Here is a 52,562-nt window from a genome sequence, read left to right on the forward strand (position 1 = left end):
GAGATCTCGGGCTGGGTGGGGTGGACGGGCCGGTGGGGTGAGGCGTTGATCGCGTCCATGACGGCCAGGCCGGCGGCGAGGAGGTCGTCCTTGCGAGCGCGGTCGAAGGGCAGGCCCAGGGTGTCGAGGTCGACGAAGGCGTAGAAGTTGCCGCCGTAGGCGAGGTCGTAGGTGACGGTGCCGTAGCCGGGGACGTCGGTCTTGAGGTCGAGTCCGGCGCTGAAGGCGGGGACGTTGGTGAGGGTGACGGCCTTGGCGGCGCCGTCCTGGACGCGGACGTCGACGCCGACCAGGCCGGCGGGGGTGTCGAGGCGGACGGTGGTGACGGGCTCGACGACCGGCACCATGCCCGTCTCCACCAGCACGGTCGCCACGCCGATGGTGCCGTGGCCGCACATCGGCAGCAGGCCCGACACCTCGATGTACAGGACGCCGTAGTCGGCGTCGGGCCGGGTCGGCGGTTGCAGGATCGCCCCGCTCATCGCCGCGTGCCCGCGCGGCTCGTACATGAGCAGGGTCCGCAGGTGGTCCATGTGCGCGATGAAGTGCGCCCTGCGCTCGGCCATGGTGGCCCCGGGGATCACCCCGACACCCCCGGTGATCACCCGGGTGGGCATGCCCTCGGTGTGCGAATCGACGGCGTGGAAGACATGACGCGTGCGCATGGGGTCGTCCCCTTCGGACGTACGGACGGAGGGATGGAGGGAGGGCCGGGTGGAGGGAGTCTGGATGGAAGGAGGGCCGGCCGGAGGGAGGGCCGGCTGGAGGGGAGGAGGAAGGCAGGGATGGCGGGGCGGGTGCCCTTACGCGTGCCCCTCCGCGAGGGCCTTCTCCGTGGCGGCGCGGACGATCGCCTCCTGCTCGGGCGTGAGCGGGTGGCGCGGCGGGCGGGTCGGACCGCCCCGGCGGCCGGCGATGTCCATGGAAAGCTTGATGGACTGCACGAACTCGGTCTTGGAGTCCCAGCGCAGCAGCGGGTGCAGGGACCTGTAGAGGGGGAGCGCGGTGGCGAGGTCGCCGGCGACGGCGGCGCGGTAGAGCTCGGCGCAGCTGCGCGGGAGGGCGTTGGGGTAGCCGGCGATCCAGCCGACCGCGCCCGCCAGGGCGAGTTCCAGCAGGACGTCGTCGGCGCCGATGAGCAGGTCGAGCTCCGGGGCGAGTTCGGCGATCTCGTAGGCGCGGCGGACGTCGCCGCTGAACTCCTTGACGGCGACGATGCTGCCGTCGGCGTGCAGGCTCGCCAGCAGCGCGGGCGTGAGGTCGACCTTGGTGTCGATCGGGTTGTTGTACGCGACGACCGGGATCCCGACCCCGGACACCTCGGCGTAGTGGGCGCGGACGGCCTCCGCGTCGGCGCGGTAGGCGTTCGGCGGCAGGAGGAGGACCGACCCGGCACCGGCCTCGGCGGCCTGCTCGGCCCAGCGGCGCGACTCCGCACTGCCGTACGCGGCGACACCCGGCATGACCCGCGCCCCGTCCCCGGCCGCCGCGACGGCGGTACGCACGACCTGCGCGCGCTCCTCGTCGGTGAGCGTCTGGTACTCGCCGAGGGAGCCGTTGGGGACGACGCCGTCGCAGCCGTTGGCGATCAGCCACGCCACGTGCTCGGCGTACGCGTCGTAGTCGACGGAGAGGTCCTCGCGGAAGGGGAGGGCGGTGGCGACCATGATCCCGTGCCAGGGGTGGGTGCGGTGCACGGGGACGTGCTCGTGGACCATGAATGGACTCCCTTATATGGTGTGTGACATTTTATTGATGAATGCGGAGGCCACAAGACTTTCGCCGCCACTCCCTTCTGACGCGCAGTCAGCGCCGGCGGGGAGGCGGAGCCTCCCGAAGGCCCCGCACCGGAGGCCCCACGCCGGAGGCCCCGGGCCCCGACACCGGAGGCCCCGACCCTCCAGACCCCGACCCCGAAGGCTCCGACCCCGCGGCCGACCTGGATCATCGAACACATGCTCGTTGCGTCCGTGTCCGTCCTCGCCCTGGCCGTGGTGCTGATCTGCGCCGTCGTCCGACCGTTCCGCCTGCCCGAGGCCGCCTTCGCGGTGCCCGCCGCCGGAGTCGTCCTGGCCGTGGGCGCGATCACGCCCGCGGCCGTGCGCGAGGAGGCGGAGCGGCTGGGTCCGGTGATCGGGTTCCTGGCGGCGGTGCTCGTCCTCGCCGCGCTCTGCGACGCCGAGGGGCTCTTCCGTGCCTGCGGTGCCTGGATGGCGCGCCGGGCGGGCCGCCGCCCGCAGCGGCTGCTCGGGGCCGTGTTCGCACTCGCCTCGCTGATCACCGCCGTGCTGAGCCTGGACGCGACGGTCGTGCTGCTGACCCCGGTGGTCTTCGCGACCACCGCCCGGATGGGGGCCCGCCCCCAACCTCACGTGTACGCGAGCGCGCACCTGTCCAACACGGCCTCGCTGCTGCTGCCGGTCTCGAACCTGACCAATCTGCTCGCGTTCACGGCCGCCGGGGTCGGCTTCACGCGGTTCGCGCTGCTGATGCTGCTCCCCTGGCTCGCCGCCGTCGCGGTCGAGTACGCGGTGTTCCGCCGCTTCTTCGCGCGCGACCTCGCCGCGCCGGCGGCCCCGGTCGATCCGCCGGCGCCCACCCCGTTCCCGGTGTTCGCGCTCTGCACGGTGGCGGCGACGCTCGCCGGATTCGGCGTCGCCTCGGCGACCGGCCTCGACCCGGCCTGGGCCGCGGCGGCGGGCGCCACCGTCCTCGCCGTGCACGCCCTGGTCCACCGTCGCACCACCCCGCGCGCGCTCGTCCGCTCGGCGTCGCTGCCGTTCCTCGCGTTCGTCCTGGGGCTCGGCGTCGTCGTCCGGGCGGTCGTCGACAACGGCCTCGGGTCCGCCCTGGCCCACGTCCTCCCCGACGGCACCTCGCTCCCGGCCCTGCTCGGCACGGCCGCGCTCGCCGCCGTACTCGCCAACCTGATCAACAACCTGCCCGCCACCCTGGCCCTGGTGCCGCTGGCGGCCGCCTCCGGCCCGGGGTCGGTGCTCGCGGTGCTGCTCGGCGTGAACATCGGCCCCAACCTCACGTACGCCGGCTCCCTCGCCACCCTCCTCTGGCGCCGCGTCGCCCACGACCACGGACACCCGGTGGCGCTGGGCGAGTTCACCCGCCTCGGCCTCCTGACGGTGCCCGCCGCCCTGGTCGCCTCGACGGTCGCCCTGTGGGCCTCGCTGCTGCTGACGGGCACGTGACGGACGGCGGCCCCGCGCCGATTCCGGCCATGCACACTCTCGAACACCTCCGTCGCCGACCGAGGCGTGCAGTCGGAGCGTCCGGCTGGAACACGACCACCAACAGCCCCTTCTTCATCCCCCCTCGTACGTGACCCCGCCACGGGTCCACGTACCGCCACCAGGCGTGGGAGGCGTCCGTCGAAAGGCAAGGGTGCACGGCTGTCGATCCGGGCCCCGATCTCGCATAGGCTGGAATGCGACTCCCTTTATGTCAGTGGCAGTTGATGATCAGGTCAAGTACTGTTCGATTGCGCCGGGGGCGTTGGGGGTTCACCCGGGATCAAATCCAGGGGGTCCAGTGTTCAACACAGCGGTGCTCGATCTGCCGATTCCCTTGCGTGGCAATCCGAACCAGGGGCGCATAGTGCAGCGCCACCAGGAGTGGCTGCTCGGCCATGCGGGCCTTGCCGGAGCCATCGAGCGGACGGCGTACGAGAAGTGGGACGTCCCCCGTCTCGCCGCGTTCACCAGCCCCGACTGCGCCACCGAGGACCTCGCCCTCGCCGCGGACCTGATCGGCTTCTACTTCCTCTTCGACGACCGGTTCGACACGGATCTCGGCCGGGCCCCGGCACGCGTGGCGGAGGTCTGCACCCGCCTGACGGCCCTCCTGCACGGCGAGGGCCCCGAACCCGGCGACCGCACCCCCGTCGAGCGGGCCTTCGCCGACCTCTGGGAGCGCAGCGCGCGCGGCATGTCCGCCCGGTGGCTGGCCCGTTCGGCCTACAACTGGGAGTGGTACTTCGCCTGCCACCCCGCCGAGGCCGCCGGTCGGCTCTCCGGCCGGCTACCGGACCGGGAGGGCTATCTGGCGCTCCGCCGGGGCACGGCCGCCATGGAGACCCTCTTCGACATGGTCGAGCGGCTCAACCGGTTCGAGCTGCCGCAAGAGGTGCTGCACCACCCGGACTTCCGCCTGATGCGCCAACTGGCGGCGGACATACCTTCGTTCACCAACGACGTGCACTCCTACGCCCAGGAACTCGCCCGGGGCGATGTCGCCAACCTGGTGATGATCGTCCGCGAGGAGCGCGGCGGCACCGCCGAGGAGGCCGCCGCCGAGGTGATGCGCGAGGCCCAGGCGATGGTCGACCGCTTCGTGGAGCTGTCGACCCGGGCCCCCGCGACGTACGACCTCCTCGGTCTCGCCCCGGCCGCACGCGAGGCGGCCGGCCGGTACGTCGACGGCCTCGCCGCCTGGATCGTCGGCTACCACCGCTGGGAGATCGACACCGGCCGCTACGGCGACCTGCACCGCCACGACGACAACCCCCAGCCGGGCGACGGCTCGTGAGCCCGCGCGTGTCGGTGGGCGCCGGTGACGGCACCGCCTGACACCGCGGGTGCGTACGGAAGCCGCCGGTTCGCGGTGCCCCACCCGTCCACGACCCCTCACCCCCGGTCGCGACCCCTCACACCCGGCCGGGCGCGCTCCGCCCGTCCAGCCCGTCCAGTCCGTCCAGCCCGTCCAGCCCGTCCAGTCCGTTCAGCCCGTCGGCGTCGATGCCGCCGCTACCGCTCCCGCCGCCTTCGAGGGCGTCCGTACCGCCCGTGCCCTCCGCTCCGTCGGACGGCCTCGGGCGTACGACCACGGAATCGGCCTGACCGGGCGCGGGCTTCGGCGTGCGGAGCCGGGCGAGGGCCGCGGCGACCGGTTCGGTGAAACGGGCGGTGAGCGGACCCATCACGACGAGGATCAGCACGTAGGCGGTGGCGAAGGGGCCCAGCTGCGGCTGCACTCCCGCGGTGACGGCGAGTCCGGCGATGACGATGGAGAACTCGCCGCGCGCCACCAGGGTGCCGCCGGCCCGCCAGCGGCCCTTCACGCCGATGCCGGCGCGGCGCGCCGCCCAGTACCCGGTGGCGATCTTGGTGAGGGCGGTGACGACGGCCAGCGCGAACGCGGGAAGGACCACCGGCGGGATGCTGGCCGGGTCGGTGTGCAGTCCGAAGAAGACGAAGAACACCGCGGCGAACAGGTCGCGCAGCGGGCTGAGCAGCGCGTGCGCGCCCTCCGCGACCTCGCCGGACAGGGCGATGCCGACGAGGAACGCACCGACGGCGGCGGAGACTTGGAGCTGCTGGGCGACGCCGGCGACGAGCAGGGTCAGGCCGAGGACCACGAGGAGCAGCTTCTCGGGGTCGTCGCTGGAGACGAAGCGGGAGATCAGGCGGCCGTAGCGGACGGCGACGAAGAGGACCGCGCCGGCCACGCCCAGGGCGATGGCGAGCGTGGCGCTCCCGGCCGCGAGCCCGACGCCGGCGAGCAGGGCCGTGATGATGGGCAGGTAGACGGCCATGGCCAGGTCCTCGAGCACCAGGATGCTGAGGATGACCGGCGTCTCGCGGTTGCCGAGGCGCCCGAGGTCGCCGAGGACCTTGGCGATGACGCCGGAGGAGGAGATCCAGGTGACGCCGGCCAGGACGACGGCGGCGACGGGTCCCCAGCCGAGCAGCAGCGCGGCGACCGCTCCGGGCACCGCGTTGAGGGCGAAGTCGACCAGTCCGGCGGGGTATTGGGTCTTGAGGTTGGAGACGAGATCGCTGGCCGTGTATTCGAGGCCCAGCATCAGCAGCAGGAGTATCACCCCGATCTCGGCGCCGATGGCGACGAACTCCTCGCTCGCGCCGAGCGGCAGCAGACCGCCCTTGCCGAAGGCGAGCCCCGCGAGGAGGTACAGCGGGATCGGGGAGAAGCTGAAGCGTCCGGCGAGCCGCCCGAGCAGGCCGAGACCGAGGATGATGGCACCGAATTCGATCAGGAAGACCGCGGAGTGCACGCCGTCCTCACTCCCGTCCGAGGATCGCGGCGGCCGCGTCGACGCCCTCGCGGGTGCCGATCACGATGAGCGTGTCGCCGCCGGCGAGCCGGAACGCCGGCGTCGGGGACGGTATCGCCCCGGAGCGGCGCAGCACGGCGACGACCGAGGCGCCGGCGTCGGTCCGCATCCGGGTCTCGCCGAGCACGCGCCCGTTCCAGTACGCGTGCGCGGACAGCTCGATCCGCTCGGCGACCAGGCCGAGGTCGGTGGTGTGCAGCACGTTCGGGCTGTGGTGCGCGGGCATCAGCGCGTCGATCAGCGAGGCCGTCTCGCCCTCGGTGAGGTGCAGCGACCGGGCGCAGGCGTCGGGGTCGTCGGCCCGGTAGACGTTCACGGTCCGGGTGCCGTCGCGGTGCGCGATGACCGACAGCTCGCGGTGCTCCCGCGTCGTGAAGTCGTACTGGACTCCGATGCCGGGCAAAGGTGTCGTTCTCATCCGCGGAGCAGGCACGAGCCCGTCCCTCCCATGTGTTCGTGACCGGTTCGCACCCGGTCGGGTCCGGTGGGGGCCGGCGGTGTCCGGCGGCAACGCGGGTCATGGTGCCATCTCGCGGAGGCCCGGGACATGGGTGTCGGCACGGATGGACAAGACCCCGGGAACCTGGTCAGGATGGGGCGGGGACATGGGTCCCGCCGCAGGTCAGAGGGCATGTGCGGAGCGAGGTGAGGAGAGGAGGGGCGGAGTGGTGTCGTTGTACTGGCGCATCTTCCTGCTGAACGCCTCGGTCCTCGTCGTGGCCGTGCTGCTGCTGTTCGGACCCGTCACGGTCTCCACCCCGGTCCTCCTCGGCGAGGCGCTCGTCCTCCTGGCCGGACTGCTCGCCATGCTCGTCGCCAACGCCTTCCTCCTGCGGCTCGGCCTCGCGCCGCTCCAGCGCCTCACCCGCGCGATGCGGACGGCGGACCTGCTGAGGCCGGGGCGGCGCGCGACGGCCGCGGGCCGGGGCGAGATCGCCGACCTGACCCGTACGTTCAACACCATGCTCGACCGGCTCGAAGCCGAGCGGGCCGCGAGCAGCGCGCGCGTGCTGTCCGCTCAGGAGGCGGAGCGCCGCCGCATCGCGCAGGAGCTGCACGACGAGGTCGGGCAGACCCTCACCGCCGTACTCCTCCAGCTGAAGATCGCCGCCGACCACGCCCCCGAGGAGCTGCGGCCGGAGCTCCGGCAGGCCCAGGAGACCACCCGGGGAAGCCTCGACGAGATCCGGCGCATCGCGCGCCGCCTCCGGCCGGGCGTCCTGGAGGAGCTCGGGCTGCACAGCGCCCTCCGCTCCCTCGCCTCCGAGTTCTCCACGCGCGGCCTGTCCGTGCGGCCCCGCATCGACCCCGGCCTCCCGCAGCTCGACCCCGAGACCGAACTGGTGCTGTACCGCGTGGCCCAGGAGGGCCTCACCAACACCGCCCGCCACGCGGGCGCGAGCCACGTCGACCTCCGCCTGCGCCTCCTGCCCGACGGCGGGGTCGGCCTCCTCGTCCGCGACGACGGCGGGGGCATGCGAGGGGCCGCCGAGGGTGCCGGCCTGCGCGGCATGCGCGAACGCGCCCTGCTCGTCGGCGCCCGCCTCACCGTCCGCGACGCCGACGGCGGCGGTACGGAAGTCCGCCTGGACACGGCGGGCGGCCCGCGGTCGAAGGCGGACGCGAAGCGTTCGAGTCGGAGTCGGTCGGAGGCCACGGCACCATGACGGAACAGCCGAGCGCCGGCACCCCCACGCGCATCCTGCTCGCCGACGACCACGCGCTCGTACGCGGCGGAGTGCGCCTCATCCTCGACGCCGAGCCGGACCTCACCGTCGTCGCCGAGGCCGCGGACGGAGCCGAAGCGGTCGCCCTGGCCCGCTCGGAACGGGTCGACCTCGCCGTCCTCGACATCTCCATGCCCCGCCGCACCGGCCTCCAGGCCGCCCGGGAACTCAGCCGCCTCCGGCCGGAGCTGCGGATCCTGATCCTCACCATGTACGACAACGAGCAGTACTTCTTCGAAGCGCTCAAGGCCGGCGCGAGCGGCTACGTCCTCAAGTCCGTCGCCGACCGCGACCTCGTCGAGGCCTGCCGCGCGGCCGTACGCGACGAACCCTTCATCTACCCCGGCGCCGAGACCGCCCTCGTCCGCACCTACCTCGACCACGCGGCCCGGGGCAGGCCCCTCCCCGCCAAGGCCGTCACCGAGCGCGAGGAGGAGATCCTCAAGCTCGTCGCCGAGGGCCACAGCTCGAAGGAGATAGCGGACCTCCTCGTCATCAGCCCCAAGACCGTCGAGCGCCACCGCGCCAACCTCCTCCACAAGCTCGGCATGCGCGACCGCCTCGAACTCACCCGCTACGCGATCCGGGTAGGCCTGATCGAGCCGTAGCGCCCGCGTCGCGGCCGCTCGGCCCCCGTCCGCCCGGGACCGCCTTGCCCCGGCCCGCGCCGTAGCCCTTGCCGATGCCCTCGCCGTAGTCCTCGCCGCTGTATTCGCCGTCGCCCTTGCCGTTGCCCCTCCCCTGGCCGCGCCCCGGCTTCCCGTCCTCCCCGGGCTCGCGGCACGGGGGCTTGCGGCGGCAGGCGGGAGACGGCGGGGGGTGGCCCTCCGGGTAGATGGGGGTACCGGTCTCCGGCCGTGCCGGGGGCGTCGACGCTGTCGGCGCGGGAGGGGGAGTGGGCGTCGACGCGGCCCCCGGGTCGGCGGTGTCCGGGACGAGCGTCGCCGGCACCTCGTCGGGGAAACCACCGGTGGCGACGGCCACCCCGCCCAGCGTGGCGCTGGCGAACAGCATGGCCACCACCGTCCGCAGGGAACGCCTCGGGCGCCGCCGGTCGGCGGCGGTCGTCCAGTCGTCGCGGCGACGCGTCGGCCGGGAATCGTGCAGGCCCGCGTCACGGGCGGCCCGGAACGCGGCGAGGACACTCGCCTCGACGTCGTGCTTCACGTCCTCCGCGTCCTCGGTCCCGCCGGCATCCCCGGCCACCGGCCGGGTGAACTCCCCGCCCGGAGCCGGGACATCACACCCGTCGAGCACTCCGCCCGGCGCCGGTACGTCGGCGTCCGCGCGGCGTCCGCCCGGAGTGGGGTCGCCGGCGGTGCGGGTCCGCCCGCTCAGCGCGGCCCGCAGGGAATCCTCCAGTGTGCGGTTCGACCGGTCGTCGGACACGGGTCACCTCCCCCTCTCCCGGAGTTGTCTTTCGAGTCGCTTCAATCCCCGGTGTGCGGCGGACCGTACCGCACCGGGACGTTTGCCGAGAACTCGGGCGGAGGTCGGTCCGTCGAGGCCGACGACGACCCGCAGCAGTACGGCCTCGGCCTGGTCCCGCGGCAGCCCGGCGATCAGGGCGAGCGCGTGCTCGGTCGACAGGGCGTCCAGGGCCTCGCCGGCCGTGTCCCCGGAGGTCGGGAGGTCGAGGACGTCCTGCTCGATCCCGCTGGGGCGGGGCCGTGACCGCACGCGGCGGAGGTGGTCGAGGGCGCGGTGGCGGGCGATGGTCGCGGTCCAGCCGCGGAATCCCGCGCTGTCGCCGCGGAAGCGGCCGAGGTCGCGGGCTATCTCCAGCCACGCTTCGGAGGCGACGTCCTCGGCGTCCTCGCCGACGATGCCCCTCAGGTATCCGAGCAGTCCGGGGTTGACGATCCGGTAGGCCAGCGCGAAGGCGTCCTCGTCGCCGTGGCGGGCCCGCTCGACGGCCGCGCCGAGCTCCGCGTCGCGGTCCCGGCCGGGTGCCGCGGCGGGCACGCGCCCCGTTCCCTCGCCCACACGACCCTCTTCACACCCCGTACGCCCTCGGACTCCCGGTCCCGTCGTGGAACCGGAGAGCGTCCATCCTTTCAGACCGTCAACAGACCTGCTCCGACGCCCTGTCGGATCGTCGGCAGGACGGCGCCCAGGGTCCGCCGCCACCTTCCCGTCGTCGCCCGCGGGGCGGACGGGAAGGTGACGACAGGCCCTACGGCCTGCCGGACCCCCGCACCGGGCCCCGGCGCGCGCGGGGCGGCCGCCTGCCGTGCAGGGTGAGGAAGAACGTCTGGAGCGACTCCGCCGGCCCCCGCTCGAAGCGGTTCACGGTGCGGCCGAGCGGGTTCCAGACCCGCCCGTCCGGCATCCGCACGCCGACCGGGTGCGTGAACAGGGACCGCAGGGGGTGGCCGGGGGGCAGGTCCACCCACACCGCCCCGGCCTGCCGCACCAGCACCTCGCCGACGTACGCCCCGAGGCCCGTCAGCGGCCCGGTCACCTCCTCCCGGGCCGCGCCACCCCGCCGGAGCCCGTCGATCAGCCGGTCCACCAGGCGCAGGCTGGCCGCCGAGTAGTCCAGCGGCAGCCGCCCTCTCGCGGCGACGCCCTCGACGAACTCGGACGCGTGCCGCCCCATGTCGGCCGCGCGCAGTGTCACGCACTCGCGGTCCATCACCGAGCCCCCTTCCCCATCGAAGTGGCGGGATCCGCCGGATGATCAAGCGGATGCGGCCCCGCAATCATCACGGGCGGGCGGAGTGACGCTGGTCACAACGGGAGGGAGGGGTGGCCGGGGAACGCCCTCGACGCCCGTTCACAGGACGTCGTTTTCCGGTCGACCCCTCGGATGTGCCGAACGGGGCGCACGCCGGGGTGGTGAACTGGGCGGATCGGAGGGGCGCGCGTTTCGCCGGCGCGGGCGTGACGTGCGTCTTGACGGGGCGCGCGGACACATGCGGAATGCATGCTTCAGCCGTTCAACATGCCCTAATGCTTTACCAGTTAGTCAACGCTTGGACCAGGCCGCGACCGGCCGATGGATCAAGTCTCAAAGCTTACGCACAAATTGCACACACCCCCTCTCCATACCCGTCTCGATGGTCTAGATTGACCGTGCTTCAGCTGATCGGACACGAGGCGACCAACAATGATCTTTAGGTCCGGCACGGGGGTGGGCCTACAGTCGCGCCCCTCGCGCCGACCACGGGGGGATCAACTCGTGGAGCCCGGGGGGGCCTTGGGTGCGGGGAGCACCCCAGGGTTTCGGCGGGTCGCCGCGCGCATCGAGAGTCCGACCGGACAGGTGAGCCTGCCGCCGCCAGGGCGGGGTGCTCGACCGGGTCCGGATGAACCGGTATTCCGTGTACGGAGGGAATGGGGGCCTTCCGGAGGAGGAACGGTGTTGGGCGAACACGTCGAACCACTGGGACCTGGGGGGTTCTGTGCGGCAGGGGGGACTAGTCAGCCCGCTTCCGTCAGCGCGCGGGCGTCTGGCGAACGGGACGATCGACCGGACCGCGAGTGACTGGGAGCAGCGGTACCGCCGTACCGTCATCATCAGCGACACGGCGGCCACCGCGTTCGTGGTGGCCTCGATAGGCGAGTTCTTCGGGGCGCGGGACGCGGCCAACTGGCACGAGAAGTGGGGCATCCTCGCGTTCGGCACCGAGCTGTTGGTGCTGGGGGCGCTCGCGGTGAGCCGCGCGTGGGCTCCGGCCGTGCTCGGTCAGGGTGCCGAGGAGTTCCGCCGGCTCGGCCGCTCCCTCTTCATGGCGACCGTCATGCTGGCGCTCGGCGGCATCGCCCTGACCTCGCGCAACATCAAGCTCTGGATCTTCGTCGCGATCCCCGCGATCGCGGTGATCACCATGACCACGCGGTACCTGCTCCGCCTCTGGCTGCACAAGCAGCGCAAGGAGGGGCGATGCCTGCGGCCGGTGCTCGCCGCCGGCAGCCCGGCCACGGTGCGCGATCTGATCAGCCGGACCCGCAAGTTCCCGCACCTCGGGTGGCGGGTGGACGCGGTGTGCACGACGGACGGCCTCGGGATCGACGGCGACCAGCTGGACGGAGTGCCGGTCGTCGGCCGCCTGACGGAGGTCGCCACCCACATCAGCCGCGACGGCTACCGGGTCGTCGCGGTCACGCCCGACCCGCACTGGTCACCGGACCGGCTGCAGCGGCTGGCGTGGAACCTCGAAGGCAGCGACGCCGAGATGGTCGTGGCGCCCGTGCTGATGGAGGTGGCCGGCCCGCGGCTGCACGTCGACGCGGTGCTCGGGATCCCGCTGCTGCGGGTCAGCATGCCGACCTTCACCGGCGGCCGGCGGGCGGTCAAGGAGGTCGTCGACCGACTGGGCGCGGCGGTCCTGCTGCTGCTGTTCGCGCCGCTGATGCTGCTGGTCGCGCTGCTCGTGGCGGCGGAGAGCCGGGGCGGCGCGGTCTACCGCCAGCGCCGGGTCGGCAAGGACGGCAACGAGTTCACCATCCTCAAGTTCCGCACCATGGTCGCCGGTGCGGACCGGGCACGCGACGAGCTGGCCGAGCTCAACGAGGGCGCCGGCCTGCTGTTCAAGATGCGACAGGACCCCCGGGTGACCCGGGTCGGCTCCGTGCTGCGCCGCTACTCGATCGACGAGCTCCCGCAGCTCTTCAACGTGCTCACCGGATCGATGTCGCTCGTCGGACCGCGGCCGCCGTTACCCGAGGAGAGTGCCGCGTACGGCCCGGACATCAGGCGGCGGCTGCTGGTCAAGCCCGGACTCACCGGCCTGTGGCAGATCAGCGGACGCAGCGACCTGCCGTGGGAGGAAGCGGTCCGGCTCGATCTGCGGTACGTGGAGGACTGGTCGCTCGCCCTGGACACGGTGATCTTGTGGAAGACGCTGCGTGCGGTGCTCTACGGCCAGGGGGCCTACTGATGTGCGGGGGACGTCGTCCGGTGGATGTGCGGACCGCAGGCCGAGAGGGCCTGCCTGGGGGGAGGAACGCGTCATGAAGGTCAGCGTTTTCGGGCTCGGCTACGTGGGCTGCGTGTCGGCCGCGTGCCTGGCGAGCATGGGCCACGAGGTCATCGGCGTCGACGTGAACCAGGTGAAGGTGGACCTGGTCAACGACGGCAAGGCCCCGGTGGTCGAGGAGGGGATCGGCGAGCTCGTCGCCGAGGTCGTGCGGAGCGGGGCTTTACACGCCACCACCGACGTCCGCGAGGCGATCATGGGCAGCGAGGTGTCGCTGATCTGCGTCGGCACGCCGTCGGAGCCCAACGGCAGCCTGTGCACGACGTACTTGGAGCGGGTCACCGAGGAGATCGGCGTCGCGCTCGCCGAGCGGGGCGGGCGGCACACCGTCGTGTTCCGCAGCACCATGCTCCCCGGCACCTGCCTGAACCTGCTGGTGCCGATCCTGGAGAAGTACGTCGGCGGCACGGCCGGCGTGGACGTCGGGGTCGCGGTCAACCCGGAGTTCCTGCGCGAGGGCACGAGCGTGCGGGACTTCTTCGACCCGCCCAAGACCGTCATCGGCGAGCTCGACGCGGCGAGCGGCGACGTGGTGCTCTCGCTGTACGAGGGCCTGCCCGGCGAGGTGTTCCGGGTGCCGGTGCCGACCGCCGAGGCGATCAAGTACGCGGACAACGCGTTCCACGGCCTGAAGATCGGCTTCGCGAACGAGCTGGGCTCGGTGTGCCAGGCGCTCGGGGTGGACTCGCACCAGGTGATGGACGTGTTCCTCGCCGACCGCAAGCTGAACATCAGCCCCGCCTACCTGCGGCCCGGCTTCGCCTTCGGCGGCTCCTGCCTGCCCAAGGACCTGCGCAGCCTGGTCCACGCGGCGCAGCGGGCCGACGTCTCGGTGCCGATCCTCTCCCACGTGCTGGCGTCCAACGCCGACCACCTGCAGCGCGCGGTGGACCTCGTCGAGCGCACCGGCAAGCGCCGGGTGGGCCTGTTCGGGCTGTCCTTCAAGCCCGGCACCGACGACCTCCGCGAGAGCCCGCTCGTCGAGCTGGCCGAGCGGCTCTTCGGCAAGGGCTACGAGCTGAAGATCCACGACGCCAACGTCAGCCTCTCCCGGCTGCTCGGCGCGAACCGCGAGTACATCGAGACCCGGCTGCCGCACCTCGGGCAGCTGCTCGCGGACTCCGTCGAGGAGGTGCTCGACCACGCCGAGGTGTGCCTCGTCGGCACCAGGGATCCGGCCGTGCTCGCGGCGCTCCCCCATGGCGACGGGCCGCTGATCGTCGACCTCATCCATCTTCCCGACGCCGACGCGCGCCGGGCCGAACCTGGGTACGTGGGCCTTGCTTGGTGAAAAGACCAGTGGCGGCCGGAAGAACCGGCGCGCGCTGATCCTGGTGGAAAACCTGTCGGTGCCGTTCGACCGGCGGGTGTGGCAGGAGTGCACGACCCTGCGCGACGCGGGCTGGGAGGTCCACGTCATCTGTCCGCAGGGGAGCAAGAGGGACACCGAGCGGGAGGTGGAGATCGACGGGGTGCGGATCCACCGCTACCCGTTGCGCGCCGCCACCGGAGGTCCGGCCGGCTACCTGAAGGAGTACGGCTCCGCGCTGTGGCACACCTTCCGGCTGGCCCGGAAGGTGGGCCCGGTCGACGTGGTCCACGCCTGCAACCCGCCGGACCTGCTGTTCCTGCCGGCCCTGTGGATGAAGCGGAGCGGAGCGCGGTTCGTCTTCGACCAGCACGACCTGGTGCCCGAGCTGTACCTCTCGCGGTTCGACCGCGGCGAGGACCTGCTCTACCGCGCCGTGTGCGCGCTGGAGCGGCGGACCTACCGGGCCGCCGACATCGTGCTCGCCACGAACGAGAGCTACCGGGACGTCGCGGTGCGCCGCGGCGGCCGGCGGCCGGAGGACGTGTTCGTCGTGCGCAGCGCGCCCGACGTCGACCGGTTCCACCCCGTGCCGGCGGAGCCCGAGCTCAAGCGCGGCAAGCCCCATCTGCTGTGCTACCTCGGCGTAATGGGGCCGCAGGACGGCGTCGACTACGCCCTGCGGGCCCTCGCGAAGCTGCGCGACGAGGTCGGGCGGAGCGACTGGCACGCGGTGTTCGTCGGCGGCGGCGACACCTTCGACGCGATGGTGGAGCTGGCCGAGCGGCTCGGCCTCTCGGAGCAGGTGCAGTTCACCGGGCGCGTGCCGGACGCCGATCTGGCGCGGTACCTGTCCACCGCGGACGTGTGCCTCTCCCCCGACCCGCGCAATCCGCTGAACGACGTGTCGACCATGAACAAGGTCCTGGAGTACATGGTGATGGGCCGACCGGTGGTCTCGTTCGACCTCCGGGAGGCACGCGTCTCCGCCGGCGACGCCGCCGTCTACGCGCCGGCCAACGACGAGTCGGAGTTCGCCAAGCTCATCGCCATGCTCCTCGACGATCCGGAGCAGCGGGCGCGGATGGGCGAGATCGGCCGGGAGCGGATCAGCGGGCCGCTGTCCTGGCGGAACTCCCAGAAGTCCCTGCTCGCCGCCTACGACGCCGCCTGCCGTGACCGGGGTCCGGCGTCGGCCGACCCGAACCGGGCAGGGACGAGGCCCCGTCGTTGAGCGATGACACGATACGCCTGGTCACCTTCGGGCGGATTATCCGTCGGCGCGGACGGTTCCTCACCCTCATCACCGTGGTGGGCGCGCTCGTCGGCTACGGAACCTCCACCCTGGTCCCGCCGCGGTACACGACGTCGGCGTCGGTGCTGCTGCCGGGCGCGTGGGAGGAGCGCGAGCTGCTCACCCAGGCGGAGATCGCGACCAGTTCGGTCGTGGTCGACCGCGCGGCCACCACGCTCGCCTGGCGCGGGGTCAGCGGCACCGAGCTGCGGGAGCAGGTGAGCGCCAAGGCCGCCAACGGGAACATCATCAAGATCTCGGGCACGGCCGACACCCCGGAGCGCGCCCAGCAGCTCGCCGACCAGGTGGCCCGCCAGTTCGTCACCTTCGCCACGCGGATCGTGGGCGACAGCGCGGACCCCGAGGCGGCGGCGCGGCTGGAGTCGCTGCGGCAGGCGGTCGTGCAGGCCAACCGCCGCATCACCGAACTGGCCGACGCGGCCGATCCCGGGCGGACCGTGGAGAGCGTGCAGACCCGCACCGAACTGGAGAAGCTGCGCACCGCGCTGCGGGAGGCCATCGAGAAGCTGGACCAGGCCGACCCCGCTTCCGGCAAGTCCAGCAAGGCCAACATGGTCGTGATGGGTCCGGCGGCACGGCCGGCCGGCGAGGCTCCGCCGACGCAGGAGCAGCTGATCGCCGGCGGGGCGCTGCTGTCGTTCCTGCTCGCGGTCATCGGTCACCTCACCGCGGCGCGGATGAGTCGCCGGCTGCGCGGCGAGCCGGAGATCACGGCGGCGCTGGGCGCGGCGCTCCTCGGCACCGTCGACGTGGCCGTCGAGCGTTCCGCGAACCGTCCGCAGGGCCGCGGCCCGCGGTGGCTCCGCCGGCTGCTCGGCATCGACACCCGGTGGGACATCCCGGCCCCGCGGGCGTCCGGCGACGAGGCCAGCAGGCAGCTCCGCTTCCGGCGGGTGTGCGTGCGTCTCCGGGACCTGCTGCCGGCGCCGCGCCGGCTCCTCGTCGTCGTCCCGGAGGGCGACGAGATCGCCCACCGGGCGGCCGGGCAGCTCGTCGCCGAGGCCCACGGCGATCCCGCCACCGGTTCCTCGGGCGGCGGATATCCCCGGCTGCGGGTGGTGGCGGTGTCGGTGTCGCAGCCGATGCTGCCGGACGGCGACGACGTGTCGGGGGCGCTGGTCGTGCTCAGCGCGGGCAGCTGGACCGCGGCGGAGCTCGCGGGCATCGCCGAGGCGTGTGCGGACGCCCGGCACGAGATCGTCGGCATCGTCCTCGCCGGCCCGGTCGTGGCCCGGACGGCACGGTCCGCCGGTCAGCGTCGGCATGCGGCGTCGCCGGCGCTCGCCGTCGGCGACGGTGCGACGGGAGGTTCGGTGTGACGACGCGTACGACGTCGGAGCCGTCGGCCGCGGCTCCGCTCCTCGACCTGCACGCACTGGTGGTGTCGGTGCGGCGGAGGCGCCGCCTGTGGGGCTCCATGGCGCTGCTCGGGCTGCTCATCGGCGCGGCGGTGGCGATCCTGCTGCCGCCGCCGCCCACCGCGACGACCAAGGTGCTGGTGGCGCGCCAGGAGGACCAGCCGAACGACCCCGGAACGCTGATCCGTACCGACGTCGAGCTGCTGCAGACCACGCGGATCGCCGACACCGCCCTGAAGGCCCTCAAGTCCCCGGACAAGCCGGAGGACTTCATGAAGGACTACCTGGGCGTCGGCCTGACGAACAACGTGCTGCGGATCGACGTGACGGGTGACACCGACGCGGAGGCGGTGGCCCGCGCCCAGGCGCTGGCCGACGCGTTCGTCGCGGACCACGTGCGGCGGATAAAGGAGGCTTCGAACGCCGAGGCCAAGGCCCTGCTCGACCAGCGCGACCGGATGCGCGAGGAACTCAAGCAGGTCAACACGACGATCGGGGGCTCGTCGGCGCAGAACGGGCCGAAGGCGTCGGCGGACCTGGAGTCGCTGTTCGCCCGCCGGGCGGAACTCACCTCGCGGATCGCGGACTTCGACCAGCGGGCCGCCGAGGCGCGCATCGGCACCCCCCGGCTCGTGACCGGCACGCAGATCGTGGACGCGCCGCGCGCGGTGCGGCAGTCGCTCGCGAAGGCGACCGCCACCCACGCCGGGCTCGGGCTCGTCCTCGGACTCGTCCTCGGGCTGGCGGTGGCCGCGGTCGGCACGGTGGTGGCGGACCGCCCCGTGCTGCGCCGGGACATCGCGGCGAACCTCGGTGCCTCGGTCATCTCGGAGCTGCCGCGCAGGCCGGCCGGGCCGTGGCGGCGCCGCCGTGTGCGGGCGGCACGGGAACGGCTCACCACGTCGCTGGCCCGCACCGTGCGCGACTCGGCGGAGCCGGTGTCGCTGCTGGAGCTGGGCAGCGAGGGCGCGACGAGCGTGATCGCCCTGGACCTCGCCGCGGCGCTGGCCCCGGACGGTCCGGTGGTCGTCGTCGACGGCCTGCCGGGCCAGGGGCTCGTCAACCGCCGCCCGCGGCCCGGGGATCCGACCGTGGTGGGCGGGGACCGTGCCGACGCGCTGTCGCCGCAGGAGCGCCGGATCGGCGTCGGATCGGTGGCGCCCGGCGCGGCGTGGACCGACCTGCGGTACCTGGGCGACCGGACGGTGCTCGTCGTACGGGCCGGGCACGGCAGCGCCGCATGGCTGCACACCGTGGCGCGGCAGCTCGCGGACCAGCACATCCCGGTGATCGGTGTGGTGCTGATCGACCCCGATCCGCGGGACCGCACCGACGGCACCCTGTGGGACGGGCCGCAGACCGCGCTGCGCGGCCAGAACGAGCGGCAGGCCCGGCAGAACGGGTCGGGCCGGCCACGGACGGAGCGGCTGCCCATGTGGGCGGCGCGCGTCCCGGACAGCGACCAGGAGGCGCGGTAAGACATGTGTGGCATCGCAGGGACGTACCGATGGCCGGACGGGAAGGCGGTGACCGACCGGCTCACCGACACCCTCGCCCATCGCGGTCCGGACGGGGCGGGGCTCTACAGCCACGCCGTCGGTGACGGCGAGGTGCACCTCGGGCACCGCCGGCTGGCCATCGTCGACCTGTCCGAGACGGGCGCCCAGCCGATGGTCTCGGACGGCCTGGTCCTGACGTACAACGGCGAGCTGTACAACGCGCCCGAGCTGCGGGCCGAACTGGCCGCGGCCGGGGTGCGCTTCCGCGGCACCTCCGACACCGAGGTGCTGCTGGAGGCCTGGCGGCGCTGGGGCACGGACTGCCTGCCCCGGCTGCGCGGCATGTTCGCGTTCGGGATCTTCGACGAGCGCACCGGTGACCTGGTGCTCGCCCGCGACCAGCTCGGCATCAAGCCGCTGTTCGTGCTCCGGCGCGGCGAGGGGCTGGTGTTCACGTCCGAGCTCAAGGCGCTCGCCGCCGTGACCGGCGGTTCGCTGGAGGTGGATCCGGGCGCCCTGGTGGCCTCGCTCCTCTACTACTGGGTGCCGGATTCGCGGTGCGCGTACCGCGAGGCGGAGAAGCTGCCGCCGGGCAGCTGGCTCCGGTGCCGGGCCGACGGCCGGGTGGAGCGCGGTCGCTACTGGAACCTGAAGGACGTCGCGGCGGAGGGCCGGGAGCGGGCCCTGAGCGGCGACGTGCCGGACCTGGCCGCGATCGTCGAGGAGTCGACCCGGCGTCACCTGCTGTCCGACGTGCCGGTGGCGACGTTCCTGTCCGGCGGGCTCGACTCCAGCTATCTGACCGCGCTGGCGGCCCGCGACCGGCCCGGGATCTCCGCCTACACGATCGGGTTCCGTGCGGAGGACGCCAAGTTCGAGGCGATGCCGGACGATCTGCGGTACGCCCGGCAGGTGGCCGAGCGGTTCGGCGTCGACCTGCACGAGATCGAGATCGCTCCGAACGTGCTCGACCTGCTGCCTCAGATGACCTACCACCTGGACGAGCCGATCGGCGACCCGGCCGCGATCAACACGTTCCTGATCTGCTCGGCCGCCCGGGAGGCCGGGGTCAAGGTGATGCTCTCGGGGATGGGTGCCGACGAGCTGTTCGCCGGGTACCGCAAGCACCTGGCCAACCTGCTCGCGCTGCGCTACCAGCGCGTCCCGGGGCCGCTGCGGCGCGGCCTGTCCGCGACCGTGGACCGGCTGCCGGTCGCTTCGGCCCGGCGGGGGTACCGGTCGGTGCGGTTCGCGAAGCGGTTCCTGTCCTTCGCCGATCTGCCGGAGGAGACCGCGTTCCGGCGCAGCTACACCATGTACGACCAGGAGGAGCTGCTCGCCCTGGTCGACCCGGACCTGGCCGGGACGGTCACGGACGTGCTGACCGAGCACGCGGACGTCTACGAGGACAACGACCTCGACGACTTCGTCAACCGCATGTGCCTGGGCGACGCGCGGATGTTCCTGCCGGGCCTGAACCTCGCGTACACGGACCGGTCGAGCATGGCCGCGTCGACCGAGGTGCGGGTGCCGTACGTGGACGTCGAGGTGGTCAAGGCGGCGTTCGCCATACCCGGCGACCGCAAGATCGTCGGCCGGCAGGGCAAGGCCGTCCTCAAGGAGGCGGCCGCCTCGGTCCTGCCCCGGGAGATCGTGTACCGGCCGAAGGGCCTGTTCAGCGCCCCGCTGCGGGCGTGGATGAGCCGGGACCTGGCGCCGCTGGTGCGCGAGGTGGTCAACGACGGCGTGCTCGTGGGTTCCGGTCTGCTGCGCCGCGACGCGCTGGCGCGCATGGTCGCCGAGGACGCCGCCGGGCACCGGGACTTCTCCAAGCATCTGTGGCATGTGCTGACCCTCGAGTACTGGTATCGCGGCGCGACCTCCGGGTCCGGCCAGAACTCCCCCGCGACGGCGTAGAGAGCAAGAGGACTTCGGTGAAACAGGTCGTACAGAACTACAAGAGCGGCGAACTGACGGTGCTCGACGTGCCGGTGCCCGGATGCAAGCCGGGCGGTGTGCTGGTCCGCACCGCCTACTCGCTGATCTCCACCGGGACCGAGCTCATGAAGGTGTCCGAGGCCGGCATGTCGATGCTCGGCAAGGCCCGCTCCCGCCCGGACCAGGTGGCCAAGGTCATGCAGAGCGTGGCCACCAACGGGGTGCCCGCGACCTACCGCAAGGTGATGGGCAAGCTGGACTCCTACACGCCGCTGGGCTACTCCCTGTGCGGTGTGGTCGAGCAGGTCGGCGCCGGGATCGACGACGTGTCCGTCGGCGACCTCGTGGCCTGCGCCGGCAACGAGCACGCGCTGCACGCCGAGCTGAACTGGGTGCCGAAGAACCTCTACACGCCCGTGCCGGACGGCCTGGCCCCGCGGCACGCGGCCTTCGGCACGGTCGGGTCGATCGCGCTGCAGGGCGTCCGCCAGGGCGAGCCGCAGCTCGGCGAGTCGGCGCTGGTCATCGGCCTGGGGCTGATCGGGCAGCTGGTGGTGCAGCTCCTCGCCGCCGCGGGCGTCCGCGTCATCGGCGTCGACCCCGATCCGGCGCGCTGCGAGCTCGCCGAGCGCCTGGGCGCCACGGCCTGCGCCGATCCCGGCTCGGCGGCCGTGGAGACCGCCGTCGCCGAACTCACCGGCGGCCACGGCGTGGACCAGGTGTACCTGGCCGCCGGCGGCGGCAGCAACCAGCCGGTCGAGCTGGCCGCCCGGATGAGCCGGGACCGGGGCCGGGTCGTCGACATCGGCAAGTGCCGCCTGGACCTGCCGTGGAACGCGTACTACGAGAAGGAGCTCGACGTCCGGTTCTCCCGCTCGTACGGCCCCGGGCGCTACGACCCGGAGTACGAGCTGGAGGGGCGGGACTACCCGATCGGCTACGTGCGCTGGACCGAGCGCCGCAACCTGGCGTGCTTCCTCGACCTCGTCGCGCGCGGCAGCGTCGACGTGGAGCCGCTGGTGTCCCACGTCGCCGACTTCGAGGACGCCGTCGAGACGTACCGGTCGCTGAAGGACGGCGACCTGAAGGCCGTGGCCGTGCTGTTCCGCTACCCCGCGCCCGAGGGCGCGGCGGAGGCGGAGGCGCCGGAGGTGGCCGTGCCCGCGGTGAAGCGGCCCGCCGTCGGCACCACCGCCGCGGCCCGCCCGGCCGGCACGCCGGTGCGGCTGGCGTTCGTCGGCGCCGGGAACTACGCGACGTCGATGCTGCTGCCGCACCTGGCGCAGCGCGAGGGCGTCGAGCTGTCGAAGGTGGTCACCACGACGGCGCTGTCCGCGGCCAACGCGCAGCGGAAGTTCGGCTTCGCCGAGGCGACCACCGACCTGGACTCCGTGCTCGACGACCCTTCCATCGACGCGGTGTTCGTGGTCACCCGGCACAGCTCGCACGCCGAACTGACCCAGCGGGCGCTGCTCGCCGGCAAGGCCGTGTTCGTGGAGAAGCCGCTGGCGCTCACCGAGGACGAGCTGGCGGGCGTGCTCGCGGCGGTGGAGAAGTCGGGCAACGACCGGCTCCAGGTGGGCTTCAACCGCCGGTTCTCGCCGCTGCTCCAGGAGGCGAAGAAGCGCTTCGGCGCCCGGACCGGTCCGGCGAACCTCCGCTACCTGGTCAACGCCGGCTCGCTGCAGCACGGCAGCTGGTACCTCCAGCAGGGCACCGAGGGCTCGCGGTTCGCCGGCGAGGGCGGGCACTTCGTCGACACGGCGAGCTGGCTGCTCGGGGCCGACCCGGTCTCCGTGTACGCGGTCGCCACGCCCGGCAACGAGGACCTGCAGGTCCTCCTGCGCTACCCGGACGGGTCCACCGCCACCATCAGCTACGTCACGACCGGCGCCCCCGGCTTCCCCAAGGAGACGCTGGACCTGGTCGCCGACGGCAAGGTGCTGCGGTTCGACGACTTCGTGCGCGCGTCGGTGTACGGCCCCAAGCGGTGGGTCAGCTCGCGGCTGCCGAAGGCCCGCGACAAGGGCCAGGAGGCCGAGCTGGCCTCGTTCGTCAGGGCCGTGCGGACCGGCGGGCCGATGCCGGTGCCGCTGGAGTCGCTGGTCGCCACCACGGCGGCCACCCTCGCCGTACAGGCCGGTCTGGCCGCCGGTGTGCCGGTGACGCTGGCGGGGGCGCGATGACGATGAGCGCGGGCTGGTACCTGCGGCGGCTGTCCCGGATGGGGCCGCGGGAGGTCGGCGGCCGGGTGTCCGACGCGGTGCGCAGACGGCGGTGGCGGTCGGCGCTGCCGGAGTGCCCGACCGTGACCGGCGCCCGGTTCACGGCGGTGCTGCCCGCGGGGGCGATCGACGCGGTGCCTTCGGACGCCGTGAAGCGGCTCGTCGCCGAGGCGGACCGGTTGATGGCCGGGCACGCCGAGTTCTTCGGGGTGGAGCGGGACGACATGGTCGACCCGGACTGGTGCCACGACCCGAAGACGGGGCGCCGGGCCCCGTGGGGCTACGCCTTCGACGTGCCGTACCGGGACGAGGAGGCGGTCGGCGACATCAAGCAGATCTGGGAGCCGTCCCGGCACCAGTACCTCACCGTGCTCGCCGCCGCCTACGCGGTCACCGGGGACGAGCGGTACGCGGAGCGCGTGGCCGAGCACCTGCGGTCGTGGTGGGCGGCCAACACGCCGCTGCGCGGGGTGCACTGGACCAGCGGCATCGAGCTGGGCATCCGGCTGCTGTCCTGGGTGTGGGTGCGCCGGCTGCTCGACGGCTGGCCGGGCGCGGCCGGTCTCTTCGAGGACAACCCGGCGGCGCGCCGGCAGATCTGGCACCACCAGCGCTGGCTGGCCGCGTTCCCCAGCCGGGGGTCCTCGGCGAACAACCACGTCATCGCGGAGGCCGCCGGGCAGTTCGCCGCGGCCTGCGCGTTCGGCTGGTTCCCGTCGTCGGCGCGCTGGCGGGCCGACGCGATGCGGTCGCTCGACCGGCATCTGCGCGCCAACACCTTCCTCTCCGGCCTCAACCGCGAGCTGGCCACCGAGTACCACGGTCTGGTCCTCGAACTCGGCCTGGCCGCGGTGGCCGAGGCGGACGCCGCCGGCGTGCCGGTGCCCGCGACGGTCCGGCTGGTGCTGCTGCGGATGACCGACGCGCTCGCCGCCGTCGTGGACGACCGGCTGCGGCCGCCGCGCCAGGGCGACGCGGACGACGGGCACGGTCTGATCGTGGACGGCGCCGGCACCGAGCGGTGGGGCTCGCTGCTCGCCACCGGGGACGCCGTGTTCGGCCGGCTCCCCTGGTGGCCCGCGGTGACCGGCACCGATGTGCGCACGCCGCTGCTCGCCGCGCTCCTGCGGCCGTACGCCGAGGTCGGAGGCGCGCCCGCCGTGTCCCGCCCGGCGAGCCGGCCGGACCACTTCGCCGACGCGGGCATGACCATCCTGCGCGGCCCCGAGGGCATCTGGTGCCGCTGCGACGCCGGTCCGCACGGGTTCCTGTCCATCGCCGCGCACGCCCACGCGGACGCGCTGTCCGTGGAGGTCCGGCACGACGGGGTCGACGTGCTCGCCGACCCGGGGACCTTCTGCTACCACGGTCAGCCCGAGTGGCGGCGGTACTTCCGGTCGACCCTCGGCCACAACACCCTGTCCCTGGACGACGCCGACCAGTCCGTCTCCGGCGGCCCGTTCCTGTGGACCCGGCACGCCCGCAGCCGTGTCCTGGTCGCGGACGCGTCCGGCACCTCCGGCGGAACGGCCCGCTGGTCCGCCGAGCACGACGGCTACCAGCCCTCCGTGCACCGCCGCACGGTGGAGCTGACGGCCGAGAGCGGCGAACTGACCGTCGTCGACGAGGTCGAAGGCCCGCGCCGGGCCGTGTCGCTGGCGTTCCACCTCGGCCCGGCGATCACCGCGGACCTGGTGGGCAGCCGGGCGGTGCTCACCTGGACCCGGGACGGCGAGGACCGCTCCGCGGTGCTCGACCTGCCCGGGGAGCTGTCCTGGCGGGCCCATCGCGGCGAGAGCGAACCGCCGCTGGGCTGGTACTCCGCCGGCTTCGGGCGCAAGGAGCCCGCCACCACGCTGGTCGGCACCGGATTCACCGACGGCGCGCAGGGTTTCACGACCGTGCTCGGGTTCCGCGGCTAGTGGGGGAAGGCTTGGGGATCAAGTGGCGGCACCGGGTGCCGCCTGCGGCAGCGCTCGCGCTGGCGCTTCTCGCGGCGACCGGCTGCGAGGGCGGCACGCCGGGCACGCCCGACGCGCGGCCGGCGCCGACCGCCGCACCGACCGCCGCGCCGTCCGCGTCGGTGGCCCGGGTGTGCGCGGCGCGCGCGGCCGGGCCGGCGACGGCGCCGGCGGGCGCGGTGACGGTCGACCCGTCGGTGGTCGGCGACCTGGCCGCCAAGACCGAGAGCAGTCCCCCGCGCACCACGTTCTGGCTGCGGCCGGGCAGGCACCGGCTCGAACCGGGGCCGTACGACCAGGTCCTGCCGAAGGAGGGGAACCGCTACCTCGGCGCGCCGGGCGCGGTCCTCGACGGCGGGCGGACCAACCAGTACGCGTTCGGCGGCACGGCCCGTGACGTCACCCTGAGCCATCTGACCGTGCAGGGTTTCGTCGCGCCGCAGGACGAGGGCGTCGTCAACCACGACTCGGCCGACGGGTGGGTGATCGAGCACGCGACGATCCAGGACAACTCCGGCGCCGGGCTGATGGCCGGTGCCCGCCAGCGGGTCCGCGCCAGCTGCCTGCGCGGCAACGGGCAGTACGCGATGAACGCGTACAAGGCCGGCGACTCCATCAAGGGCCTCGTGGTCGAGGGCAACGAGATCACGGGCAACAACACCGACGACTGGGAGCGGCGGCAGCCGGGCTGCGGCTGCAGCGGGGGCATGAAGTTCTGGGCCGTCGACGGCGCCGACATCCGCGGCAACTGGGTGCACGACAACCGCGGGGCCGGGCTGTGGGCGGACAACAACAACAACGACTTCCGCGTCGAGGACAACGTCCTGGAGGCCAACGACGGTGCCGCCCTCATCTACGAGACCAGCTACAACGCGGTGATCAGGAACAACACGATCCGGCGGAACAACTGGGTCGAGGGCCGCGCGGCCGCCGCCGACGGCGACGACTTCCCGTACGGCACGGTCTACGTGTCCGAGGCCGGCGGCGAGCCGCGGGTCCCGGCCCGCACGGACCGGATCGAGATCCACCGGAACGTGCTGGAGGACAACTGGTCCGGGATCACCCTGTGGGAGAACGCCGACCGGTTCTGCAACAGCCCGGCCAACACCTCCACCGGATACTGCACGCTGCTGGTGAAGGACACGAAGCGCTGCGCGCGGCCCGCGATCGCCACCGCACCGCTCTACGCCGACTGCCGGTGGAAGACCCAGCGCGTCGACGTCCACGGCAACCGCTTCGCCCTCGACAAGTCCGTCGTCGGCTGCGAGGAGCTGTGCGACCGGATGGCGGTGCTGTCCAACGAGGGCACGTCTCCCGACTGGTCGCCGTACCTGGGCGACCGGGTGGCCCGGGCGATCACCGGCGAGCAGCACAACCGCTGGTACGACAACGTCTACGTCGGGCCGTGGAGGTTCGTCGCGCACGACGCGGGCCGGGTCCTCGGCTTCCGGCAGTGGCAGGGCGCGCCGTACCGGCAGGACGCCGGCAGCACCCTCCGCGCACGGGACGGGGGTTGAGATGACCACCGACCACACGTCGAAGCTCGTCGCGACGGTCTGGGGACTCCTCGTCCTCAACACGCTGGGCTCCGCCGGGGCGAAGACCATCGTCACGCTGCCCCGCTCCCTCATCCAGATGGCCACCATGGGCGCGCTGGTCGCCGCGTTCGCGCTGGCGCTCCTCGTCAACCTGCGGCTGCGCGTCCGGCCCAGCGCGTTCGTGTTCCTGCTCAGCCTCCTCGTGGCGGTGAGCGTGATCTCCAGCGTGCACCTGGAGACCGGGTTCGGCGCGCTGTTCCGCTGCGCCAGGCTGGCCCTCTTCGTCGCCACGCTGTGGCTGCTCAGCCGCTGGTGGGACGGCGGCCTGACGTTCGTCCGCCACCACATCCGGCTGTACTTCGCGGTGCTCGTGCTCGTGGCCGCCGGGCTGGTCGCCTCACCGGGCACCGCCATGCCCGAGTACTACGGCGGACGGCTCGTCGGCGCGCTGTGGCCGCTCACCCCGCCGCAGATCGGCCAGTACGCCGCGGTGATCATCGGGCTCACCGTGCTGCTCGTGCTCGGCCGCAGGACCACCGGGGCCAACGCTGCGGTGGTCATCGTGCCGGCCCTCGTCCTGCTCGCGATGACCCACACCCGGACGGCCACGCTCGGCATGCTCATCGGCCTCGTCCTGGCCATCGGCTCGCTCGTGCTGACCAGCGCCGCCGCCCGCCGCTTCTTCGCCTGGGCGGTGCTGTGCGCCACGGTGGCCGCGGTGGTGTTCAGCTCGGCGCTGCAGGCGTGGTTCCTGCGCGGGCAGAGCCAGGAGAACTTCGCCAACCTCACCGGCCGCGCCAAGGTCTGGGACGCCCTGCTGGACGCGCCCCGGACGACCGGCGAGAAGCTGCTCGGCACGGGGCTCGGCGACAAGTCGTTCGGCGGGCTGCCGATCGACAACAGCTGGCTGGCCGTCTACCACGAGCAGGGCCTGGTCGGCGTCACCATCGTGGCCGCGATGCTCATCGTGCTCGGCGGCGTCGCGCTGCTCCGGCCGCCGTCGCTGTCGAGGGCCTGCGCGATCTACCTGATCAGCTACTGCGCGATCTCGTCGTACACCGAGGTCGGCCTCGGCGACGCCTCCGCCTATCTGCTCCACCTGACCCTGGCCGCCTCGCTGCTCGTGGTACCCGCCCCGGCGACGCCCGCGATGCCCACGACGCCCGTACCGGCGGCCGAAGTTCCGCAACGACGAATCCCGAGATGGGCCCGGAGGTGACCTGAGCATGCATGTCCTCGTAGTGCACAACCGCTACTCCTCGGCGCAGCCGAGCGGGGAGAACCGAGTCGTCGACGAAGAGGTGGGGCTGCTGCGCGCGGCCGGCCACCGCGTCGAGCTGTTCGAGCGGCGCAGCGACACCATCGCCGCCCGCTCCCTCCTCTCCAAGGCCGCGGTGCCGCTGCTCGTACCGTGGAACCCGGCGGTCCGCACCGAACTCGCCGCCCGGCTCCGCGCCGACCGGCCGGACGTGGTGCACGTCCACAACGTGTTCCCGCTCCTGTCGCCCGCGGTGCTCGCCGCGTGCGCCGACGTCGGCGTGCCCGTCGTCGCCACGCTGCACAACTACACCCAGATCTGCCCGCCGGGCACCCTGCACCGGAACGGCCGGCCGTGCACCGACTGCGTCGGCTCGCCGACGTCGCTGCCCGCCGTCCGGCACGGCTGCTACCGGGACTCGCGCCTCGCGACGGTTCCGCTCGCGGTCAGCCTGTCGGTCAACCGGCGGCGGTGGTGGTCCGGCGTGGAGCGGTTCTTCTGCATCTCCTCGGCGCAGCGCGACATCCTCGTCCGGTCCGGCATGCCGCCCGAGCGGCTGGTCGTGAAGCACAACTTCGTGCCCGACCCGGGCACGGTACGGGCCGGCGACGGCGAGCACCTGCTCTTCCTCGGCCGGCTCGCGGAGACCAAGGGCGTCCGGCTGCTCATGGCCGCGTGGGACGAGATCGCGGCCGGCGGCGGTGTGGGCGTGCCGCTGGTGCTCGCCGGCGCGGGGCCGCTGGAGCGGGACGTGACCGCGTGGGCGGCGGGCCGGGACGACGTCCGGTACGTCGGCCTGTACGACCCGGCCCAGTGCCGGGAGGCCGTCGCGCGGTCGGTCGCCGTGGTGGCCCCGTCGATGTCCCTGGAGACGTTCGGCCTGGTGGTCGCGGAAGCGATGGCCGCGGGGGTCCCGGCCGTCGCCGCCGGTCACGGCGCCTTCGTCGAACTCGTCGAGGACGGGGTGACCGGGCTGCTGCACCGGCCGGGCGAGGCCGCCTCGCTCGCGTCCTGCCTGCGCCGGATCACGGCGGAGCCGGCCGGCAACCGGGAGATGGGCGAGGCGGCCCGGCGCCGCTACGAGCAGGACTTCAGCCCGGCCGTCGGGCTGGAGCGCCTGGTGGAGGAGTACCGCACCGCGATCGCGGTGCGGTCGGAATCAATGGGGGGCAGTAAATGACACGATGCCGACTCTGCGGCTCGGCGACGCTGGCGAGCGTCGTCGATCTCGGGGCGACGCCACCGTGCGAGAGCTTTCTCGCCGCGGACGAACTGGACCGGCCGGAACCCGCGTACCCGCTGCACCTGCGGGTCTGCACCGACTGCTGGCTGGCGCAGATCCCTCCGCTGATCACGCCGGAGGAGACGTTCAAGGAGTACGCGTACTTCTCCTCGTTCTCGACGTCCTGGGTGGAGCACGCGCGCACCTTCGTCGACGGTGCCGTGGAGCGCCTCGGTCTCGGCGCCGACGCCTTCGTGGTGGAGGTCGCGAGCAACGACGGGTACCTGCTGCGGCACGTGGTGGACCGGGGGATCCGCTGCCTCGGCATCGAGCCGTCGGTGAACGTCGGCGCGACGGCGCGGGACGCGGGCGTGCCCACGCTCACGGAGTTCCTGAGCCCGGAGACCGGTGCGGCCGTCCGCGCGGAGAACGGCCCGGCGAACCTGGTCGTGGCGAACAACGTGTACGCGCACATCCCCGACGTCGTCGGGTTCACCCAGGGGCTGCGCGCCCTGGTCGCCGACGACGGCTGGGTCTCCATCGAGGTGCAGCACCTGCTGACCCTCATCGAGGAGAACCAGTACGACACGATCTACCACGAGCACTTCCAGTACTACACGGTCGCGTCCGCGATCCGGGCCCTCGCGAGCGGCGGACTGACCCTCGTGGACGTCGAGTTGCTGCCCACGCACGGCGGCTCCATCCGGCTGTGGGCCCGCCCCGCCGAGGTGGCCGGCGAGCCGTCCGCGCGCGTCGCCGAGGTCCTCGACCGGGAGAAGGCCGCCGGGCTGCAGGAGCTGTCCGGGTACGCCGAGTTCTCCGCCCGGGTGGCCAAGGTGCGCCGGGACCTGCTGCGGTTCCTCATCGAGGCGGCCGAGCGCGGCGAGACCGTCGTCGGCTACGGCGCCCCGGGCAAGGGCAACACCCTGCTCAACCACTGCGGCATCCGGCCCGACCTGCTCGCGTACACGGTCGACCGGAACCCGTACAAGCACGGCAGGTTCACCCCCGGCACCCGCATCCCGATCCTGCCGCCCGAGCGGATCGCCGAGGACAAGCCGGACTACGTCCTCGTCCTCCCGTGGAACCTGCGGGCCGAGCTGACCGAGCAGCTGTCCTTCGTGCACGAGTGGGGCGGCCGGCTCGTCTTCCCCATCCCGGAACTCAGCATTGTCGAGGTGACGTCATGAAGGTCGTCCTGTTCTGCGGCGGCTACGGCATGCGCATGCGCAACGGAGCCTCCGACGACGTGCCCAAGCCGATGGCGATGGTCGGCCCGCGCCCGCTGATCTGGCACGTCATGCGCTACTACGCGCACTTCGGGCACCGGGAGTTCATCCTGTGCCTCGGCTACGGCGCGGACCACATCAAGAACTTCTTCCTCGACTACAAGGAGACGACGTCCAACGACTTCGTGCTCCGCGGCGGGAAGACCGAGCTGCTGTCCACCGACATATCGGACTGGACGATCACGTTCGCGCAGACCGGCATGGAGTCGCCGATCGGCGAACGGCTGCGGCGGGTGCGCCACCACCTGGACGGCGACGAGATGTTCCTCGCCAACTACGCCGACGTGCTCACCGACGCCCCGCTGGACGAGATGATCGACCGGTTCTCCGCGCGCGACGCCGGCGCGTCGATGATGGTGGTGCCGCCGCAGTCCTCTTTCCACTGCGTGGAGTTGGGCGAGGACGGCCTGGTCGGGGGCATCACCGCGGTGAGCGACCTGCCGCTGTGGGAGAACGGCGGCTACTTCGTCCTCCGCCAGGAGGTCTTCGACCACATACCGGAGAACGGCGACCTGGTCGCCGACGGCTGCGCCGGCCTCGCCAAGGAAGGCCGACTGGTGGCGCACCAGCACCGCGGCTTCTGGAAGCCGACCGACACCGTGAAGGAGCGGGCCGCGCTCGACGCCGCCTACGCCGTGGGCGACCGCCCGTGGGCCGTGTGGGAGCGGGACGGCGCGGCGGCGAGCACCGGGGCGCGCGCGTGATCCGGCTCGGGGCCGGCTCCCTGGACCGGATCGTCGCGGTGGGCGCCCACTGCGACGACATCGCCATCGGCGCGGGCGGCACGCTGCTCACGCTGTGCCGTGCGCGGCCCGGCCTCCGGGTCGACGCGCTGGTGCTCTCGGGCGGCGGCGGCGAGCGCGAGGACGAGGAGCGGGCCGCGCTCGCCGCCTTCTGTCCGGGCGCCGACCTGCGGCTGACCGTGCTCAAGCTGCCGGACGGCCGGCTGCCGGCGCACTGGGAGGAGGCCAAGACCGCCGTCGAGGAACTCCGCGGGCGGACCGAGCCCGACCTCGTCCTGGCCCCGCGCACCGAGGACGCGCACCAGGACCACCGCGGCCTGGCGAAGCTGATCCCCACCTCGTTCCGCGACCACCTCGTGCTCGGCTACGAGATCGTCAAGTGGGACGGCGACCTCGGCCGGCCCACCGCGTACCAACCGCTCTCGCCGGAGACCGCCGAACAGAAGGTGCGGCTGCTGCAGGAGCACTACGCCTCGCAGCGGCACCGTCCCTGGTACGACCGCGAGGCCTTCCTCGGCCTCGCGCGGATTCGCGGCATCGAATGCCACGCGCGCTACGCCGAGGCCTTCGCCGTCACCAAACTCACTCTCGACCTGGGGGAATGAACCTTGCGCGTACTGCTCACCGGACACCAGGGCTACCTGGGCACCGTGATGGCCCCCGTCCTCACGGCCGCCGGACACGAGGTCGTCGGCCTCGACTCCGGCCTGTTCGCCGACTGCGTCCTCGGCCCGGAACCCGCGGACCCGCAGGGGCACCGGGTCGACCTGCGCGACGTCACGGCCGAGCACGTGGCCGGGGTGGACGCCGTGATCCACCTGGCCGCGCTGTCCAACGACCCGCTGGGATCGCTGGCACCGCAGCTCACCTACGACATCAACCACCACGCCTCCGTACGGCTCGCCCAGCTGGCCCGCGACGCCGGAGTGGGACGCTTCCTGTACGCGTCGACGTGCTCGGTCTACGGCGCCGCGGGCGGCGACGACCTGGTCGCCGAGGACGCCCCGCTGCGCCCGGTGACCCCGTACGCGGAGTCCAAGGTGCGGGTGGAGGACGACCTGCACGCGCTGGCCGACGGCGACTTCAGCCCGGTGTACATGCGCAACGCCACCGCGTTCGGCTACTCCCCCCGGCTGCGCGCCGACATCGTGCTGAACAACCTGGTGGGCCACGCCCTGCTGTCCGGCGAGGTCCTCGTCCTCTCCGACGGCACCCCCTGGCGGCCGCTCGTGCACGCCGCCGACATCGCCCAGGCCTTCGCGGCCGCGCTGACCGCGCCCCGCGAGGCCGTGCACGACCGGGCGTTCAACATCGGCAGCGAGGTCAACAACGTCACGGTCGCCGAGATCGCCGAGCAGGTCGCCGAAGCGGTGTCCGGCTCGAAGGTGCGGATCACCGGCGAGAACGGCGCCGACCCGCGGTCGTACCGGGTGGACTTCTCCCGGTTCCGCGCCGCGATCCCCGGCTTCGACTGCGCGTGGACGGTCGAGCGGGGCGCGCACGAACTCGCCGACGCCTACCGGGAGTACGGGCTCACCGGCGAGGACTTCGAGCGGCGCTTCACCCGGCTCGCCGTGCTGCGCGCGGCGTCCGAGGCCGGCACCGTCGACGACACCCTGCGGCGGAGCCGGTGACCGAGCTCGGCGAACGGATGCACCGGCTGGTGGAGCGGCTCTACCCGCTGTGCCGGAGCATCACCGGCGACGGGGTGCGCGCCACCCTGGAGATCGTCGACGAGTACATCCCGCTGCAGGTGCACGAGGTGCCGACCGGAACGCAGGTGCTCGACTGGACGGTGCCGCAGGAGTGGAACATCCGCGACGCGTACGTCGCGGACTCCGCCGGCAACCGGGTCGTCGACTTCGCCGCGTCCAGCCTGCACGTGCTCGGCTACAGCGTGCCGGTGTCGGCGACCATGCCGCTCGCCGAGCTGCGCGGACACCTGCACACCCTGCCCGACCAGCCGTCCTGGGTGCCGTACCGCACCAGCTACTACAAGCCGGACTGGGGGTTCTGCCTGGCCCAGGACACCCTGGACGCGCTGCCGGACGGCGACTACGAGGTGCACGTCGACTCCACGCTCGCCGACGGCCACCTCACCTACGCCGAGCACGTGGTTCCCGGGCAGGTCACCGACGAGGTGATCGTGTCCTGCCACGTCTGCCACCCGGCGCTGGCCAACGACAACATGGCGGGCGTGGCGGTGGCGGTGTTCCTGGCCCAAGCGCTGGCGGAGCGGACGCCGTACTACACGTACCGCTTCGTCTTCGCGCCCGGCACCATCGGGGCGATCACCTGGCTGGCCCGGAACGCGGAGCGGATCGAGCAGGTCAAGCACGGTCTCGTGCTGGCCTGCGCGGGCGACCCGGGCGACCTGACGTACAAGCAGAGCAGGCGCGGTGACGCGGAGATCGACCGGGTGATGCGGTACGTGCTCGCCGCGTCCGAACGCCCGCACCGGGTCGACGAGTTCACGCCGTACGGCTACGACGAGCGGCAGTACTGCTCGCCCGGCTTCGATCTCGGCGTGGGCTCGCTCAGCCGGACCCCGTACGCGGGCTACCCCGAGTACCACACCTCGGCGGACAACCCGGACTTCGTCTCCCCGGAGGCGCTGGCGGACACGCTCGCCGTCTGCCGCGAGGCGTTCGGCGTCCTCGACCGCAACCGGCGGTACGTCAACCTCAGCCCGTACGGCGAACCGCAGTTGGGCCGGCGCGGGTTGTACGACGCGCTCGGCGGCCGCAGTGACACCAAGCAGGCCCAGATGGCCATGCTCTGGGTGCTCAGCCTCTCCGACGGCGAGCACGGTCTGCTCGACGTCGCCGAGCGGTCCGGGCTGCCGTTCGACACCGTCGCCGCGGCGGCGGACGCCCTGCACGGCGCCGGACTGATCAAGGCATGAGGAAGATGACCACCGAGGGGAAGCAGGCGGCGGCACCGGAGGCCCCGGCCGAACCGGCCGGGCGGACCGCCAAGCGGGCCATGGTCGGCCGGCTGTCCTGGGGGCTCGCCGACCAGGCGGCCTCCAGCATGACCAACTTCGCGGTGGGCATCTACGTGGCCCGCTCGCTGGGGCCGGCCGCGTTCGGCGCGTTCAGCCTGGCGTGGGTGACCTACGGCGTGGTGCTCAACGTCTCCCGCGGGCTCGCCACCGACCCGCTGGTGGTGCGCTTCAGCGGCGTGCCGGAGGCGTCCTGGCGCGGGGCGGCGGCCCGCTCGTCGGGGACCGCGCTGGGCGTCGGGGCCGTCCTCGGCGCGGTGTGCGCCGTGTTCGGCCTGGTCCTCGGCGGCGGCGTCGGGTCCGCGTTCGCCGTCCTCGGCGTCGTGCTGCCCGCGCTGCTGCTGCAGGACGCCTGGCGGTTCGCGTTCTTCGCCGCCGGCGACGGGCGGAAGGCGTTCGTCAACGACGTCGTGTGGGGCGTCGTGCTCGTCCCGGCCATGGTGGTGGCGGCCCACGTGGGCAGCGTGGCCGCCTTCGTGCTCGCCTGGGGCGCGTCCGCCGCCGTGGCCGCGGTCCACGGCTGCTTCCAGTCCGGCCTCCGACCCCGGGTGGCCGGAGCGCGCGGGTGGCTCCGCGAACAGCGCGACCTCGGCTACCGGTACCTCGTCGAGAACGTCGGCCTCAGCGGCGCGAGCCAGCTGCGGGCGTACGGGCTCGGCGCGATCGTCGGGGTCGGCGCGGTGGGCACGATCCGAGGCGCCGAGCTGCTGCTCGGGCCGTTCCTCGCCGTGCTCATGGGCCTGTCGCTGGTCACCGTCGCGGAGGCGGCCCGGGTCCTGCGGCGGGCCCCCGACCGGCTCGGCAGGTTCTGCCTCCTCCTCGGCGGCGGGCAGGCCGCCGCCGCGCTGCTCTGGGGCGCGGCGCTGCTGCTCGTGCCGGACCGGCTCGGCGAGCTCGTGCTCGGCGGGGTCTGGCACTCCGCCTCGCAGCTCATCGTGCCGGCCACCCTCGGCGTCGCCGGTGCCAGCCTCGGCACCGGCGCGGCGTCCGGGCTGCGCGCGCTCGGCGCGGCCCGGCGCAGTCTGCGCTGCCAGATGTTCGCCTCCGCCTGCTACGTCGCCGGCGGGCTCGGCGGGGCCGTCGCCGCCGGCACGGCCGGCTCGGCCTGGGGCGTCGCCGCCGCGACCGTCGGCAGCTCGGCCGTGTGGTGGCTGCAGCTGCGCTCCGCCCTGCGGGAGCACCACCAAGAACCGAACCCCGAAGTGAGGACGTCATGACCGCCCATCCCCGGTTGAGCATCGGCCTGCCCGTGTACAACGGCGAGGAGTACCTCGCCGAATCGTTCGACGCCCTGCTCGGCCAGACCTACGAGGACTTCGAGCTGGTCGTCTCCGACAACGCCTCGACCGACGGGACCCAGGAGATCTGCCGCAAGTACGCCGCGCTCGACTCCCGCATCCGGTACATCCGGCTGCCCCGGAACATCGGCGCCGCGCCGAACCACAACTACGTGTTCACCCAGTGCCACGGCGAGCTGTTCAAGTGGGCCTCGCACGACGACCTGTACGCCCGTGACCTGCTGCGCCGCTGCGTGGAGGCGCTGGACGAGCGGCCGGACGTGATCCTCGCCCACGCCGACCAGGCGGTCATCGACGAGGACGGCCGGGTGAAGGTCCCGTACGAGTACGGGCTCGCCACCGCCTCCCCGCACGCGCCGGAGCGGTTCCGCAGCATGCTGTTCGAGCCCGGCGGCGACGACTTCTACGGGGTGATGCGGGCCGACGTGCTGCGCCGGGTGCGGCCGCACGACAGCTACCACCACGCGGACCGCACGTTCGTCGCCGAGATCGGCCTCAACGGGCCCTTCCACCAGGTGCCGGAACTGCTGTACTTCCGCCGCGACCACCCCACCCGCGCCGAGCGGGCCAACCCCTCCAAGCGCTCCCGCTGCGTCAACCTGGACCCCCGCCGGGCGGGCCCGCTGCACCCCACGCCCCGGCTCCTCGCCGAGTACGTCCTCGGCTTCGTCTCGGCGATCCGACGGGCTCCGCTGTCCGCCGCCGACCGGCGCGCCTGCTACCGCCACCTGGCCGCCTGGATGACCAGCCGGGCCCGGCCGGGCGCCGGCGAGCGCGTCGAGGACCGCGCCCCGGTCGACCCGAGCCGGTTCGCCGTCTCCGTCGACGACCTCGTCGCCGGCCGCGAGGGGAGGCGGACGTGACGCCCACCCGCGAAGCCCCCGTGCGGGTCGGCCTGTTCGGCCTGCTCGGCTCGGGCAACCTCGGCAACGACGGATCGCTGGAGGCCGTCCTCGGCTACCTCGCCGCCGAACACCCGGACGCGGTCGTGGACGCGCTGTGCGGCGGCCCCGAGGTCGTCACCGCCCGGTACGGGATCCCCGCGACACGGCTGCACTGGAACCGCGGGGAGTACCGGACGGCGTCGCGCGCCGGCGCGATCGTGTCGAAGGGCCTGGGCAAGCTCGTCGACGTCGCCCGCACCGCCGCCTGGGTCCGCCGGCACGACGTGGTGATCGTCCCCGGCATGGGCGTCCTGGAGGCCACGCTGCCGCTCCGGCCCTGGGGCTTCCCGTACTCCCTGTTCCTGCTCTGCGCGGCCGGCAGGCTGTCCGGCACCCGGGTCGCGCTGGTCGGCGTCGGCGCCGGCGCGATCAGCGACCGGCCGACCCGGGCCCTGGTCCGCTGGTCGGCGCGGCTCGCCGCCTACCGGTCGTACCGCGACGCCCTGTCCCGTGACGCGATGCGCGCGATGGGCGTCGACACGGCGCGCGACGAGGTCCACCCGGACCTCGCGTTCGCCCTGCCGACGCCGCCGTCCCCCGGCCCGTCGGGAGCGGTCTGCGTCGGCGTCATGGACTTCCACGGCGGCAACGACGACCGGGCCGGGGCCGAGGAGATCCACCGGCGCTACGTCGACGGCACCACCCGCTTCGTCCGCGCGCTGGCCGACGAGGGCCGCCCGGTCCGGCTCCTCACCGGCGACGCGTGCGACGCGACGGTGGTCGGGAAGATCCTCGCCGCGGTGGACTCACCGCTGGTCACCGCGTCCGACGCGGCCTCGCTCGCCGACCTGATGAAGGAGGCGGCGGCCGCCGACACCGTCGTGGCGACCCGGTACCACAACCTGGTCTGCGCGCTGAAGGCCGGCACGCCGACCCTCGCCGTCAGCTACGCGGCGAAGAGCGACGCCCTCATGGCCGAGATGGGCCTGGACGCGTACTGCCACCCGGCGCGCGAGGTCGACGCCGACCGCCTGCTCGAACAGTTCCGCGCGCTGGAGAAGCACGCGGCCGAGCTGCGGCGGACCCTCGCCGAGCGGAACGAGGCCGCCGACCGGCAACTCGGCCGCTTCTTCACCACCCTGACGGCGGCCCTGTTCCCGGCGGCCGCCCCCACCCACCACGTCCCCACCTCGCGGAAGGCTCCATGAAAGCGACCGAAGTCCAGGCCATCGCCGGCGCGTACCTCTTCGAGCCGACCCCGTACGCCGACGAACGCGGCTTCTTCTGCCGCACCTTCGACGCCGACGTGGTCCGCTCGGTGGGCCTCAACCCGGACGCCTTCGTCCAGGACAGCCTGTCCCGCTCCGTCCGGGGCGTCCTCCGCGGCCTCCACCTGCGCTCCGGCGCCGGCGAGGCCAAGCTGGTGCGCTGCTCGTACGGGAAGATCTTCGACGTCGTCGTGGACCTGCGCCCGGACTCGCCGACCTACCTCAACCAGGCCCACTTCGAGCTGTCCGACGACACCCAGGTGACCCTCTACATCCCGGCGGGCTGCGCCCACGGCTTCCAGGCGCTCACCGAGACCACGGACGTCTCGTACCGCATCGACCGCCCGCACGACCCGTCCGAGGACGTGACCATCGCCTTCGACGACCCCGAACTCGCCATCCCCTGGCCCCTGCCCGCCACGTCGATGTCCCAGCGGGACCTCAAGGCCCCGAGCCTCGCCGACGCCCTGAAGCGGAACGGGAGTTGATGCAGGCGTGCACACCGAAGACACCACGGGAACCGCTCAGAGCGAAGGCACCGAAGTGACGACCGAAGAACTCCCCCTCCCCCGGTCGCGGAGGGCCAACGAGCGGCTCCACGCCCTGATCCCCGGAGGCGCGCACACCTACGCCAAGGGCGACGACCAGTACCCCGAGCACCTGGCCCCGGTCATCAGCCACGGCCAGGGCGCCCACGTGTGGGACGTCGACGGCAACCGCTACGTCGAGTACGGCTCCGGACTGCGGTCCGTCAGCCTCGGCCACGCCCACCCGCGGGTGACCGAGGCGGTGCGCCGGGAACTCGACCGCGGCGCCAACTTCGTCCGGCCCTCCATCCTGGAGGTCGAGGCAGCCGAACGCTTCCTGGCCACGGTGCCCACCGCCGAGATGGTGAAGTTCGCGAAGAACGGCTCCGACGCCACCACCGCCGCGGTCCGCCTCGCCCGCGCCGCCACCGGCCGCACCCGCGTCGCCCTCTGCGCCGACCACCCGTTCTTCTCCACGGACGACTGGTTCATCGGCACCACCCCGATGTCCGCCGGCATCCCGTCGGCGACCGACGGCCTCACCGTGACCTTCCCGTACGGGGACCTGGCCGCCACGGAGGAGCTCCTCGACCGGCACCCGGGCGAGATCGCCTGCCTCATCCTCGAACCCGCCACCCACACCGAGCCCCCGGCCGGCTACCTGGCCGGCCTCCGCGACCTGGCCGACCGCCACGGCTGCGTCCTCGTCTTCGACGAGATGATCACCGGTTTCCGGTGGTCCGAGGCGGGCGCCCAGGGCCTCTACGGCGTCACCCCCGACCTCTCCACCTTCGGCAAGGCCCTGGGCAACGGCTTCGCCGTCTCCGCCCTCGCCGGCCGCCGCGACCTCATGGAGCTGGGCGGCCTCCGGCACTCCGCCGACCGGGTCTTCCTGCTGTCCACCACGCACGGCGCGGAGACCCACTCCCTCGCCGCCGCCATGGCCGTCCAGACCACCTATACCGAGGAGGGCGTCACCGCCCGCCTCCACGCCCTCGGCACCCGCCTGGCCGCCGGCGTCCGCGAGGCCGCCGCCGCCGCGGGCGTCGCCGACCACCTCGTCGTCCGCGGCCGCCCCAGCAACCTGGTCTTCGCCACCCTCGACGACCTCGGGCAGCCCTCGCAGGAGTACCGCACGCTCTTCCTCCGCCACCTGCTGACCGGCGGCGTCCTGGCCCCGTCCTTCGTCGTCAGCAGCGCCCTCACCGACGGCGACATCGACCACACCGTCGACGTCGTCGCCCAGGCCTGCGCCGTCTACCGCAAGGCCCTCGACGCCGGCGACCCCACCCCGTGGCTCGCCGGCCGCCCGGTCAAGCCCGTCTTCCGCCGCCGCGCCTGACCCGCTCCGTCGTCAACCGCGCGCGCCCCGACCGGCGTCCGCCGCCCGGTCGACCAGCCGGGCGGCCACCGGCACCACCGCCATCGCGGTGCACCAGCCGCCCACCACGTCGGTCGGGTAGTGCGCGCCCACGACGACCTGCGCCCATCCCATGACACCGCCGGCGACCAGCCCCGCGGCGACCACCAGCGCCGTGCCCGCCGCCCTTCCCAGGCCGAGCCGGCCGGTCGCCACGAGTGCCACCGCGACGGCGAACGCGGTGAGGAACGCGGTGTGTCCGCTCGGGAACGACAGGTTCTCGGGGCCGTGGATCGTCCGCCCCACCACGGACTTGAGCAGCCTCGCCACCGCGACGCCCGCCCCGACGGCGGCCACGACGAGCACCGCGGCGCGGGGCCTCCGTACCAGCAGGCAGCCCGCGACCGTCCCCGCCACCAGCACCGCCGCCCCCACCGGCTCCCCCAGGAAGTCCACGGCCCGGGCGACGTCCCGCCACTGCTCCCCCGTCCCGTCCAGGGCCGTCCCGACCCGCACGTCCACCGCCGTGGGCGCGCTGTCGCCCGCGAACACGGTCCCGAGCACGGCGAGCAGCAGCGCGGCGAAGCCCGCGGCCACGCCGAGCCATCCGCGCACCGCCGCGCGCGCCTCCGCACGTGCCGTCCGGCCGGTCACCCGCGCACCTCCCCCGGTCGACGAGTCAGCGATCGACTGCCGTACGCGGCCATGAACATGTCCAGCAGTCCGTCGATCGCGGTCTCGTCGACCGGACGGTCCGTCAGGAGGTGGCGGTAGTACAGGTTTCCGCACAGCACCTCCGCCGCGAACGCGAGATCCACGTCCGCGCGCAGCTCCCCCGCGCCCTGGGCGCGCGTGATCCGCTCCAGGGTGCTCCGCTCGACACCGCGCAGGAACCGCTCGTCCAGCGTCGCCCGCGCCGCGGGGTCGGACTGCGCCTCGGCGATGACGGCCCGGTAGACCGGACCGATCGGCGGCCGGACCAGGGCGGAGACGGACCGCACGAACTGCTCGCGCAGGTCGGCGTGCACGTCGCCGGTGTCGCGGTAGTCGAGGTCGGCGGCCCATGCCCGGTGGAGCGCGTCCAGGAGCAGGGCCGCCTTGGTCGGCCAGCGACGGTAGACGGTGTGCTTCCCGACCTCGGCCCGCCGGGCGATGGCCTCGATGCTGAGACCCGCGTATCCGACCTCCGCGGCCAGGTCGAGCGTCACCTGGAGCAGGGCCTCGGTGCGTACGGCGCCCCGGCGTCGGGGCTCCGACGATTCGTTCGGCATGCGCGGGATCCTAGCGGCACGGCCCATGCCGTTGACAGTGCGCGATGCTGCGACCATGATCAGCACGCAGCGTGCCGTTCTGGGGGGAGGGGAAGCGCCGATGACCGACGCGATCCGGGCAGGCGCCGTCGACCGGGAAACCGCCGCTCTCAGCGGCCGGGACCACGAACAGGCCTACCTCGAAAGCCTCTTGGCGGGCACCCGGAGCAGCCGCGGCGGAGCCGTGATGATCCTCGGCGAGGCGGGCTCGGGCAAGACGGCACTCCTCGACCGGTGCGCCTCGACGGCCGCGGGCGAAGCCCGGCTGCTGCGGTGCACCGGCGTCCAGTCCGAGGCGGCACTGCCGTACGCCGGCCTCCAGGTGCTCCTCCGGGGCGCCCTGGACCGCGCCGCGAACCTGCCGGACCGTCAGTTACGCGCCCTGCGCGGGGTGATCGCGGCGGACGACGCCCCCGCCGGGGACCGCTTCCAGGTCGGGGCCGCGACGCTCGGCCTGCTCGACGACCTGGCCGAGGAACGTCCGGTCGTGGTCCTGGTCGACGACGCCCACTGGCTCGACCTGGAGACCGTCGACGCACTGCTGTTCACGGCCCGCCGGCTCGGCATGGGACGGGTCGCCATGGTGTTCGCCGCGCGGGACGACGCGGCGGCCCGCGAGGGCGCGCCGGGCCTCCCGGTGCTGCACCTCGGCCCACTGGGCGACACGGAGGCGGCGGCGCTGCTCGCCGACCGGGCACCCGACCTGCACGCCGCCGTCGGCAACCGGATCATCGGGCTCGCACAGGGCAATCCGCTCGCCCTGGTCGAGCTCGCGGGGGCGCTGACAGCGGCCCAACGGGACGGGAGCGAACCGCTGGACGCCCGGGAGATCGCCGTCCTGCCGGCCTCCTGGCGGGTACGGCGGATCTTCGACGAGCGGATCCGCGCCCTGCCCGCGCCGACCCGTCTGCTCCTCACCGTCGCCGCGGCCGACGACACCGGCGACGTGGCACTCGTCGTGGCCGCCGGCGAACGGACGGGAGCGACCGCCGGAGACCTCGGCCCGGCCGAGGCCGCGGACCTCGTGCGGGTGTCAGGACGCCGACTGGTGTTCCGCCATCCGCTCGTACGGGCCGCCGCCTACCAAGGAGCGGTACTGGCCGAGCGGACGGCCGCCCACCGCGCGCTCGCCGAAGCCGCGCCCCCCGGCGGCGACATGGGCCGCCGGGCCTGGCACCTCGCCGCGGCGACCGTCGGCTACGACGAGGAGGTCGCCGCCGAACTGGCCGGCAGCGCCGAACTGTTCCGCTCCCGCGGCGGCCGCGCCGCCGTCGCCGCCGCCTACCGGCGGGCCGCACGACTCACCGAGGACCAGGAAGCCAGGTCACTGCGACTGGCCGCCGCCTCCGCCGCCGCGGCCGAGGCCGGACAGGCCGAGCTCGCCGGAACCCTCGCCGACGAGGCGGGCCCGGTCAGCAGCCCCCCGACCGTCGCCCGGCTCGCCAGCGTCCGCGCCGCACTCGAACACCGCCAGGGCCGCGCCGAGTCGGCCCGCCTGCTGCTCGTCGAAGCGACGTCCGAGGTCACGGCACACCGCCCCGCCATGGGCGCCTGGCTCCTCTTCGAGTCGGCCGCCATGGCCTGGGACGCCCCCGACCCCGTCGCGGCGGCCCACGACACCCGGGCCCGTTCGGCCGGTCTGGACTTCGGCGGCCACCCCGTGCACCGGGGCGCCGCCGGCGTCCTCGACGTCCTGACGGGCGACCCGGCCCGCGCCGCCGCCGCCATCCGGGAGTTCGCCGGCTACGTCGTACGCACCCGGCACGAACGCGGCCTCATCGACCACGTACGCCTCCACGGCTGGGACATGATCCTCGGCGAGTACCGCACCGTGCACGACGAAGCCGTCGCCCTGGAGCTCGAATGCCGCACGGAAGGCGCCGTCGGCGTCCTCCCTCGCGTACTCCTCCGCCTCGCGCGCCTCCGCCTGTTCCTCGGCCGACACCGCGACGCGTACACCACCGCCGTCGAAGGCCTGGAAATCGCCCGCGACACCGGCCAGCACCACCTCGCCACGATGCTCAGCGGCGTCCTCGCGGTACTGGCCGCCCTCGACGGGGAGGAGCCGGGGGACGGGGTCCGACCGGGCGGCAGGCTCCAGCCGGGCGAAGGGATCCCGTCGGGCGGCAGGCTCCAGCCGGGCGATGAGGTCCGACCGGGCGACGGCCCGGACCCGGCCGGGCGGCCGCAGCGGCACCCGTACCCCGGCATCCCGCCGATCCCGCCGATCCCGCCGATCCCGATCTGGCTGACCAGGGCGCAGGGCCTGCTCGACCTCGGACTCGGCCGCTACGAACGCGCCCTCCAGCGCTTCGCCGTCCTGACCGGCGGCCCGCACCGCCACCTCATGGTCTCCGTGCACAGCCTGCCCGACCAGGTCGAGGCCGCCGTCCGGATCGACCGCGCCGCCGACGCCGGGCCGGCCGCCGAACGCTTCACGCACTGGGCCAGGGCCACCGGAACCGCGTGGGCGGAGGCGGTGGAACTCCGCTGCCGCGCCCTGCTCGCCACCGACGACACGGAGGCGGAGGAACTCTACGAGCGGGCCCTCGCCGCCCACGAGGGAGACGGCCGCCCGTTCGAGGAGGCACGCACCCGGCTGCTGTACGGCGAGTGGCTGCGCCGCGCGAAGCGCCGGGCCGCCGCCCGGGACGCCCTGACCACGGCACTGGAGTCCTTCGAGCGCATGCCGGCGGCCGCCTGGGCCGACCGGGCCCGCACGGAACTGCGGGCCGTCGGTGCCGCCCCGGCCGCCCCGTCGCCGAGCGCGGACCTCGTGAACCGCCTGACCGCACAGGAACTGCGGGTGGTCAGGCTCGCGGCGACGGGCCTGAGCAACCGGGACATCGGCGCCCGCCTGTTCCTGAGCCCCCGCACGGTCGGCTACCACCTGTCCAACGCCTACCCGAAGCTCGGCGTGACGTCCCGGGCGGCACTGGGAGCACTGGACCTGGCCTGACTCCCACGGGCCCGGCCGCACCCTCACCCGGTACGGCACCCCGGTCATTCGACGGATCCGCCACCCCACCCCCCGTTCGTACGGTTCCCCTGTTCGAGAAGCACCTGAACCGAACGGGAGGGTTCATGAAGGTCCTGGTACTGGGAGCCACCGGCTACATCGGCTCCGCCGTGGTGTCACGTCTGACCCTGGAAGGCCACGACGTGGTACCCCTGGTGAAGAACGCGGCCGCGCTGCACCCGGACGTGCCGGTGCGGGTCGGCGACCTGACCGACCCGGCGTCCCTGCGCGCCGCGGTGACCGACGACGTGGACGCGGTGGTGAACCTGGCCACGCCGACCGGAGACGAGGCGGTGGACACCGCCGCCCTCGACGCGCTGCTCGCGCCGCTGCGCGGCACGGGCCGGGCGTTCGTCTACACCAGCGGCGTGTGGGTGCTCGGCGCCACCGGCGACACCGCGGCGACCGAGGACACCGGCACCGACCCGATCGCGATCGTCGGCTACCGGCCGCGGATCGAGCAGCGGGTCCTGGCCGCCGCCGGGGACGACGTACGGGCCGTGGTCATACGGCCCGGCATCGCGTACGGCCGGGACGGCGGCATCCCCGGCCTGATGACCGGCTGGGCCCGGGAGCACGGCACGGGCCGCTACGTGGGCCCGGTCTCGACCCGCTGGCCGATGGTCCACGTCGACGACCTCGCCGAGCTGTACGCCCTCGCCCTGACGAAGGCCCAGCCGGGCGACCTCCTCCACGGCGTGGCCTGGGAGTCCGTCCCTGCCGCCGCCGTCGCCGCGGCCGCCGACATCGCCGCCGGCGGCCCCGGCAGGGCCGAGCCGTGGCCGTACGCCGAAGCCGCAGAGTCGCTCGGAGCCCCGTTCGCCGAGGCGCTCGCCCTCGACCAGGTGGTGTCCGGCCGCCGCGCCGTCGAAGAACTCGGCTGGCAGCCGAGCCGCCCCTACGTCCTCACCGACCTCAGCGAACTCACCGGAGGCACCCATGCCTGACACCACCGCCCTGACGCCCCCCATCTGCCGCGGCTGCGGCACCCAGTACACCGCCCCGCGCCCGGACTGCCCCGTCTGCCTGGACGAGCGCCAGTACGTGAGCCCGGCCGGCCAGCGGTGGACGACCCTCGCCGAACTGCGCGAAGCCGGCCACACCGGCCGCTTCGAGGAAGAGGGCCCCGGCGTCCTCGGCGTCGGCGTCACCCCCCAGTTCGCCATCGGCCAGCGCGCCCTCCTCCTCCGCACCGCCGCCGGCAACGTCCTCTGGGACTGCGTGCCCTACCTCGACGACACCATGGTCCGCGCCATCGAGGACCTCGGCGGCATCGACCACATCGCCATCAGCCACCCCCACTTCTACTCCTCCATGGTCGAGTGGGCCCACGCCTTCGACGCCCCCGTCCACCTCCACGAGGCCGACCGCGCATGGGTCGGCCGCCCCGACCCCTCCCTCCACTTCTGGTCCGGCCCCACCCACCGCCTCACCGACGAACTCACCCTCATCAACCCCGGCATCCACTTCCCCGGCAGCGCCGTCCTCCACTGGAGCACCGGCGACGGCGCCCTCTTCACCGGCGACGTCATCAACGTCTGCCCGGACAACAACTGGGTCACCTCCATGTACAGCTACCCCAACCACATCCCCGAACGCCCCACCGCCATCCGCGCCGCCTCCACCCTCCTCTCCACCTACCACTTCGACCGCATCTACGGCGCCTGGTGGCACCGCACCATCCCCACCCACGGCAACAAAACCCTCACCCGCTCCCTCGACCGCTACCTCACCTTCGAAGAGTCCTCCCTCCCCACCCCCTGAGGCAGAAGGATCACCACGCACCCTGACCTTGAATGGCGCCGCCACGCTGTCGAGGTCAGCGGAGGGCATCCCGGTCCATGTGCATGCGACACACCTCTGGGCTGGGGTCCGATCCAGCCACTCCGGCACCCTTTGACCGGATGTCACTTTCCGTACGCAGCCCCGCTACGTAAGTTGCTTGCGGGACTACCGACGGGGGAGATCATGGCCTGGCGCGAATGGGAGCAGATCAAGGCGGACACGGCAGTCCGGCCGTCCGCGCCGATGCGGCTGAACCAGCTCGCTCCGGCGGCGGGAGGCGGCGGAGTCGGCAAGCCGGACATGGCTTCCAGCCCTGCGGCCAAGAAGGCTGCGGCCCAAGCGATCGACGACGACCTGGAACCGGGGATTTCGCGGGATGGCAAGCACGCGGCCGAGACCACACGCGACACGGTCAAAGCGTTCGGCGCCAAGGACGGCCACGGCTGGGACACCTCCGGTGCGCTGATGCGAGCCCACGAGACGTGGGAGAAGCAGGTCAAGATGCTCCTCATCCGCCTGTCCTCGGAGAAGCAGGCTCTCAGCGCGACCGGCATCAGCATGCAGAACAACGAAATCGACACCGCCGCACGGCTGGCGCGCCCGTCGCGGATCCAAGGCATCTGACGGACCGGCAGACAGGTTCCAGGAGATTCATGCCTACGTACCACGAAGCCATGAGCACCGATCTGTCGACGCTGACCGCCGCCGCGGGCAAGTGGGACGAGATGGCCGCCAAGTTCAAAACGCTTGAGAGCCAGTACGAGAGGGACGTCCACGGCGTCTCGCTCGGCGAATCCTGGATCGGTCTGAGCGCGAACGCCGCCAACGCCAGGTTCACCATCACGCTCAAGGAGCTCCAAGGAGCGCAGAAGGAGGCGAAGGCGGTCGCTCGCGTCCTGCGCGACGCGCACACCCAGCTCACCGACCTGCGCAGCCGTCTCAGTGCGATCCACGACGACGCTGTGAAAGCGGGCATGCGCGTATCAGACCAAGGCACAGTCGTCTTCGACACACAGCGACTCACCCAGGATGAGCGCACGGCCTACGTTCACGACCCCGGCTTCCAGCAGACAGCCCGTACCCAGGCAAGCGAGTGGGCCGAGAAGATCACCCAAGCGGTAAAGGCTGTCACCGACGCCGACGACGGCATCCGCCTCGCTCTCGACGCCGCTGTCCTCGACTCAGACCCGATGGACGGCACCTTCAACGGCTTCAACCGGAATCCCCAGGTCAGCCCCTACCCGTCTCTGCAGGAGGCCGGCAAGGCCGCCAACATGCCCAAGGACCGCAAGGACGTCCCCGCGTGGTGGGACGGCCTCGATCCGGTCACTCGGGGTGTCCTCCTCCAGGAACGCGGCGACGAACTCCGAGCCGCCGGCATCATGGATTCGCGCTACCAGTGGCACTCTCCCGACCCTGGATCCGGGCTGTTCGACGTGGAAGAGCCCACCCCCCGGGACGTGTGGTTCCACGCCCGGGCCCTGGCCATCGCGACGGCCGGCGACGCCGCCGGAGAGAACGCGGCCTCCCGCAACATGCTCCACTATCTGCACGCCTCTGGTGAACCGCTCGACCTCGACGTGGACCGCATCCTGCACGACGACCCCAGGTTCAGGGCCGAGATCGAAGCGAATCACATCGCCGACAACCAGGAGGCCTGGCGCAAGCAGGCACTTGACGCGTTCGCGAAGGCCGGGAGCGACAAGACGGTCGTCATCCCGGTGGAGAGCGACCACGAAGGAACGGACTTCAAGAACGACGAGTGGTACCACGCGGTCGGCGCACACGAGCAGAACATCTCCGGCATGATCACGGTCAGCCCGGGTGCGGACGGCAAACCCAGCGTCTCCCTCGACTATCAAGTCAACGTCTGGGACCGCTACAACTGGGACAAGGGCAAGTCGACGCCCTTCCCCGGGGGCATCGTGATACCCGATGACGAGATGGGCCGACTCCACAAGGTGGGTTTCGCCCAGGAATTCGACATGCGAGGCAGCAGCGCGACTTTCAACCACGACATGAACAGCGACACACCACCGGCGGTGAACCCCTCGGACCCCGGCCGCAACGGCGGCCGCGGGGACATCTCACGGGGCGACCAACAGAACAGGTGAGCATGCCGAACAAGACCATTCGACGCCTGCTGATGGTGTTCGCCGCCTCGTTGTTCTTGAGCTCCTGCTCCACATCCGGCCGGGGCAGCGATACACGCGACCCCTACCCGTACTGGGAACAGGGAGCCGGCGCCCCCGAGGCCGCCGACTTCATGAAGATCGACGTACCGCCAGGCGCGACAGAGGTAAAAGGCGCGGTCCAGGCCAACCCGCAGGAAGACGTCTACCTCCTCTCCTTCGTCACCGACTCGAAGCAGGCCGTCCGGATCGCGGAAGACCTTCGCCCCGAAAAGCCGATCCACACCAAAGCAGTGGCCCTCCCTCCCGACCGCGAACTCTTCGGGCACCTGGGACTGCCAGAGCCACAGACACTGAAGGGCGCCCGCTGGGCGGGAGTGTGCCCCCCGTGCGTGAAGGACCACCGCCGCCGTAGCGTCCAGTGGATCGACGTCTACGTGTACGACACGACAGGCGACAAGGCCCGGGTGTACCTCCACGCATTCTGATGCCGCAAACCGCGAGCCCTCACTCCAGGACGTCAGAGCCCTACTTCGCAGGCTCCAGAATCGCCACGCACTCCACGTGGTGGGTCATCGGGAAGAGGTCGAAGGCGCGGAGGGTGCGGACCTTGTAGCCGCGGGCGGAGAAGTAGGAGAGGTCGCGGGCGAGGGCGGCGGGGTCGCAGGCTACGTAGGCGATGCGGCGGGCGCCGAGGGCGGCGAGGTGGTGGACGGTCTGCTGGCCGGCGCCGGCGCGCGGGGGGTCGAGGACGATGAGGTCGACCTCGGTGATGCCGGTGCGGGGGAGGACGGATTCGACCTTGCCCTGTTCGACGCGGACGCGGGGGAAGCCGGCGAGGTTGTGGCGGGCGTCCTCGACGGCGCGCTTGCCGGATTCGATGCCGAGGACGGCGCCCTGTTCGCCGACGCGGTCGGCGAGGGCGCCGGCGAAGAGGCCGACGCCGCAGTAGAGGTCGAGGGCGGTGTCGCCCTTGCGCGGGAGGAGGCCCTGCATGACGGCCTTCATGAGGGTGTCGGCGGCCTTGGGGTGGACCTGCCAGAAGCCGCCGTTGCCGACGCGGTGGGTGCGCTCGTCGGCGCGCTCGCGGACGAAGGCGCGGCCGTGGACGCGGTGGACGCCGCCGTCCTTCTCGTCGACGCGCAGCACGGAGACGGGCTTGTCGAGTTCGACGAGCGGGAGGCGGGCGCCGGGGCGGGGGGTGAGGATGACCTGGCGGTCGTGGGAGCCGGAGGCGGCGATGGCCTCGACCGATGCCATGCCCTCCCAGGTGCGCTTCTCGATGCCGAGCTCGGAGACGCCCTCGGCGGCGATCATGCAGTGGTCGATGACCTCGACCTCGTGGGAGCGGTGCTTGCGCAGGCCCGCGTGGCCCTCGGCGTCGACGGCGTACTGGACGCGGGTGCGCCACTGCGGGACCTCGCCGGCGGGGAGCTTGTCGCCCTCGGCGGGCATGACGGTGCCGTCCCAGCCGGCCTGCTCGGGGGTGAGGCCGGCGAGGCGCAGGAGCTGTTCGGCGATGACCTCGCCCTTGAGGCGGCGCTGGGCGCCGGGCTTGGCGTGCTGCCAGTCGCAGCCGCCGCACTTGCCGGGGCCGGCGAAGGGGCAGGGGGCCTCGACGCGGTCCTTGGAGGGGTCGAGGATGGTGACGGCGTCGGCGCGCAGGAAGCGGGAGGTCTCCTCGCCCTCGGTGACGCGGGCGACGACCCGCTCGCCGGGCAGCGCGTGGCGCACGAAGAGGACGCGGCCGGCGTCCGTGCGGGCGATGCAGTGGCCGCCGTGGGCGACCGGGCCGACCTCTACCTCGTACTCCGCCCCGACCAGCGACGTAACAGGGGTGTTCTGCATGACCGGGGACTCCAGAGGAAGTAAGGAGAAAGAAGCGAGTGGGGGGGCGGGGGGGGCCGCCGCCCCCCCCCCCACGGGTTGGATCGATCGGTTGTGTCTCAGGCGGCCAGGTCGGCGGCCCTACGCTCGCGCTGCCACTGCTGGACATCGGCGGGGTCGTACCGGACGTACTTGCCTACGCGGAATCCCGGCGGCCCGGTGCGCTTCTTTCGCCACTGGTAGACGGTCTCCAGCGGCACCTTGAACTTGAAAGCGATGTCGTCCGGAGTGAGGTACTGGTCGGGGAGTTCGGTGACGAGCTGGGGCGTCTTGGCGGTTGCCATCAGGCTCCTTCGGCTCGGTTGGGGCCTTGGGCCCCTTCCTGTCAGGTCCGCTACCTCCGCTACCTCCGCTACCGCCCTGGTCAGGGGCGTGATCGAGGTAGCGGATAGGGGTAGCGGTAGCGGATGGATCCGCTACCGGCCCCGACTTTCGGGGCGTGGGGCCGGTAGCGGGGTAGCGGCTAGGTAGCGGACGCGAAGAGGTCTGCCGCTACCGTTTCCGGGGCGCTGACCTGCGGGGTAGCGGAGGTAGCGGAGGTAGCGGCCCCTGGGAGGGGAGGGGGGCAGTAGCGCTGCCAGGCGTCGTGGAGATCGGCGGCGTAGTAGCCCTTGAGGACGGTCCCGGCGGTCTTGATGTTGCGGGCCTTGACCGGGGTGTTGTCGCTGGTCATGTACTCCCCGAGCATCTTGGCCAGGCCCCGGGAGTCGAGCGGCCGGCCGCTCATGTCGGCCCACGGCGCCTCGTCGAGGGCGCAGAGCCGGTCGAGGACGGCGACGGTGGGCAGGCGGTCGATGCCGGCCAGGACGTGGTCGCGGAGGTCGGTGAGCAGTCGGATGCCGATGGAGCCCTTGTCGTCGGCGCGGGCGGCGTTGACCAGCTCGACGCATGCGGCGCGGGCCCGTTCGGGCCACTCGCCCCCGGCGGCGTCCGCGACGGACAGGAGGGGTTCCCAGACGTCGGCGGGGCGGTCGGTGACCCCGTCGGGCATCTGGGGCCAGCGTCCGGCGATGTCCTCGCGGACCTGGTCGGCCCACTGGGCGAGGCGGTCGCGGAGCTTGTTGCCCTCCGCTTCGTGCAGGCGGGCGCGGAAGGGTTCGACGTGCTCGTTTCGGGCGCGGCGGCGCATGCGGATGATGACGGAGCGGGTGGTGATGGTGTCGGGCAGGCCGCCGAGTCCGGCGACGGCGACGGCGGTGTAGGAGGGGAACTCGACCACGGTCTGGTTGCCGCCGTCGCCGATGCACCGGTAGGTGACGCCGGAGCGGCGGTGTCCGGCGTTGAGGAAGCCGCGGAGTTCCTCGTTGTCGCCCGCCTTGGGTCCGAAGACGGTGTCGATCTCGTCGAAGAGGATCGTGGGGCGGCCGGCGGGGTCGGACACGGACCGGAACAGGGCGGCGGCCCGCGCGTTCACCGCGAGCATCGGGCGCGGGACGAGGGTCTCGACGACCTCCAGCGCGCGGGACTTGCCGGAGCCGGGTTCCGGGGAGAGGAATGCCAAGCGCGGGGTGGAGTCGAAGGCGTCGAGGAGGTGTGAGTGGGCGTCCCACAGGGCGACGGCGACGTAGGCGGCCTCGCGGGGGAAGACGTTGAACCGGCGGTGGAAGGCCTCGACCTCGGCCAGCAGAGCGGCACCGTCGATGGGCTGCTGGGTCATGCGGCTTCCCCTTGGGTCAGGAGCGGGTGAAGGTAGGGGGCAGGGTGCGAGTCAGAGCAAATGGGGACGCCTACGGCGACGCCTCTCGGGGCGCCCACGGCCGTCGGTGCCACCGGCTGCTCGGCGGGATCCGGCCCATTCGGGGCCTGGGTGCGGCTCTTCAAGCGGGAAGGGGGCAGGTGGGTCATGCCGCCCGCCGCTGCGGGTTGTGGGCGATGGACCAGTTCAGGCCGCTGCGGATCGTCGCCGCACAGGCCTTCGGGGCCAGGCCGGTCGACTCCCCCGCCTGTTGAAGAGCCTGCTCCACCACGTCCCGGGGAAGGTCGCCCCAGGCGATGAACCGTCCCAGGGCTCGCGCCGCCGAGAGCAGGGTGGAGTTCCGCTCGCCCTGCACCGACCGGGCGACGCTCTCGACCTCTGCGTCCAGGCCGCGCAGCGCGTACCGCTGGGCACGCACGGCTCGGTCGGCGACGGCCGCATGGGACGGCGTCGCCGAGCGGGGCGGGACGAGCAGGGTGTACAGCCAGGCGGGGAGGGGCATGGGGGCGCGGTCGTCGAGGACCGTGTACGCGCCTGCAGGGGTGAGGCTGCCGGGGGCGACGACGTACCCGCCCCATGCCCGCGTATCGATCAACTTGCCAAGCTTCCCGGCCGAGTTGGGCATGCGGAAGCCGGGCGGGGCAATGAAGTAGAGGTGTGTCCCGCCGCTCGCGGTCCGCGTCCGGTAGGTGTCGGGGACGGGTTGTCCGGCGCGCTCACAGAGCGCCTCGAAGGTTGTCGCGCCTTCGGGCGCGTCCCTGTTGCTGCTGGGCTTGGGCAGGTCGAGGTCGACTACGAGCAGCCCGCTCGGGCCGGTGGCGATGCCGATGTTGAACGGGCGGTCCGCCCACGCGCGCCGGATCCGGTCCGGGTCGGTCGTGGCGCGGTCCTCCCACTTGCGGTGCCCGCCGGCGCAGTCCCGGATCTGTGGGCACTGCTCCTCGCCGTGGAGCGCGGGCCGCTTGGTGCCAGGCCGGAGGGGGAGGACGTGCCAGCCTCGCTCGGCCGCGTCCAGAGCGGCGTTCAGCTGCGAGGGGGGCTCGCCGTCTCGCCGGATGGGGGTGGGTTGGGTCATGCTGGAGACCTCCACGGGTCTGTAGCGGATCGGGAGATGAGGGCGGCCCCGGACTTTGGCGAGACGGGTGCCGCCCTTCGTGCGGTCACGCGGCGAACAGACCGCGTTGCTCCTGCCCCGGGCCCTCGATTTCGCGGGGGCCGGACAGGGAGTTGGTGGTGATGACCTGGCCGAGGATCGGTGCGCGCTGGTCGGTGATGGGTCCGTCGTTATGGAACCGCCAGGTGCCGACGTCGTGCTGCTCGGGCTTGTCCCGGGTAGGGACGGTGTAGCGGCGGGGCTCTCGCGGGCAGGCGGCGTTCCAGGCTTCGGCGCACACCTTGTGGACAGCCTCACCAGCGTGAGACCGCATGGGGGTGGGTCTGCCACACAGGCAGCAGGGCCGGTCCTGAGCGCGGTCGAAGTGGCGACTGTCACCCCAGTCCAGGTACGGGACCTGTTCCACGGCCCCGGCCTTACCGGTGGTTGATGGTGCCGTTGGCGCGGCCGAACATCCCGCTGGCGGTGATGTTCTGCGTGATATGCGTCGGACCCGCCCCGCCACCGTTTCCGGTGGCTTTACGGGCTCCACGGAGGAGGAAGGGGACGGCGGTGATGGCGGCGATGATGAGGGCGGCGGCGGACCAGAGGGCGTGGCTCATGGCGATGAGTCCTGGGGCGGCGTAGGAGAGTCCGATGCCGGCGGCGGCGATGCCGCCGCCGACGGTGGGGGCGAGCAGGGCGGTGGTCTTGGCCCACGCGGGGATCGGCTGCGCGGCCGGAACCGTCGTGGGTGTCGGGGTGGTGGGGTGGGTGTAGGCGAGGGTGCGGACCCCGTTGGGGAGGGTGACCCAGTCGACGCCGGGCGGGATCTCGGCGGGCAGGA

At 73.0% G+C, this 52,562-nt stretch carries 46 protein-coding genes; 31 read left to right on the forward strand and 15 right to left on the reverse strand.

The annotated features are described in order from the left end of the window. Both ACFCY7_RS18490 and ACFCY7_RS18495 read right to left on the reverse strand, forming a co-directional pair. Positions 1-665 (reverse strand): proline racemase family protein (locus ACFCY7_RS18490; protein ID WP_376486205.1); only part of this gene is annotated, 665 nt, incomplete at its 3' end. A gap of 138 nt (positions 666-803) precedes the next feature. Next, complete coding sequence (locus ACFCY7_RS18495; protein WP_376486207.1) at positions 804-1,718, reverse strand: dihydrodipicolinate synthase family protein; 915 nt, start codon at positions 1,716-1,718, stop codon at positions 804-806. Positions 1,719-1,943: 225 nt separating this feature from the next. On the opposite strand from ACFCY7_RS18495, the gene ACFCY7_RS18500 reads away from it, so the two are divergent. Together ACFCY7_RS18500 and ACFCY7_RS18505 are read left to right on the forward strand one after the other, a co-directional pair. Continuing rightward, the gene (locus ACFCY7_RS18500) at positions 1,944-3,203 is read left to right on the forward strand and encodes an SLC13 family permease (RefSeq protein WP_376486294.1); all 1,260 of its coding nucleotides are present in this window, start codon (positions 1,944-1,946) and stop codon (positions 3,201-3,203) included. A gap of 406 nt (positions 3,204-3,609) precedes the next feature. Further along, positions 3,610-4,539 (forward strand): terpene cyclase, encoded by a 930-nt coding sequence (locus ACFCY7_RS18505; protein ID WP_376486209.1) that lies wholly within the window; start codon positions 3,610-3,612, stop codon positions 4,537-4,539. Positions 4,540-4,657: 118 nt separating this feature from the next. Here ACFCY7_RS18505 and ACFCY7_RS18510 read toward each other — a convergent pair whose 3' ends face one another. Further along, positions 4,658-6,025 (reverse strand): cation:proton antiporter, encoded by a 1,368-nt coding sequence (locus tag ACFCY7_RS18510; protein ID WP_376486210.1) that lies wholly within the window; start codon positions 6,023-6,025, stop codon positions 4,658-4,660. A gap of 7 nt (positions 6,026-6,032) precedes the next feature. Next, positions 6,033-6,503 (reverse strand): cation:proton antiporter regulatory subunit, encoded by a 471-nt coding sequence (locus ACFCY7_RS18515; RefSeq protein WP_376486211.1) that lies wholly within the window; start codon positions 6,501-6,503, stop codon positions 6,033-6,035. A gap of 250 nt (positions 6,504-6,753) precedes the next feature. On the opposite strand from ACFCY7_RS18515, the gene ACFCY7_RS18520 reads away from it, so the two are divergent. Together ACFCY7_RS18520 and ACFCY7_RS18525 are read left to right on the forward strand one after the other, a co-directional pair. After that, positions 6,754-7,752: a HAMP domain-containing sensor histidine kinase gene (locus ACFCY7_RS18520; RefSeq protein WP_376486297.1), complete on the forward strand. Its 999-nt coding sequence runs from the start codon at positions 6,754-6,756 to the stop codon at positions 7,750-7,752. After that, positions 7,749-8,420, forward strand: coding sequence for a response regulator (locus ACFCY7_RS18525; protein WP_376486213.1), 672 nt, complete (start codon positions 7,749-7,751; stop codon positions 8,418-8,420). Before ACFCY7_RS18520 ends, ACFCY7_RS18525 begins: the two co-directional genes overlap by 4 nt. Here ACFCY7_RS18525 and ACFCY7_RS18530 read toward each other — a convergent pair. The 3 genes from ACFCY7_RS18530 to ACFCY7_RS18540 all read right to left on the reverse strand — a co-directional run bounded on the left by ACFCY7_RS18530 (position 8,380) and on the right by ACFCY7_RS18540 (position 10,450). Next, entirely contained in the window at positions 8,380-9,201 is an 822-nt protein-coding gene (locus ACFCY7_RS18530) for a hypothetical protein (protein ID WP_376486214.1), read from the reverse strand. The genes ACFCY7_RS18525 and ACFCY7_RS18530 overlap by 41 nt on opposite strands. 3 nt (positions 9,202-9,204) lie before the next feature. Next, a complete protein-coding gene (locus tag ACFCY7_RS18535) occupies positions 9,205-9,777 on the reverse strand; it encodes an RNA polymerase sigma factor (protein ID WP_376486216.1) in 573 nt (190 codons plus the stop codon). Positions 9,778-9,988: 211 nt separating this feature from the next. Next, the gene (locus ACFCY7_RS18540; protein WP_376486217.1) at positions 9,989-10,450 is read right to left on the reverse strand and encodes a hypothetical protein; all 462 of its coding nucleotides are present in this window, start codon (positions 10,448-10,450) and stop codon (positions 9,989-9,991) included. Between the two features lie 769 nt (positions 10,451-11,219). Here ACFCY7_RS18540 and ACFCY7_RS18545 point away from each other — a divergent pair. The 21 genes from ACFCY7_RS18545 (at position 11,220) to ACFCY7_RS18645 (ending at position 38,775) form a co-directional block, all read left to right on the forward strand. Beyond that, entirely contained in the window at positions 11,220-12,698 is a 1,479-nt protein-coding gene (locus ACFCY7_RS18545; protein WP_376486218.1) for a sugar transferase, read from the forward strand. 73 nt (positions 12,699-12,771) lie between these two features. Beyond that, the gene (locus ACFCY7_RS18550) at positions 12,772-14,088 is read left to right on the forward strand and encodes a nucleotide sugar dehydrogenase (protein ID WP_376486220.1); all 1,317 of its coding nucleotides are present in this window, start codon (positions 12,772-12,774) and stop codon (positions 14,086-14,088) included. Next, positions 14,078-15,340, forward strand: a complete 1,263-nt coding sequence (locus tag ACFCY7_RS18555; RefSeq protein WP_376486222.1) for a glycosyltransferase family 4 protein — start codon at positions 14,078-14,080, stop codon at positions 15,338-15,340. The genes ACFCY7_RS18550 and ACFCY7_RS18555 overlap by 11 nt, the downstream gene beginning before the upstream one ends. Next, on the forward strand, positions 15,337-16,740 hold the full coding sequence (locus tag ACFCY7_RS18560; RefSeq protein WP_376486224.1) for a polysaccharide biosynthesis protein: 1,404 nt from the start codon (positions 15,337-15,339) through the stop codon (positions 16,738-16,740). Before ACFCY7_RS18555 ends, ACFCY7_RS18560 begins: the two co-directional genes overlap by 4 nt. Further along, positions 16,737-18,257 (forward strand): Wzz/FepE/Etk N-terminal domain-containing protein, encoded by a 1,521-nt coding sequence (locus tag ACFCY7_RS18565; protein ID WP_376486227.1) that lies wholly within the window; start codon positions 16,737-16,739, stop codon positions 18,255-18,257. The genes ACFCY7_RS18560 and ACFCY7_RS18565 overlap by 4 nt, the downstream gene beginning before the upstream one ends. A gap of 3 nt (positions 18,258-18,260) precedes the next feature. Then, positions 18,261-20,195, forward strand: a complete 1,935-nt coding sequence (gene asnB, locus ACFCY7_RS18570; RefSeq protein WP_376486228.1) for an asparagine synthase (glutamine-hydrolyzing) — start codon at positions 18,261-18,263, stop codon at positions 20,193-20,195. A gap of 17 nt (positions 20,196-20,212) precedes the next feature. Beyond that, the gene (locus ACFCY7_RS18575; RefSeq protein ID WP_376486231.1) at positions 20,213-22,402 is read left to right on the forward strand and encodes a bi-domain-containing oxidoreductase; all 2,190 of its coding nucleotides are present in this window, start codon (positions 20,213-20,215) and stop codon (positions 22,400-22,402) included. Then, positions 22,399-24,363 (forward strand): alginate lyase family protein, encoded by a 1,965-nt coding sequence (locus ACFCY7_RS18580; protein WP_376486233.1) that lies wholly within the window; start codon positions 22,399-22,401, stop codon positions 24,361-24,363. Before ACFCY7_RS18575 ends, ACFCY7_RS18580 begins: the two co-directional genes overlap by 4 nt. 11 nt (positions 24,364-24,374) lie before the next feature. Then, positions 24,375-25,919, forward strand: coding sequence for a right-handed parallel beta-helix repeat-containing protein (locus ACFCY7_RS18585; protein ID WP_376486234.1), 1,545 nt, complete (start codon positions 24,375-24,377; stop codon positions 25,917-25,919). Between the two features lies 1 nt (position 25,920). Beyond that, a complete protein-coding gene (locus ACFCY7_RS18590) occupies positions 25,921-27,159 on the forward strand; it encodes an O-antigen ligase domain-containing protein (RefSeq protein ID WP_376486236.1) in 1,239 nt (412 codons plus the stop codon). Positions 27,160-27,166: 7 nt separating this feature from the next. Beyond that, positions 27,167-28,378 (forward strand): glycosyltransferase, encoded by a 1,212-nt coding sequence (locus ACFCY7_RS18595; protein WP_376486239.1) that lies wholly within the window; start codon positions 27,167-27,169, stop codon positions 28,376-28,378. Then, positions 28,375-29,610: a class I SAM-dependent methyltransferase gene (locus tag ACFCY7_RS18600; RefSeq protein ID WP_376486242.1), complete on the forward strand. Its 1,236-nt coding sequence runs from the start codon at positions 28,375-28,377 to the stop codon at positions 29,608-29,610. Before ACFCY7_RS18595 ends, ACFCY7_RS18600 begins: the two co-directional genes overlap by 4 nt. Beyond that, positions 29,607-30,413: a glucose-1-phosphate cytidylyltransferase gene (locus ACFCY7_RS18605; protein ID WP_376486244.1), complete on the forward strand. Its 807-nt coding sequence runs from the start codon at positions 29,607-29,609 to the stop codon at positions 30,411-30,413. Before ACFCY7_RS18600 ends, ACFCY7_RS18605 begins: the two co-directional genes overlap by 4 nt. Continuing rightward, positions 30,410-31,057 (forward strand): PIG-L deacetylase family protein, encoded by a 648-nt coding sequence (locus ACFCY7_RS18610; protein WP_376486247.1) that lies wholly within the window; start codon positions 30,410-30,412, stop codon positions 31,055-31,057. Before ACFCY7_RS18605 ends, ACFCY7_RS18610 begins: the two co-directional genes overlap by 4 nt. Before the next feature lie 3 nt (positions 31,058-31,060). After that, on the forward strand, positions 31,061-32,086 hold the full coding sequence (locus ACFCY7_RS18615) for an NAD-dependent epimerase/dehydratase family protein (RefSeq protein WP_376486250.1): 1,026 nt from the start codon (positions 31,061-31,063) through the stop codon (positions 32,084-32,086). A gap of 17 nt (positions 32,087-32,103) precedes the next feature. Beyond that, positions 32,104-33,357 (forward strand): DUF4910 domain-containing protein, encoded by a 1,254-nt coding sequence (locus ACFCY7_RS18620; RefSeq protein WP_376486300.1) that lies wholly within the window; start codon positions 32,104-32,106, stop codon positions 33,355-33,357. Continuing rightward, positions 33,354-34,673: a hypothetical protein gene (locus ACFCY7_RS18625; RefSeq protein ID WP_376486252.1), complete on the forward strand. Its 1,320-nt coding sequence runs from the start codon at positions 33,354-33,356 to the stop codon at positions 34,671-34,673. The genes ACFCY7_RS18620 and ACFCY7_RS18625 overlap by 4 nt, the downstream gene beginning before the upstream one ends. Then, complete coding sequence (locus ACFCY7_RS18630) at positions 34,670-35,617, forward strand: glycosyltransferase family 2 protein (protein WP_376486254.1); 948 nt, start codon at positions 34,670-34,672, stop codon at positions 35,615-35,617. The genes ACFCY7_RS18625 and ACFCY7_RS18630 overlap by 4 nt, the downstream gene beginning before the upstream one ends. Continuing rightward, positions 35,614-36,846: a polysaccharide pyruvyl transferase family protein gene (locus ACFCY7_RS18635; RefSeq protein ID WP_376486256.1), complete on the forward strand. Its 1,233-nt coding sequence runs from the start codon at positions 35,614-35,616 to the stop codon at positions 36,844-36,846. The genes ACFCY7_RS18630 and ACFCY7_RS18635 overlap by 4 nt, the downstream gene beginning before the upstream one ends. Continuing rightward, positions 36,843-37,394 carry a dTDP-4-dehydrorhamnose 3,5-epimerase gene (gene rfbC / locus ACFCY7_RS18640; protein WP_376486257.1) on the forward strand — a complete coding sequence of 184 codons (552 nt, stop codon included), beginning with the start codon at positions 36,843-36,845 and terminating at the stop codon, positions 37,392-37,394. Before ACFCY7_RS18635 ends, rfbC begins: the two co-directional genes overlap by 4 nt. 55 nt (positions 37,395-37,449) lie before the next feature. Then, positions 37,450-38,775, forward strand: coding sequence for a glutamate-1-semialdehyde 2,1-aminomutase (locus ACFCY7_RS18645; RefSeq protein ID WP_376486260.1), 1,326 nt, complete (start codon positions 37,450-37,452; stop codon positions 38,773-38,775). Between the two features lie 12 nt (positions 38,776-38,787). Here ACFCY7_RS18645 and ACFCY7_RS18650 read toward each other — a convergent pair whose 3' ends face one another. Together ACFCY7_RS18650 and ACFCY7_RS18655 are read right to left on the reverse strand one after the other, a co-directional pair. After that, on the reverse strand, positions 38,788-39,447 hold the full coding sequence (locus ACFCY7_RS18650) for a phosphatase PAP2 family protein (RefSeq protein WP_376486261.1): 660 nt from the start codon (positions 39,445-39,447) through the stop codon (positions 38,788-38,790). Then, complete coding sequence (locus ACFCY7_RS18655; RefSeq protein WP_376486263.1) at positions 39,444-40,064, reverse strand: TetR/AcrR family transcriptional regulator; 621 nt, start codon at positions 40,062-40,064, stop codon at positions 39,444-39,446. Before ACFCY7_RS18655 ends, ACFCY7_RS18650 begins: the two co-directional genes overlap by 4 nt. A 100-nt stretch (positions 40,065-40,164) precedes the next feature. On the opposite strand from ACFCY7_RS18655, the gene ACFCY7_RS18660 reads away from it, so the two are divergent. The 6 genes from ACFCY7_RS18660 to ACFCY7_RS18685 all read left to right on the forward strand — a co-directional run bounded on the left by ACFCY7_RS18660 (position 40,165) and on the right by ACFCY7_RS18685 (position 47,527). Then, complete coding sequence (locus ACFCY7_RS18660) at positions 40,165-43,062, forward strand: AAA family ATPase (protein WP_376486265.1); 2,898 nt, start codon at positions 40,165-40,167, stop codon at positions 43,060-43,062. A 125-nt stretch (positions 43,063-43,187) separates the two neighbouring features. Next, a complete protein-coding gene (locus tag ACFCY7_RS18665) occupies positions 43,188-44,069 on the forward strand; it encodes an NAD-dependent epimerase/dehydratase family protein (protein ID WP_376486268.1) in 882 nt (293 codons plus the stop codon). Then, positions 44,062-44,886, forward strand: coding sequence for an MBL fold metallo-hydrolase (locus ACFCY7_RS18670; RefSeq protein ID WP_376486271.1), 825 nt, complete (start codon positions 44,062-44,064; stop codon positions 44,884-44,886). The genes ACFCY7_RS18665 and ACFCY7_RS18670 overlap by 8 nt, the downstream gene beginning before the upstream one ends. A gap of 204 nt (positions 44,887-45,090) precedes the next feature. Then, positions 45,091-45,531: a hypothetical protein gene (locus tag ACFCY7_RS18675; protein ID WP_376486272.1), complete on the forward strand. Its 441-nt coding sequence runs from the start codon at positions 45,091-45,093 to the stop codon at positions 45,529-45,531. Between the two features lie 50 nt (positions 45,532-45,581). Beyond that, positions 45,582-47,021, forward strand: coding sequence for a hypothetical protein (locus tag ACFCY7_RS18680; RefSeq protein WP_376486274.1), 1,440 nt, complete (start codon positions 45,582-45,584; stop codon positions 47,019-47,021). Further along, positions 47,018-47,527, forward strand: a complete 510-nt coding sequence (locus tag ACFCY7_RS18685; protein WP_376486276.1) for a hypothetical protein — start codon at positions 47,018-47,020, stop codon at positions 47,525-47,527. The genes ACFCY7_RS18680 and ACFCY7_RS18685 overlap by 4 nt, the downstream gene beginning before the upstream one ends. A gap of 40 nt (positions 47,528-47,567) precedes the next feature. On the opposite strand, the gene ACFCY7_RS18690 is transcribed toward ACFCY7_RS18685, so the two are convergent. The 6 genes from ACFCY7_RS18690 to ACFCY7_RS18715 all read right to left on the reverse strand — a co-directional run. Next, positions 47,568-48,887, reverse strand: coding sequence for a class I SAM-dependent RNA methyltransferase (locus tag ACFCY7_RS18690; protein WP_376486279.1), 1,320 nt, complete (start codon positions 48,885-48,887; stop codon positions 47,568-47,570). A gap of 98 nt (positions 48,888-48,985) precedes the next feature. Further along, a complete protein-coding gene (locus tag ACFCY7_RS18695) occupies positions 48,986-49,210 on the reverse strand; it encodes a helix-turn-helix transcriptional regulator (RefSeq protein ID WP_376486282.1) in 225 nt (74 codons plus the stop codon). Positions 49,211-49,389: 179 nt separating this feature from the next. Then, positions 49,390-50,583 (reverse strand): DUF3631 domain-containing protein, encoded by a 1,194-nt coding sequence (locus ACFCY7_RS18700; protein WP_376486284.1) that lies wholly within the window; start codon positions 50,581-50,583, stop codon positions 49,390-49,392. Positions 50,584-50,767: 184 nt separating this feature from the next. After that, on the reverse strand, positions 50,768-51,697 hold the full coding sequence (locus ACFCY7_RS18705) for a bifunctional DNA primase/polymerase (protein ID WP_376486286.1): 930 nt from the start codon (positions 51,695-51,697) through the stop codon (positions 50,768-50,770). A gap of 85 nt (positions 51,698-51,782) precedes the next feature. Continuing rightward, entirely contained in the window at positions 51,783-52,049 is a 267-nt protein-coding gene (locus ACFCY7_RS18710) for a hypothetical protein (protein ID WP_376486289.1), read from the reverse strand. A gap of 103 nt (positions 52,050-52,152) precedes the next feature. After that, positions 52,153-52,562, reverse strand: a 410-nt coding sequence (locus tag ACFCY7_RS18715) for a hypothetical protein (protein WP_376486292.1), incomplete at its 5' end; no start/stop codon positions are given.

This window comes from Streptomyces sp. NPDC056361 (assembly GCF_042262805.1).
Classification (GTDB): Bacteria; Actinomycetota; Actinomycetes; order Streptomycetales; family Streptomycetaceae; genus Streptomyces.

Bases quoted from the DNA above. Each gene is read 5' to 3' on its own strand.
- ACFCY7_RS18690 (WP_376486279.1), bottom strand. From the start codon at position 48,887: ATGCAGAACACCCCTGTTACGTCGCTGGTCGGGGCGGAGTACGAGGTA.
- ACFCY7_RS18595 (WP_376486239.1), top strand. From the start codon at position 27,167: ATGCATGTCCTCGTAGTGCACAACCGCTACTCCTCGGCGCAGCCGAGC.
- rfbC (WP_376486257.1), top strand. From the start codon at position 36,843: ATGAAAGCGACCGAAGTCCAGGCCATCGCCGGCGCGTACCTCTTCGAG.
- ACFCY7_RS18655 (WP_376486263.1), bottom strand. From the start codon at position 40,064: ATGCCGAACGAATCGTCGGAGCCCCGACGCCGGGGCGCCGTACGCACC.
- ACFCY7_RS18665 (WP_376486268.1), top strand. From the start codon at position 43,188: ATGAAGGTCCTGGTACTGGGAGCCACCGGCTACATCGGCTCCGCCGTG.
- ACFCY7_RS18675 (WP_376486272.1), top strand. From the start codon at position 45,091: ATGGCCTGGCGCGAATGGGAGCAGATCAAGGCGGACACGGCAGTCCGG.
- ACFCY7_RS18580 (WP_376486233.1), top strand. From the start codon at position 22,399: ATGACGATGAGCGCGGGCTGGTACCTGCGGCGGCTGTCCCGGATGGGG.
- ACFCY7_RS18680 (WP_376486274.1), top strand. From the start codon at position 45,582: ATGAGCACCGATCTGTCGACGCTGACCGCCGCCGCGGGCAAGTGGGAC.
- ACFCY7_RS18705 (WP_376486286.1), bottom strand. From the start codon at position 51,697: ATGACCCAACCCACCCCCATCCGGCGAGACGGCGAGCCCCCCTCGCAG.
- ACFCY7_RS18540 (WP_376486217.1), bottom strand. From the start codon at position 10,450: ATGGACCGCGAGTGCGTGACACTGCGCGCGGCCGACATGGGGCGGCAC.
- ACFCY7_RS18695 (WP_376486282.1), bottom strand. From the start codon at position 49,210: ATGGCAACCGCCAAGACGCCCCAGCTCGTCACCGAACTCCCCGACCAG.
- asnB (WP_376486228.1), top strand. From the start codon at position 18,261: ATGTGTGGCATCGCAGGGACGTACCGATGGCCGGACGGGAAGGCGGTG.
- ACFCY7_RS18630 (WP_376486254.1), top strand. From the start codon at position 34,670: ATGACCGCCCATCCCCGGTTGAGCATCGGCCTGCCCGTGTACAACGGC.
- ACFCY7_RS18670 (WP_376486271.1), top strand. From the start codon at position 44,062: ATGCCTGACACCACCGCCCTGACGCCCCCCATCTGCCGCGGCTGCGGC.
- ACFCY7_RS18590 (WP_376486236.1), top strand. From the start codon at position 25,921: ATGACCACCGACCACACGTCGAAGCTCGTCGCGACGGTCTGGGGACTC.
- ACFCY7_RS18660 (WP_376486265.1), top strand. From the start codon at position 40,165: ATGACCGACGCGATCCGGGCAGGCGCCGTCGACCGGGAAACCGCCGCT.
- ACFCY7_RS18625 (WP_376486252.1), top strand. From the start codon at position 33,354: ATGAGGAAGATGACCACCGAGGGGAAGCAGGCGGCGGCACCGGAGGCC.
- ACFCY7_RS18525 (WP_376486213.1), top strand. From the start codon at position 7,749: ATGACGGAACAGCCGAGCGCCGGCACCCCCACGCGCATCCTGCTCGCC.
- ACFCY7_RS18710 (WP_376486289.1), bottom strand. From the start codon at position 52,049: ATGCGGTCTCACGCTGGTGAGGCTGTCCACAAGGTGTGCGCCGAAGCC.
- ACFCY7_RS18515 (WP_376486211.1), bottom strand. From the start codon at position 6,503: ATGAGAACGACACCTTTGCCCGGCATCGGAGTCCAGTACGACTTCACG.
- ACFCY7_RS18600 (WP_376486242.1), top strand. From the start codon at position 28,375: ATGACACGATGCCGACTCTGCGGCTCGGCGACGCTGGCGAGCGTCGTC.
- ACFCY7_RS18700 (WP_376486284.1), bottom strand. From the start codon at position 50,583: ATGACCCAGCAGCCCATCGACGGTGCCGCTCTGCTGGCCGAGGTCGAG.
- ACFCY7_RS18550 (WP_376486220.1), top strand. From the start codon at position 12,772: ATGAAGGTCAGCGTTTTCGGGCTCGGCTACGTGGGCTGCGTGTCGGCC.
- ACFCY7_RS18620 (WP_376486300.1), top strand. From the start codon at position 32,104: ATGCACCGGCTGGTGGAGCGGCTCTACCCGCTGTGCCGGAGCATCACC.
- ACFCY7_RS18605 (WP_376486244.1), top strand. From the start codon at position 29,607: ATGAAGGTCGTCCTGTTCTGCGGCGGCTACGGCATGCGCATGCGCAAC.
- ACFCY7_RS18495 (WP_376486207.1), bottom strand. From the start codon at position 1,718: ATGGTCCACGAGCACGTCCCCGTGCACCGCACCCACCCCTGGCACGGG.